The 57,671-nt window shown below is 64.5% G+C and carries 49 protein-coding genes and 1 tRNA gene (2 of these 50 only partly in view); 25 read left to right on the top strand and 25 right to left on the bottom strand.

Translation table 11 applies throughout. From position 1 onward, the window contains the following. The 9 genes from O3300_RS07860 to O3300_RS07820 form a co-directional block, all read left to right on the top strand. A protein-coding gene (locus O3300_RS07860) for a TonB-dependent siderophore receptor (protein WP_305052646.1) crosses the window boundary here: on the top strand, positions 1-1,728 show its 3' portion. It extends 432 nt beyond the left edge of the window; only the last 1,728 of its 2,160 coding nucleotides appear in the window; its start codon lies off the left edge, out of view; the stop codon is at positions 1,726-1,728. Between the two features lie 295 nt (positions 1,729-2,023). Further along, positions 2,024-5,095: a formate dehydrogenase-N subunit alpha gene (gene fdnG, locus O3300_RS07855; protein ID WP_143451508.1), complete on the top strand. Its 3,072-nt coding sequence runs from the start codon at positions 2,024-2,026 to the stop codon at positions 5,093-5,095. A gap of 13 nt (positions 5,096-5,108) precedes the next feature. Then, positions 5,109-6,032, top strand: coding sequence for a formate dehydrogenase subunit beta (gene fdxH, locus O3300_RS07850; RefSeq protein ID WP_305052645.1), 924 nt, complete (start codon positions 5,109-5,111; stop codon positions 6,030-6,032). Further along, positions 6,019-6,690 carry a formate dehydrogenase subunit gamma gene (locus O3300_RS07845; RefSeq protein WP_305052644.1) on the top strand — a complete coding sequence of 224 codons (672 nt, stop codon included), beginning with the start codon at positions 6,019-6,021 and terminating at the stop codon, positions 6,688-6,690. The genes fdxH and O3300_RS07845 overlap by 14 nt, the downstream gene beginning before the upstream one ends. A 150-nt stretch (positions 6,691-6,840) precedes the next feature. Continuing rightward, positions 6,841-7,896 carry a formate dehydrogenase accessory protein FdhE gene (gene fdhE, locus O3300_RS07840; protein ID WP_305052643.1) on the top strand — a complete coding sequence of 352 codons (1,056 nt, stop codon included), beginning with the start codon at positions 6,841-6,843 and terminating at the stop codon, positions 7,894-7,896. Then, entirely contained in the window at positions 7,893-9,305 is a 1,413-nt protein-coding gene (gene selA, locus O3300_RS07835; protein ID WP_305052642.1) for an L-seryl-tRNA(Sec) selenium transferase, read from the top strand. The genes fdhE and selA overlap by 4 nt, the downstream gene beginning before the upstream one ends. After that, the gene (selB, locus tag O3300_RS07830; protein ID WP_305052641.1) at positions 9,302-11,257 is read left to right on the top strand and encodes a selenocysteine-specific translation elongation factor; all 1,956 of its coding nucleotides are present in this window, start codon (positions 9,302-9,304) and stop codon (positions 11,255-11,257) included. Before selA ends, selB begins: the two co-directional genes overlap by 4 nt. 19 nt (positions 11,258-11,276) lie before the next feature. Beyond that, a tRNA-Sec gene (locus tag O3300_RS07825) sits at positions 11,277-11,372 on the top strand. A 153-nt stretch (positions 11,373-11,525) separates the two neighbouring features. Beyond that, entirely contained in the window at positions 11,526-12,239 is a 714-nt protein-coding gene (locus O3300_RS07820) for an ABC transporter substrate-binding protein (protein ID WP_253192659.1), read from the top strand. 8 nt (positions 12,240-12,247) lie between these two features. Here O3300_RS07820 and O3300_RS07815 read toward each other — a convergent pair whose 3' ends face one another. From O3300_RS07815 to fur, 7 genes are all read right to left on the bottom strand, one after another. After that, positions 12,248-12,988, bottom strand: a complete 741-nt coding sequence (locus O3300_RS07815; RefSeq protein WP_251348081.1) for a GGDEF domain-containing protein — start codon at positions 12,986-12,988, stop codon at positions 12,248-12,250. Positions 12,989-12,991: 3 nt separating this feature from the next. After that, positions 12,992-13,390, bottom strand: a complete 399-nt coding sequence (locus O3300_RS07810; protein WP_077406607.1) for a DUF1987 domain-containing protein — start codon at positions 13,388-13,390, stop codon at positions 12,992-12,994. A 22-nt stretch (positions 13,391-13,412) separates the two neighbouring features. After that, a complete protein-coding gene (locus tag O3300_RS07805) occupies positions 13,413-13,970 on the bottom strand; it encodes a SiaB family protein kinase (protein WP_071076508.1) in 558 nt (185 codons plus the stop codon). Between the two features lie 64 nt (positions 13,971-14,034). Beyond that, complete coding sequence (locus O3300_RS07800; RefSeq protein WP_305052640.1) at positions 14,035-15,252, bottom strand: SpoIIE family protein phosphatase; 1,218 nt, start codon at positions 15,250-15,252, stop codon at positions 14,035-14,037. Positions 15,253-15,424: 172 nt separating this feature from the next. Next, the gene (locus O3300_RS07795; protein WP_099667279.1) at positions 15,425-16,015 is read right to left on the bottom strand and encodes an NAD(P)H-dependent oxidoreductase; all 591 of its coding nucleotides are present in this window, start codon (positions 16,013-16,015) and stop codon (positions 15,425-15,427) included. A gap of 59 nt (positions 16,016-16,074) precedes the next feature. Beyond that, positions 16,075-16,440 (bottom strand): MerR family transcriptional regulator, encoded by a 366-nt coding sequence (locus O3300_RS07790; protein WP_305052639.1) that lies wholly within the window; start codon positions 16,438-16,440, stop codon positions 16,075-16,077. A gap of 69 nt (positions 16,441-16,509) precedes the next feature. Next, complete coding sequence (gene fur, locus O3300_RS07785; protein WP_099667281.1) at positions 16,510-16,947, bottom strand: ferric iron uptake transcriptional regulator; 438 nt, start codon at positions 16,945-16,947, stop codon at positions 16,510-16,512. Positions 16,948-17,187: 240 nt separating this feature from the next. Here fur and O3300_RS07780 point away from each other — a divergent pair, with 240 nt between their 5' ends. Further along, a complete protein-coding gene (locus O3300_RS07780; RefSeq protein WP_305052638.1) occupies positions 17,188-18,084 on the top strand; it encodes a LysR family transcriptional regulator in 897 nt (298 codons plus the stop codon). Positions 18,085-18,230: 146 nt separating this feature from the next. Continuing rightward, positions 18,231-18,845 carry an OmpW family protein gene (locus O3300_RS07775; protein ID WP_289910707.1) on the top strand — a complete coding sequence of 205 codons (615 nt, stop codon included), beginning with the start codon at positions 18,231-18,233 and terminating at the stop codon, positions 18,843-18,845. Between the two features lie 92 nt (positions 18,846-18,937). Here the strand turns inward: O3300_RS07775 and O3300_RS07770 are convergent, their stop codons facing one another. The 8 genes from O3300_RS07770 to O3300_RS07730 all read right to left on the bottom strand — a co-directional run bounded on the left by O3300_RS07770 (position 18,938) and on the right by O3300_RS07730 (position 27,797). Further along, positions 18,938-19,765, bottom strand: a complete 828-nt coding sequence (locus tag O3300_RS07770; RefSeq protein ID WP_099667284.1) for a MetQ/NlpA family ABC transporter substrate-binding protein — start codon at positions 19,763-19,765, stop codon at positions 18,938-18,940. Between the two features lie 32 nt (positions 19,766-19,797). Beyond that, a complete protein-coding gene (locus O3300_RS07765) occupies positions 19,798-20,472 on the bottom strand; it encodes a methionine ABC transporter permease (RefSeq protein WP_035820173.1) in 675 nt (224 codons plus the stop codon). After that, on the bottom strand, positions 20,465-21,274 hold the full coding sequence (locus O3300_RS07760; RefSeq protein ID WP_099667285.1) for a methionine ABC transporter ATP-binding protein: 810 nt from the start codon (positions 21,272-21,274) through the stop codon (positions 20,465-20,467). The genes O3300_RS07765 and O3300_RS07760 overlap by 8 nt, the downstream gene beginning before the upstream one ends. A 185-nt stretch (positions 21,275-21,459) precedes the next feature. Further along, a complete protein-coding gene (locus tag O3300_RS28430) occupies positions 21,460-22,599 on the bottom strand; it encodes a TonB family protein (protein ID WP_369812266.1) in 1,140 nt (379 codons plus the stop codon). Continuing rightward, complete coding sequence (locus O3300_RS07745; protein WP_251348083.1) at positions 22,599-23,219, bottom strand: biliverdin-producing heme oxygenase; 621 nt, start codon at positions 23,217-23,219, stop codon at positions 22,599-22,601. The genes O3300_RS28430 and O3300_RS07745 overlap by 1 nt, the downstream gene beginning before the upstream one ends. Positions 23,220-23,254: 35 nt before the next feature. Beyond that, positions 23,255-26,176: a TonB-dependent receptor gene (locus O3300_RS07740; protein WP_305052637.1), complete on the bottom strand. Its 2,922-nt coding sequence runs from the start codon at positions 26,174-26,176 to the stop codon at positions 23,255-23,257. Positions 26,177-26,277: 101 nt separating this feature from the next. Further along, on the bottom strand, positions 26,278-27,273 hold the full coding sequence (locus O3300_RS07735; RefSeq protein WP_305052636.1) for a FecR domain-containing protein: 996 nt from the start codon (positions 27,271-27,273) through the stop codon (positions 26,278-26,280). 8 nt (positions 27,274-27,281) lie between these two features. Further along, on the bottom strand, positions 27,282-27,797 hold the full coding sequence (locus tag O3300_RS07730; RefSeq protein WP_251348086.1) for a sigma-70 family RNA polymerase sigma factor: 516 nt from the start codon (positions 27,795-27,797) through the stop codon (positions 27,282-27,284). Between the two features lie 334 nt (positions 27,798-28,131). On the opposite strand from O3300_RS07730, the gene O3300_RS07725 reads away from it, so the two are divergent. Further along, entirely contained in the window at positions 28,132-28,698 is a 567-nt protein-coding gene (locus tag O3300_RS07725) for a YceI family protein (RefSeq protein ID WP_099667289.1), read from the top strand. 73 nt (positions 28,699-28,771) lie between these two features. On the opposite strand, the gene O3300_RS07720 is transcribed toward O3300_RS07725, so the two are convergent. Both O3300_RS07720 and O3300_RS07715 read right to left on the bottom strand, forming a co-directional pair. Continuing rightward, positions 28,772-30,580: an NAD(P)/FAD-dependent oxidoreductase gene (locus tag O3300_RS07720; protein ID WP_305052635.1), complete on the bottom strand. Its 1,809-nt coding sequence runs from the start codon at positions 30,578-30,580 to the stop codon at positions 28,772-28,774. Positions 30,581-30,722: 142 nt separating this feature from the next. Beyond that, positions 30,723-31,859 carry a sigma-54-dependent Fis family transcriptional regulator gene (locus O3300_RS07715; RefSeq protein WP_305052634.1) on the bottom strand — a complete coding sequence of 379 codons (1,137 nt, stop codon included), beginning with the start codon at positions 31,857-31,859 and terminating at the stop codon, positions 30,723-30,725. Positions 31,860-32,069: 210 nt separating this feature from the next. Between O3300_RS07715 and O3300_RS07710 the strand changes: the two genes are divergently transcribed. The 3 genes from O3300_RS07710 to O3300_RS07700 all read left to right on the top strand — a co-directional run bounded on the left by O3300_RS07710 (position 32,070) and on the right by O3300_RS07700 (position 36,586). Then, complete coding sequence (locus O3300_RS07710) at positions 32,070-33,566, top strand: alginate export family protein (RefSeq protein WP_305052633.1); 1,497 nt, start codon at positions 32,070-32,072, stop codon at positions 33,564-33,566. A gap of 28 nt (positions 33,567-33,594) precedes the next feature. Next, the gene (locus O3300_RS07705) at positions 33,595-34,923 is read left to right on the top strand and encodes a serine hydrolase domain-containing protein (protein ID WP_369812265.1); all 1,329 of its coding nucleotides are present in this window, start codon (positions 33,595-33,597) and stop codon (positions 34,921-34,923) included. A gap of 121 nt (positions 34,924-35,044) precedes the next feature. After that, complete coding sequence (locus O3300_RS07700; protein WP_305052632.1) at positions 35,045-36,586, top strand: CHASE2 domain-containing protein; 1,542 nt, start codon at positions 35,045-35,047, stop codon at positions 36,584-36,586. Between the two features lie 15 nt (positions 36,587-36,601). Here the strand turns inward: O3300_RS07700 and O3300_RS07695 are convergent, their stop codons facing one another. From O3300_RS07695 to O3300_RS07685, 3 genes are read right to left on the bottom strand one after another with little or no spacing between them, the layout of a single operon-like run. After that, positions 36,602-39,376, bottom strand: a complete 2,775-nt coding sequence (locus O3300_RS07695; protein WP_305052631.1) for an Hsp70 family protein — start codon at positions 39,374-39,376, stop codon at positions 36,602-36,604. Between the two features lie 2 nt (positions 39,377-39,378). Continuing rightward, positions 39,379-41,250: an Hsp70 family protein gene (locus O3300_RS07690; protein WP_305052630.1), complete on the bottom strand. Its 1,872-nt coding sequence runs from the start codon at positions 41,248-41,250 to the stop codon at positions 39,379-39,381. After that, positions 41,247-41,834 (bottom strand): DUF2760 domain-containing protein, encoded by a 588-nt coding sequence (locus O3300_RS07685; RefSeq protein ID WP_305052629.1) that lies wholly within the window; start codon positions 41,832-41,834, stop codon positions 41,247-41,249. Before O3300_RS07685 ends, O3300_RS07690 begins: the two co-directional genes overlap by 4 nt. Positions 41,835-42,089: 255 nt before the next feature. Here O3300_RS07685 and O3300_RS07680 point away from each other — a divergent pair, with 255 nt between their 5' ends. The 7 genes from O3300_RS07680 (at position 42,090) to urtE (ending at position 49,336) form a co-directional block, all read left to right on the top strand. Further along, positions 42,090-42,689 carry a transglutaminase family protein gene (locus tag O3300_RS07680; RefSeq protein ID WP_305052628.1) on the top strand — a complete coding sequence of 200 codons (600 nt, stop codon included), beginning with the start codon at positions 42,090-42,092 and terminating at the stop codon, positions 42,687-42,689. Positions 42,690-42,705: 16 nt separating this feature from the next. Then, the gene (locus O3300_RS07675; protein ID WP_305052627.1) at positions 42,706-43,494 is read left to right on the top strand and encodes a DUF4349 domain-containing protein; all 789 of its coding nucleotides are present in this window, start codon (positions 42,706-42,708) and stop codon (positions 43,492-43,494) included. Positions 43,495-43,680: 186 nt separating this feature from the next. Beyond that, the gene (urtA, locus tag O3300_RS07670) at positions 43,681-44,934 is read left to right on the top strand and encodes an urea ABC transporter substrate-binding protein (RefSeq protein ID WP_251348096.1); all 1,254 of its coding nucleotides are present in this window, start codon (positions 43,681-43,683) and stop codon (positions 44,932-44,934) included. A gap of 141 nt (positions 44,935-45,075) precedes the next feature. Further along, on the top strand, positions 45,076-46,674 hold the full coding sequence (gene urtB, locus O3300_RS07665) for an urea ABC transporter permease subunit UrtB (protein ID WP_305052626.1): 1,599 nt from the start codon (positions 45,076-45,078) through the stop codon (positions 46,672-46,674). After that, positions 46,671-47,792, top strand: a complete 1,122-nt coding sequence (gene urtC, locus O3300_RS07660; protein ID WP_305052625.1) for an urea ABC transporter permease subunit UrtC — start codon at positions 46,671-46,673, stop codon at positions 47,790-47,792. Before urtB ends, urtC begins: the two co-directional genes overlap by 4 nt. Beyond that, the gene (gene urtD / locus O3300_RS07655) at positions 47,789-48,619 is read left to right on the top strand and encodes an urea ABC transporter ATP-binding protein UrtD (RefSeq protein WP_305052624.1); all 831 of its coding nucleotides are present in this window, start codon (positions 47,789-47,791) and stop codon (positions 48,617-48,619) included. The genes urtC and urtD overlap by 4 nt, the downstream gene beginning before the upstream one ends. Before the next feature lie 18 nt (positions 48,620-48,637). Then, complete coding sequence (gene urtE / locus O3300_RS07650; protein WP_305052623.1) at positions 48,638-49,336, top strand: urea ABC transporter ATP-binding subunit UrtE; 699 nt, start codon at positions 48,638-48,640, stop codon at positions 49,334-49,336. Between the two features lie 3 nt (positions 49,337-49,339). Here the strand turns inward: urtE and O3300_RS07645 are convergent, their stop codons facing one another. Together O3300_RS07645 and O3300_RS07640 are read right to left on the bottom strand one after the other, a co-directional pair. Further along, a complete protein-coding gene (locus tag O3300_RS07645; RefSeq protein ID WP_099667303.1) occupies positions 49,340-49,924 on the bottom strand; it encodes a chromate transporter in 585 nt (194 codons plus the stop codon). Then, the gene (locus O3300_RS07640; RefSeq protein WP_305052622.1) at positions 49,921-50,508 is read right to left on the bottom strand and encodes a chromate transporter; all 588 of its coding nucleotides are present in this window, start codon (positions 50,506-50,508) and stop codon (positions 49,921-49,923) included. The genes O3300_RS07645 and O3300_RS07640 overlap by 4 nt, the downstream gene beginning before the upstream one ends. A 220-nt stretch (positions 50,509-50,728) precedes the next feature. Between O3300_RS07640 and O3300_RS07635 the strand changes: the two genes are divergently transcribed. After that, positions 50,729-50,950 carry a hypothetical protein gene (locus O3300_RS07635; RefSeq protein WP_099667305.1) on the top strand — a complete coding sequence of 74 codons (222 nt, stop codon included), beginning with the start codon at positions 50,729-50,731 and terminating at the stop codon, positions 50,948-50,950. Positions 50,951-51,367: 417 nt separating this feature from the next. On the opposite strand, the gene O3300_RS07630 is transcribed toward O3300_RS07635, so the two are convergent. After that, entirely contained in the window at positions 51,368-51,967 is a 600-nt protein-coding gene (locus O3300_RS07630; protein ID WP_251348103.1) for a response regulator, read from the bottom strand. 362 nt (positions 51,968-52,329) lie between these two features. Next, complete coding sequence (locus tag O3300_RS07625) at positions 52,330-52,872, bottom strand: phosphohydrolase (protein WP_289897306.1); 543 nt, start codon at positions 52,870-52,872, stop codon at positions 52,330-52,332. A 200-nt stretch (positions 52,873-53,072) separates the two neighbouring features. Between O3300_RS07625 and O3300_RS07620 the strand changes: the two genes are divergently transcribed. Both O3300_RS07620 and O3300_RS07615 read left to right on the top strand, forming a co-directional pair. Next, positions 53,073-56,210: an FAD/NAD(P)-binding protein gene (locus tag O3300_RS07620; protein ID WP_305052621.1), complete on the top strand. Its 3,138-nt coding sequence runs from the start codon at positions 53,073-53,075 to the stop codon at positions 56,208-56,210. 46 nt (positions 56,211-56,256) lie between these two features. After that, on the top strand, positions 56,257-57,168 hold the full coding sequence (locus O3300_RS07615; RefSeq protein ID WP_305052620.1) for an alpha/beta hydrolase: 912 nt from the start codon (positions 56,257-56,259) through the stop codon (positions 57,166-57,168). On the opposite strand, the gene O3300_RS07610 is transcribed toward O3300_RS07615, so the two are convergent. Next, positions 57,153-57,671 carry the 3' end of a hybrid sensor histidine kinase/response regulator gene (locus O3300_RS07610; RefSeq protein WP_305052619.1) on the bottom strand. 2,376 nt of this gene lie beyond the right edge of the window, so 519 of the gene's 2,895 nt are visible here — the last part of the coding sequence; its start codon lies off the right edge, out of view; the stop codon is at positions 57,153-57,155. The two genes, O3300_RS07615 and O3300_RS07610, sit on opposite strands and share 16 nt — an antisense overlap.

Below are 57,671 nucleotides of genomic sequence, written 5' to 3'. Positions count from 1 at the left end.
AAGGGACCGGCCGCCGTGCTGTACGGCCGCGGTTCCTCGGGCGGCCTGGTGAACCGCATCACGAAGAAGCCGGGCGTGGACATCGCGGATGTGGCCCTGAGCTTGACGAACACAGCAGGGCGCCGCGGCGAAGTCGACGTGGGCCGTGTCGGCGAGACGGTGGACTGGCGTGTCACGGGCGCGCGCGAATTGTCGGACAGCTACCGCGACCAGCAATTCATCAACCGCACGGCGCTGGCGCCGTCCGTGGCCATCCGCCTCTCCAGTGCCACCAAATTGCTGCTGCAGGGCGATTACCTGGAAGACCGCCGCCTGACGGACTTCGGCATCCCGTCCTACCACGGCCGTCCCGTGGCCGTCGATGCGGGCACATATTACGGCGCCGCCAACGCCCGCGATGCCGACTTCAGCCAGTCGCGCGTGGTGTCCACGGCCGCCACCCTGACGCACAAATTCAGCGATAGCTTGTCGCTGCGCAATGCCTTCCGCTACTACGACTATCACCTGGACCGCAACAACACGAATATTTCTGGCAACGTCAACGAAGTCAAGGGCACGATGAGCCTGGGCCACGCCAAGCTCAACCGCGACGAGAGCGGCTGGTTCAACCAGACGGAACTGACGCAAAAGCTGGTCACGGGCACCATGCGCCACGAAGTGCTGTACGGCGCCGAATTCGGCAAGCAAAACAAGGATGCCAACAGTTGGGCCGCCATCGCTGTAACGACACCTGCGAAGCCCGTGTCGATCTTCAATCCTGTTCTGCCCGTCGTCGATCGCAGCAAGCTGGGCGCGCGCAGTGATACCTTCGGTACCTACGACACGGCCGCCGCTTACGTGCAGGACGCCATCAGCTTCAGTGACGAGTGGAAGGCGCTGGCCGGCTTGCGCTACGACCGCTACAAGCAGCAGTCGCGCCTGGCCAATGCGCTTGGCGTGACGACGGCGGATTTGTCGCGCACGGATTCGGCCTACAGCCCCCGCGCCGGCCTCGTCTGGCAGCCGGGCGCGACGCAATCGTACTACGCCTCGTGGAGCCGTTCGTTCCAGCCGAGTGGCGAGAACTTCGCCCTGGCCGCCAACAATGCCGACCTGGCGCCGGAAACCACGCGCAACACGGAAGTGGGCGCCAAGTATGACCTGTGGGGCGGCCGCGCCAACGCCACCGTGTCGCTGTTCCGCCTGGAGCGCGACAATATCAAGACCAGCGACCCGATCACGAACCGCATCGTGCCCGTCGGCACGCAGCGCACGGATGGCCTGGAACTGACCTTCAACGCGGACTTGCACGATGGCTGGAAAATGATGGCCGGCTACGCTTACCTGGACGCCACCATCACCGATTCCATCGCCAAGGACAAGAGCGTCAATGTGCCGGGCGGCACCGTCGCCAGAGAAGTGCCGGTCAAGGGCAAGCGCGCGACCTTGACATCGCGCAATACGGCCAACCTGTGGCTGACGAAAGACCTGGGCCACGGCTTCACGGTGGGCGGCGGCGCGAACGCCGTCGGCAGCCGCTTCGCCAATCCGGGCAACACGGTGGTGCTGCCAGGCTATGTGACGGCCGACGCCATGGCCGCGTACCGCACGGGCCGCTATGAAGTGCAGCTGAACGTCAACAATATCGGCGACACGCGTTACATCGTGTCGGGCCACGGTTCCAGCCCGAACCTGAGCTTGCCGGGTGCGCCGCGCAATGTGGCGCTGACCTTGCGCTACAGCCTGTAATTTGGCCTGGCAGTTCGGCCGCATCCCCCAAAACCCGCTCGCGAGCGGGTTTTTTTTCGTGGGTGGGTAGCGATGTGCAAGCGTGCCGGGCAGGCTGGCATTGTTTAGAGGGAACGTTCGGTATCGTCAAATTAATATTGACTAAAGGCAATTTTTTCCAGCGGACTAAGCCTTGTCGGAGTTTGAGGGGTAAAATACTGTCATACGGCACAGGCATGGTGCTTATATCTTAGTGATATGACACTACCACGACGCCGTATGACTTTTTATTTACTCACATCATAGAGGCCTGAATATGGTTCAGATGTCCAGGCGCCAGTTCCTTCGGGTAACTGGCGCGACCATTGCTGGTTCCAGCCTCGCCCTGCTCGGTTTCGCACCGGGCCAGGCGATGGCGGAAGTGCGGCAATACAAGCTGTCTCGCACCACCGAGACACGCAATACCTGTCCCTACTGTTCGGTAGGATGTGGCGTCCTGCTGTATGGACTGGGCGACGGCGCGAAAAACGCCGTCTCCAGCATCATCCACGTGGAAGGCGATGCCGATCACCCGGTGAACCGCGGCACCTTGTGCCCGAAAGGCGCCAGCCTGGTCGACTTCATCCACAGCCCGAACCGCCTGAAAGTGCCCGAGTACCGCGCACCGGGCGGCACGGAATGGCAACCGATCTCCTGGGATGTGGCGCTCGACAAGATCGCGCGCCTGATGAAGGATGACCGCGACGCCAACCTGATCGAAAAGAATGCCGACGGCAAGACCGTCAACCGCTGGCTCTCCACCGGCATGCTTGCCGCGTCCGCCGGCAGCAACGAGGTGGGTTACCTGACCCACAAGACAGTGCGCAGCATGGGGATGCTGACCTTTGATAATCAGGCGCGTGTATGACACGGACCGACGGTGGCAGGTCTTGCCCCGACGTTTGGCCGTGGCGCGATGACGAATCATTGGGTCGATATCAAGAATGCCGATGTGATTTTGGTCATGGGCGGCAATGCAGCAGAAGCACACCCTTGCGGATTCAAATGGGTAACGGAAGCGAAGGCGCATAACAAGGCCAAGCTGATCGTTGTCGATCCGCGTTTTACCCGTACCGCATCCGTGGCAGATTACTACTGCGCCACGCGTACCGGCACGGACATCGTCTTCCTCGGCGCGATCATCAATTATCTGCTGACGAACGACAAGATCCAGCATGAGTACGTGCGCAACTACACGGACATGCCCTTCATCGTGCGCGAAGACTATGCGTTCGAGGACGGCCTGTTCTCGGGTTTCGACAAAGAAAAAGGCAAGTACACCAACAAGGCCACCTGGGATTACGAGATCGGCGAAGATGGCTATGCCAAGGTCGACCCGACCCTGGAACACCCGCGCTGCGTCTACCAGATGATGAAGAAGCACTACGCGCGCTACACGACCGAGATGGTCGAGCGCACGTGCGGCGTGTCGGCCGACAAGTTCCACAAGGTGGCGGAAGCCCTGGCTTCGACCGCCGTGCCGGGACGCGCCGGTACCATCCTGTACGCGCTGGGCTGGACGCACCACTCGACGGGCGCGCAAACCATCCGCACGGGCGCCATGGTGCAGTTGCTTCTGGGTAATATGGGCATCGCGGGCGGCGGCATGAACGCCTTGCGCGGCCACTCGAACATCCAGGGTCTGACGGATCTGGGCCTGATGTCGAACCTGTTGCCAGGCTACATGACCTTGCCAAACGAGTCCGAGCAGGATTTCGACGGCTATATCGCCGCGCGCGCCACCAAGCCGCTGCGGCCGAACCAGCTCAGCTACTGGAGCAATTACCGCAAATTCCACGTCAGCTTCATGAAGACGTGGTGGGGCGACTTTGCCACGGCGGAAAATAACTACGCCTTCGACTACCTGCCGAAACTCGACAAGCCGTATGACTTGATGCAAGCCATCGAGAACATGCACCAAGGCAAGATGACGGGCTATATCTGCCAGGGCTTCAATGTGCTGGCGTCCGCGCCGAACAAGCAGAAGGTCACGGAAGCGCTGTCGAAGCTGAAGTTCCTCGTCATCATGGATCCGCTGGCCGTGGAAACGGGCGAATTCTGGAAGGCGCACGGCCAATACCACGAAGTCGATCCCACCAAGATCATGACGGAAGTGTTCCGCCTGCCGACCAGCTGCTTCGCCGAAGAGCGCGGTTCGCTGGTGAGTTCCTCGCGCGTGCTGCAGTGGCACTGGCAGGCGGCCGAACCGCCGGGCCAGGCGCGCAGCGACCTGGAGATCATGTCGGGCCTGTTCTTGCGCATGCGCAACATGTACAAGAAAGAAGGCGGCAAGTTCCCCGATCCTATCGTCAACCTGACGTGGAATTATGCGCAGCCGCATAACCCGCAGCCGGAAGAAATCGCCCGCGAATTCAATGGCAAGGCGCTGGCCGACTTGTACGATCCGAAAGATCCGACCAAGCTGCTGGTGAAGAAGGGCGAGCAGCTGGCCTCGTTCGCGCAATTGCGCGACGACGGCACGACCACCAGCGGTTGCTGGATCTTCGCCGGCAGCTGGACCCAGGCGGGCAACCAGATGGGACGGCGCGACAATAGCGACCCGACGGGCATCGGCCAGACTCTGGGCTGGGCCTGGGCGTGGCCGGCGAACCGCCGCGTGCTGTACAACCGCGCTTCGTGCGACTTGAAGGGCAAGGCTTTCGACCCGACGCGCAAGTTGATCGAGTGGAATGGCACGAACTGGAGCGGGGCCGATATTCCCGACTTCAAGGTCGACGAACCGCCGGAAAACGGCATGGGTCCGTTCATCATGCTGGGCGAGGGCGTGGCGCGCTTCTTTGCGCGCGGCGCCATGGCCGAGGGGCCGTTCCCCGAGCATTACGAGCCGTTCGAAAATCCGCTGGGCTACAACCCCATGCATCCGAAAAACCCGCAAGCGACCAGCAATCCGGCCGCGCGCGTGTTCGCCGATGACCGGAAAATGTTCGGCACGCATGAGGAATACCCGCATGTGGCCACCAGCTACCGCCTGACCGAGCATTTCCATTACTGGACCAAGCATGCACGCCTGAATGCCATCATCCAGCCGCAGCAATTCGTCGAAATCGGCGAAGAATTGGCCAAGAGCATCGGCGTCGTTGCCGGTGGGGAAGTGCGCGTCAGTTCCAAGCGGGGTCACATCATCGCCAAGGCCGTCGTCACCAAGCGCATCAAGGCTTTGATGATCGAGGGTAAGCCGGTGCATACCGTGGGCCTGCCGCTGCACTGGGGCTTTACGGGCGTGGCCAAGCCGGGGTATCTGATCAATACCCTGACGCCGGGCGTGGGGGATGCGAATTCGCAAACGCCGGAATTCAAGTCCTTCCTCGTGAAGGTGGAAAAAGCATGATGGGAGCTCAATAATGGCACTGCAATCCTTAGATATCCGGCGCCTGTCGGCTACCACGGTAACGCCGCCGCAAGCACGCAGCCCGGTGACGGGCACCGTGGCCAAGCTGATCGATGTGTCGAAATGCATCGGCTGCAAGGCTTGCCAGACGGCGTGCATGGAATGGAACGACTTGCGTGACGAAGTCGGTGAAAACCATGGCACCTATGACAATCCGACGGACCTGACGCCGCAATCGTGGACGGTGATGCGTTTTGCCGAACACGAAAACAACGACGGCAACCTCGAGTGGCTGATCCGCAAGGATGGCTGCATGCACTGCGAGGACCCGGGCTGTTTGAAAGCCTGTCCGGCGCCGGGCGCCATCGTGCAATACACGAACGGCATCGTGGATTTCCATCAGGAAAACTGCATCGGCTGCGGCTATTGCGTGGCCGGCTGTCCTTTCGACGTGCCCCGCATTTCGACAAAGGACGACCGCGCCTACAAGTGCACGCTGTGCTCGGACCGCGTCGCCGTGGGCCAGGAACCGGCTTGCGTGAAAACGTGCCCGACGGGCGCCATCGTCTTCGGCACCAAGGAAGACATGAAGGTGCATGCGGAAGAGCGCATCGTCGACCTGAAGTCGCGCGGTTTCGAGAATGCGGGCCTGTACGACCCGCTGGGCGTGGGCGGCACGCACGTGATGTACGTGCTGCACCATGCCGACAAGCCGAAGCTGTATTCGAACTTGCCGGAACGTCCGCGCATCAGCCCGATGGTGGGCTTCTGGAAGGGCTGGTCCAAGCCGCTCGCGGTGGCCGGCATGGCCGCCACGGCGCTGGCTGGCTTCTTCCATTACACGCGTGTCGGTCCGAACGAAGTGAGCAAGGACGAAGAGCACGAGGCGCTGGAAGAGGCCAAACGCATCCGGGAGGAAGACCATGAGCCACAGTGATCTGCATGATGGAAAGCTGCGTGACAAGGATGGCAACCCGCTGATCCAGCGCTACGACCCGAACGAGCGCACGAATCACTGGGTGACCGCCATCACCTTCGTCATGCTGGCGCTGTCCGGCCTGGCCATGTTCCATCCCTCGATGGCGTGGCTGGCGAACCTGTTCGGCGGCGGGCAATGGACGCGCATCCTGCATCCGTTTGCCGGCCTGGTGATGTTCGTCTCGTTCGCGATCCTGGTGGTGCGCTTCTGGCACCACAACAAGTTCGAGGACGGCGACAAGCAGTGGCTGAAACAGATGGGCGACGTGCTCAACAACCGCGAAGAAAAGCTTCCGAAGATCGGCAAATACAATGCCGGCCAGAAGATCCTGTTCTTTGTGCTGCTGGCCTGCATGGCGGGATTGTTGCTGTCGGGTATCGTGATCTGGCGCGCGTATTTCGCGTTCTACTTCCCGATTCCCGTCATCCGCGCGGCCGCCTTGCTGCACGCCGTGTGCGCGTTCGGCATCATCTGCGCCATCATCGTGCACATCTATGCGGCCCTGTGGGTCAAGGGTTCGATCGGCGCCATGGTGCGCGGCACCGTCACCTACGGCTGGGCGCGCAAGCACCACCCGAAGTGGTTCGAGGCGGTGATGCGCAGTACAAAAGACTAAGTTCTTGCGATTGATGCCACCGGCATTACCCGGGGTCAGTCCCAGGACTGACCCCTTTCTTTTTATCGATTAAAATACTTTCGAAACACAGCCGCATCCGCCGGATGGGCTGGCCAGCTACGCTCGGCCTTTTTTGATGGGAAAACTCCATTGGTACAACGCATTCTTCAGCCAGGCGAAATCGAAGGCCTGGACCACAACGCGATTCCGCGCCTGCTGCTGCCGCAGCCTGACAGCCTGTTCAAGGCGCGTGCCTCGCGCCTGCGCGAATTGGCGCAGGGAAACATCAAGGGCATCCCCGTCGACGCGGGCATGCAGGGTTACCTGGTGCTGATGGCCGCGCTGGCCGACGCGCAAGCCGCCGTGGTGGGAAAACTGGCGCCCGGCGCCGTGCCTGCCGCCGACCCGGACGCGCTGCGCCGCGCGATGCAGCACCGCATGCCGGTGCTGCCCGTCAACGGCGCCCGGCCGCCCGTCTGGCGCGACATATTCGCCAGCCTGCTCGATGAACTGGCCGCCACGGCGGCAAGCCAGCCGGCCCTGTCCGGCGGCCTGACGCAGGTGCTGGCCCAGCTGCGCGCGCTCGATGCGCCAGCGCTGGACGCCTGCGCCGACGCCGTACTCGATGAAAATGGCGATAACCTGAACCCCATGCATGCGCCGTTCGTCGCGGCCGCGCTGCAAATTTTATGGTCGGTGTCAGCCAGCGAACTGCGCGCCGCGCGCGTGCCGGACCTGGAAACGGGCACCCTGTGCCCCGTCTGCGGTTCGCACCCCGTCGCCAGCGTGATCCGCATCGGCGGCGGGTCGCAGGGCTACCGCTATCTGCACTGCGGCATTTGCGAAAGCGAATGGCATATGGTGCGCGTGAAGTGTTCGACCTGCGAACAGAATGGCAAGATCGCTTACCAGGGCCTGGACGCTGCCGATGCGGCGCCGTTCGACCCCGTGACGGCAAAGGACGACAAATTGCCGAACAAGGCGAATGATCCGAAGAAGGTGGCGCGCGCGGAAACCTGCGACGATTGCCATACCTACCGCAAGGTCTTCAACCAGGAACACGATTACAACGTCGAGCCCCTGGCCGACGACCTGGCCAGCCTGATGCTCGACCTGCTGGTGGGCGAAGCGGGCTACCAGCGCGCCAGCGGCAATCCGCTGCTGTGGCTGGGGAAGGGCGACAGCAGCGAGGGCCAGCCAGCATGACGACGGGGCAAACCGTGCGCCTGCCATCGGTAGACCGTATCCTGGGTGACGCGGCTTGCCTGGCCCTGATTGCACACTATGGCCGCGCGCAAACCCTGGCCTGCGCGCGCGCCGTGCTGGCCGAACTGCGCAGCACGGCCATGCTGGCCGGTGCAGTCTGCGAAGAGGGCGCATCGATCGCCGCCATCGCCGCGCAGATGGCCGAACGGCTGCAGGCGCAATCGCGTTCGCAGCTGCGCGCCGTCTTCAACCTGACGGGCACCGTGCTGCACACGAACCTGGGCCGCGCGCTGCTGCCCGACGCCGCCGTGCAAGCCGTGGTGGAAGCGTTGCAGTGGCCGATGAACCTGGAATTCGACCTGGACACGGGCAAGCGGGGCGACCGCGACGACCTGGTCGAGGAATTGCTGCGCGAATTGACGGGTGCCGAAGCGGCCACCATCGTCAACAACAATGCGGCCGCCGTGCTGCTGATGTTGAACACCCTGGCGCAGGGCAAGGAGGTGGTGGTGTCGCGCGGGGAGCTGGTGGAAATCGGCGGCGCCTTCCGCATCCCCGACGTGATGACGCGCGCGGGCGCCGTGCTGCGCGAAGTGGGCAGCACCAACCGCACCCACCTGGCCGATTACGCGAACGGCGTGAATGCAGATACAGCCCTCTTGATGAAGGTCCATTGCAGCAATTACGCCATTACCGGCTTCACGAAAAGCGTGGAGCTCGACGAACTCGTGCCGCTGGCGGCACAACACTGCGTGCCGACGGCCGTGGACCTGGGCAGCGGCACCCTGGTTGACCTGGCGCAATACGGTCTGCCGCATGAAACGACGGTGCGCGAAACCATCGAGGCGGGCGCCGACCTGGTCACCTTCAGCGGCGACAAACTGCTGGGCGGCCCGCAATGCGGCGTCATCGTCGGGCGCGCCGACCTGATCGCGAAGATCAAGCGCAACCCCCTGAAACGCGCGCTGCGGGTCGGCAAGCTGACCCTGGCCGCCCTGGAGCCCGTGCTGCGGCTGTACCGCGCGCCGGACTTGCTGGCCGAACGGCTGACCACCTTGCGCCTGCTGACGCGTCCCGCCGCCGCCATGCGCGCGCAGGCGGAGATACTGCTGCCGCTGCTGCAGGGCGCGCTGGGCGCCGCGTACGCAGTCACGGCCGAAGCGATGAGCAGCCAGATCGGCAGCGGCGCCTTGCCCGTCGACCAGCTGCCCAGCTTTGGCCTGGCCATCCGCAGCGCGCCAGGCTCGCGCCTGAGCAATCCCCTGGGCGCGCTGGAGCAGCGGCTGCGCGCCTTGCCGTGCCCCGTGATCGGGCGCATCGGGCAAGACACCCTGTGGCTCGACTTGCGCTGCCTGGAAGCGGCGCACGAGACGGCCTTCATCGCGCAGCTCGACGAGTTGTCCGCATGATCGTCGGCACCGCGGGCCATATTGACCATGGCAAGACGACGCTCACGCGCGCGCTGACGGGCGTGTACACGGACCGCCTGAAGGAAGAGCAGGCGCGCGGCATCTCGATTGAACTCGGCTACGCCTATCTGCCGCTGCTTGACGGCACGGTGCTGGGCGTGATCGACGTGCCGGGCCACGAAAAATTTATCCGCACCATGGCTTCCGGCGTGACGGGCATCGATTTCGCTTTGCTCGTGGTGGCGGCCGACGACGGTATCATGCCGCAGACGCACGAACACCTGGCCATCTTGCAGCTGCTGGGCGTGACGCGCGGCGCCGTGGCGCTGACGAAGGTCGACCGCGCCGACAGCGCCCGCGTGGCGCAGGTGGAAGCGGACATCGAGGCACTGCTGGCCGGCACGCCGCTGGCGGGCAGCCCGATTTTCCCCACCGCCGCCAATCTCGACGGCGATGCCGGCGTGGCCGCCCTGCTGGCGCACCTGACGCAGGTGGCGCGCAGCTTGCCGCAACGCGACGAGCGGCGCTTGTTCCGCCTCGGCGTGGACCGCGTGTTCACCTTGTCGGGGCAGGGCACCATCGTCACCGGCACGGCGCTGGCGGGATGCGCGCGGGTGGGCGACATGCTGCAGCTGGCGCCCGGCGGCGCGCCAGCGCGGGTGCGCAGCATCCATGCGCAGAACCGCGCCGCCGGGACGGGCACGGCGGGTCAGCGCCTGGCGCTGAACCTGGCCGGCATCGACCGCGAGCGCATCGAGCGGGGCAACTGGATCGTCGCGCCCGAGCTGGCGCAGTGTTCCGAACGCCTCGACGTGGAACTGACCCTGCTGCCCGACGCGGGCGTGCAATTGAAAGCCTGGTCGCCGCTGCACGTGCACCTGGGTGCCGCACACCAGCTGGCGCGCGCCGTCATGCTCGATGGCGAAACCCTGTCGCCGGGACAGACGGGCAGAGTGCAGCTGGTGTTCGATGCGCCCATGCACGGCGTGCCGGGCGACCGCTTCGTCGTGCGCAATGCGCAAGCGACCCAGACGGTGGGCGGCGGCATGGTGCTCGATCCGTTCGGCCCCGCGCGCAAGCGGCGCAGCCCGGCCCGGCTGGCGTGGCTCGATGCGCTGGCCGCGTTCGTCGCGCACGGCGACTATGCGGCCCTGCTGGCGCAAAGTCCGCTGGGGCTGCGTGTATCGCTGCTGGTGCGCCTGTCCCTGCTGCCGGCGGGAGCCCTCGCGCTGCCGCCCGACACGCGGCGTATCGCCCTGCGCGCCGGCGACGCCCTGCTGCTGGCGCCGGATGCGTTGCTGGCGCTGGAAACGCGCGTGCTGGCAGCCCTGGACGTCTTCCACGCGCGCGCACCCGACGAGGCGGGACCGGAACTGTGGCGCCTGAAACGCATCGTCGACGCCGAGATGGAAGACGCCTTGTGGAGCCACCTGGTCGAAGGCTTGCTGGCGCGCGGCGAGATCCTGGCGCGCGGCGCCAGCCTGCATTTGCCGACGCACAGCGTGGAACTGACGCCGCAGGAGCAGGCCATGGCCGAACCCTTGCTGGCCGCCCTGGAGCAGGGGCGTGCCGATCCGCCGTGGACGCGCGACCTGGCGCGCGGCTTCGGCCTGGCCGAGGATGAAACGCGCCGGCTGTTGCGCAAACTGGCCAAGGCAGGGCAGATCAGCCAGGTCGTGCACGACCTGTTTTATCATCAGGCGGCGCTGGCCGAGCTGGCGCAACTGGTGCGGCAACTGGCGCACAAGGCGGAAGAGGATGCAGGCTTGCCAGCGGGCAATGGCGCCGTGGGCGCGGCCACGTTCCGCGACGCCAGCGGCCTGGGCCGCAAGCGGGCGATCCAGGTCTTGGAATTCTTTGACCGCGTCGGTTATACTCGCCGTGTTGGCAATGGGCATCTATTGCGCCCGCAAGCGCTGTGGTCCTACACCGCGGCCTTGCCCAACAGCTAAGTACTAGCTCAGGCACCGCGGAAAGCACACTCATCCGGTGATGTGGCCGGGCTTCAAACCCGGTGGAGGGCGTCAGACGTTCTCCCGTAGGTTCGACTCCTACTGTTTTCCGCCAGTTATTCTTCCTTCCCCCTGCACGGTGATCGTCCCGGCGTTGGCCTGTTGTCACGTTGCGGTAAATAAGTGGTGTTATTGATAATATGCAACGATGCCAGGGTGAGCCGATGGTAACATCGGCTTGTATCCCCTGTGGCAGATGAAAGCAAGCATGAAACAAGCAAGCATGGCGTGGCTGCTGGCAGTGGCGCTGCTGATGCCGGCGCTGGCCGCGGCGGTGGACGTGCGCATCGTCGGCGAGCATTTGCCGCCGTCGAGCATGATGGAAGGCAATGTCGTCGTCGGACGTGAAACGCTCAAGGTGCGCGACATCATGGCGCGCGCCGGTCTTTCCTACAGCATCGAACTGCTGCCGTGGAAGCGCGCGTATGCGCAGGCGCTGCGCGAAGCCGACACCTGCATCTTTTCCACCAGCCGCACGCAGGAGCGCGAAGCGCAATTTCGCTGGATCGGGCCCCTGAACGAAGCGGAATGGATACTCTACGGCCTGGCCGAACGGCATTTGGCGCTGCGCACGCTCGATGATGCGCGCGGCCTGGTGATCGGCACGGTGCTGGGCGACGCGCGCGACGATTACCTGCGCCAGCGCGGCCTGAACGTGGCGCCCGTGACGCAGGAGTGGCTCAATCCGCAAAAGCTGCTGCTCGGACGCATCGACCTGTGGGCCGTCGGCATGGCGGTGGGCAGCAAGCCGTTTGCCGGCAAGGAGTGGGAGGGCAAGGTGGTGCCGCTGCTGACCTTCAACCGCGTGCAGACTTACCTCGCCTGCAACAGGCAGTTGCCCGAGGCGCAGGCCTTGGCCATGCAGCGGGCGGCGGCGGCCATGCGCCGCGACGGCAGCATGGCGCGCGAACATATCCGCTAAGGTCCGCTTCAGCTTTCCAGCCACTGGCGCACGCAGTTGCGCCCCTCGCGCTTGGCCTGGTACAAGGCCTGGTCCGCGTGGCTGTAGGCCGTTTCGAAGGCCGTGCCGGCGCGGTTCCAGCTCAGGCCCACGCTGACGGTGATGGCGCGCGTGATGGGCGCCGCATGGCGCTGGCGGCCGACGCTCTCGCAGATGCGCTGCGCCACCTGCGCCGCGTCGTCGCGCGAGGAAGTGGGCCAGACCACGGAAAACTCTTCGCCGCCGACCCGGCCGATGGCCGTTTCCTGTCCCAGCAGTGCCTTCAGGCAGTCCACCACTGCCTGGATCACGCCGTCGCCGGCCGGGTGGCCGAAGTCGTCGTTGACCTGCTTGAACAAGTCGATGTCGAGCACGATCAGCGCCATGTCGCCCTGCGCCAGGCAGCGCGAGGCGTGGTCGATCACGGCGCCGCGGTTCAGGGCGCCCGTCAGCGGGTCGTGCGTGGCGCGGTATTCGAGCTGGCCGGCCAGGGTTTGCAATTGGCGGTTCAGCAAATGCATGTCGCGCTCGGCGCGGTCGCTGCGGCCGATCAGGCGCCGCGTCTCGCGCATCAGCCGTTCGTAGTGATTGATCAGTTCACCGAGCACGCGCCGCTGCGCCTCGCCGCTGGCGTGAGTATCGGCGTGCATGCGGCGCGCGGCAGCCAGCGCCGCCGCTTCCACGGTGAACAGGTCGGGCTCCAGGTCGGACTCGGAGATGGCGGCGCGCATGCCCTAGCTGCCCTGCACGGGATGGTCGTGGAAGTCCAGCGCCGTAAAGTCCTGCTGCAGCTCCTGGCCGAATTCCAGGATGGTGTCGTCGTCCTCGTCGTGATACCAGTTCAGGCGCACCTGGTTGCCATCGACGGCCGCCTGGTTCAGGGTGTCGAACAGGGTAAACAGCATCTTCGTGCTGGAGCTGTTGAAGTAGGCCAGCGAGACGTTGACGGTGATGGCGCTTTCGCGGCAGCCTTCCAGGTAGGCGCGCACGGCGGCGATCAGCGGGCCATAGAAGGCGGCTGCGTTTTCCGGATACGACTCGCCCTTGATCGACAGGGTGTGCTGCTCGAAACGGAAGTCGATTTCGGGCGAACTCGGGGTCGCGGCGATGAACAGTGGTGACGGTAATTGCATATGCTTTCCTGAGTCGGCTCTTTCAAATGATGGCTTTGATGCAGAAGATGGTGTGGCCCGGCTCCTGGGGATCCTGGACGAATTCGAATTCCAGCGGCTCGCTGGCGTCGCGCGCCATGGTCAGAAAACCCAGGCCCGCGCCCTTGCTGTCGGCCGGCGCTTCCTCGCGCAGGGCCTTCTTGTACGCCAGGCGGATTTCTTCCATCGTCATGGTGTGCAGCGGCTCCAGCCGGGCGCGGATCTGCGCCACGTTGTCCGTCGAGACGGGGTTGGCGCACAGGAGAAAAAAGCTGTCGCCGCGCGTGCCGATGCAGAAGGAACCACGCCGCATCTGCTGGTCCAGCTGCGCATCGGGCGTCAGGCTGTCGGCGGAATAGTGCATGATGTTTTGCGACATCTCGATGAACGAGGAAAAGATGCGCCGCCGCGTGGGCCCGGCCGCGCCGGCCGTGTCCAGGCGCGCCTTGATGGTTTCGGAAATGGCGCTGACCACGTGCTGCGAGAAATAGCCCACGTAAAAAAAGATGATGTTGCGCTTGCGCGCCACATCCCAAAACTCGTTGAATTCTTCGTACAGCACGTCCGTGCTCCTGGCTAGCCGGTGACCCGGTTTCTTGTTGATAAGGTGGCTCGATGGCGCCCAACTACAGGCGAAAACAGAAAAAGGTCAGGTCGTCGCGGCGCGGCTGCTTGCCTTGCCATGCCGCGCTGTCCTGCAGCAGCGCCGCCGCCACGTCGCCGGCGGGCGCGTCGCGCTGCGCCAGCAGCTGTTCGCGCATGCGCCGCTTGCCGTAGGCGATGTCGCGCGCGCCGCCGATCTGGTCGAGCAGGCCGTCGGTGGTGAGGAACAGCAGGCTGCCGGCGGGAATGTCCAGCGTCTCGTTGTGCCAGCAGTAGCCGGCCGGCGTGTCGACATAGCCCACGCCCATGCGCGCGCCATCGATGGCGCGCACGGCCTCTTCGCCCGGCGCGACCACGTGCAGCGCCAGTTTCGCCCCCGCGAAACGCAGGCTGGCGCCCGCCGTGTCGTAGCACAGGAAGGCGCAATCCATGCCGTCGTTCGAGCCGGCGTGGCCGGTGGCTTCGCCGCTGCTGGCGCCGTCCTGGCCCAGCAGGGTCTTGATGGCGCGGCTGACGGCGCCGATCAGGGCGGCCGGATCGTGCGGCCCCAGCTCGCGCAAGGCCTGGCTCAGGGCCGACGAGGCGATCAGGGTCATGAAGGCGCCCGGCACGCCGTGCCCCGTGCAGTCGGCGATGGCGGCAAACCAGCCGCCCGCGTGGCGCTCGAAAAAGTAAAAATCGCCGCCGACCACGTCGCGCGGCTGCCATTCCAGGTGCGCGTCGGGCAGGGTGGCGCGCAGTTCCGCATCGGAGGTGCGCAGCAGCGCGCGCTGGATCACGCTGGCGTAATCGATGCTGTGCATGATTTGCCGGTTCTTTTCCGCCTGCATGGTGGCGACCACGTTCATCAGCTGCAAGCCGAAGCCCACGCCGGCCAGCGCGCCATCCTCGGTGATGATGAAGCCGTCGGCCAGCGCCTTCTCGCCCGCTTCCACGGCGCGGAAGGTGAGGTCTTCGATGCTCATGGCGCCGTCGACGATCAGCGGTTCCTTGTCCATGAAGGCGATGCAGCTCTTCTTGCCGTACACCTCGTGATAAAAGGGCTTGGACATCTGCGACATGAAGATATTGCGGCTGATCAAGCCGATGGGCTTCTGCTGCTCCGTGACGGGCAGGCTCATCATGTCGCGCCGTTCCGTGAACAATTCCAGCACGGCGAAATTGCTGGCGTCGGCCTGCACGGATTCCGTGGGAATGCACAGATCAAACGCCACGGACGTGCGATAACGGGGAAGATGCAATCGAGAAGCGTTGAACTCCACAGCGGCTACCTTTACATGACGATCGGACCCTTGTTGTCGCGACGGCAAGGCGACTGACAAACAGGCAATATCATCATGGTAGCCTTGGAATATGACGGCTTGATTACCAGCTTGTCAAAACCGTATGCAAGATGGCTGCATGGCAAGCAACTTACAGGCGCCGGGCCAGCGCCTGTGCCTGGGCCAGCCAGCGCGCGCGCTGCGGCTCGGTGGAATCGAGGAGGGGGCCGAAGCTGGCCACCCTGACGGGCTTGATGCCGCAAAATTCGAGCGTCGTCTTGCGCAACTGGTGGATGCCGGGCATGCGATAGACCCAGCGGAAATACCAGGGCGGCGTATCCATCGTCACCAGCAGCTGCGCCGTGCGGCCCTTCAGCAATTGCGCCGGGAAGGCCTTGCCGGGGCGGTACTTGAAAGCGTAGCCGGGCAGGAAGACGCGGTCGACGAAGCCTTTCAGCAGGGCTGGCGCGCCGCCCCACCAGATCGGGTAGGCGAACACCAGGTGTTCGGCCCACCTGATGGCTTCCTGCGCGGCCAGCAAGTCCGCTTCCAGCGGCTGCACCTGGCGGTAGCCTTCGTGCAGGATGGGATCGAAGTCCAGCTGGCCCAGGCGCAGCTCGCGCACGGTGTGGCCCGCGCTGCGGGCCGTGGCGGCATAGGCTTCGGCCAGGGCGGCGCAAAAGCTGTCGCCCGACGGGTGGCCGAGGAGTATCAAAATGCGCTTGGGTGTCGTCTTGGTCATGGTGCAGGCTGTCCGTTAAAGAAGAGCTTGCATGCTAAAGCCTGCCCCTGAGGGCAGAGTCAAGCGGCCGCTTGAAGGTATTGGTGCGCCAGGCAGTCGTGGATTTCCGTGTCGATGTCGGCCAGTTGCGCGTCGAGCTGGCGCAGGCGGGCGATATCCTGCCGTATCTGCGTGCGCTTGGCGGCGATGTGCTGCGACAGGGCGGCCCAGTCCGTATCGTCGCCGGCCAGGATGGGCAGCAGTTCGGCCAGGCGGAAGCCCAGCGCCTGCGCCTGGCGTATGAGTTTGACTTGCGCCAGGTCTTGCTGCGTGTAGACGCGGTAGGCGCCGGCGCGGCGCACGTCGCCCAGCAAGCCCAGCGCTTCATAGTGGCGCAAGGCCTTGGGCGAGGTGCCCGCCAGGCGGGCGATTTCTCCGATGTACATGGGTGATCCTTTCTCAAGCTTGAGCGAATCTTACCGTATGGCAGCGGCGCCCAAACGGCCCAGGCATCTTCAGGCCCGGCGCGGCGGCACTTTCTTCGCCGTGCACTCGGCGCAAGTGCCGTACAGCGACAGCGCGTGCTCGTGCAGCACGAAGCCCCGCTCGGCGGCGATCTCGTTCTGGCGCAGTTCGATGCCTTCGTCGACGAATTCATCGACCTTGCCGCAACCCGTGCAGACCAGGTGGTCGTGGTGCTGCCCTTCGTTCAGTTCGAAGACGGCGTGGCCCGATTCGAAATGCCGGCGAAACAGGATGCCCGCTTCGGCAAACTGCATCAGCACGCGGTAGATGGTGGCCAGGCCCACGTCGATCTTTTCAGCCAGCAAGAGTTTGTAGACATCGTCCGCACTCAGGTGCTTGATCGTGCCTTCTTGAAACAGCTGCAGAATCCGCAAGCGGGGGATGGTCACTTTCAAGCCCGATTCACGCAGTTCCCTCAATATATCCATGTCTCCCATTCCTTTTTGTAGTCGCCCGAGCGAGGTATTGCATTATATCGCAAATGATAATCATTACCATTCTCATGTGTGTGCTGTAAATAGTATGCCGCGCGGGCGGGCGGCAATCCAGTGACATCGGCGCAAGTGGCGCTTGCGTGGCAGGCAACTGATGCCAGCAGTATTGGTTGCTGATGAAAAGTGGCGGTCGAATCGCTATACTGTGCAGCAAGGAATAACAATGGAGGGAGCATGGACCGATTTGATGCGATGCGCATCTTTACGCGCATCGTCGAACTGCGCAGTTTTACGCAGGCGGCGCATGACCTCGGCTATCCGAAGGCCACCGTCACGCATGCGATCAAGCAACTGGAAGCGCGGCTGCGCGTGCGCCTGCTGCAGCGGACCACGCGGCAAGTCACGCCTACGCCCGATGGCGACGCGTATTACCAGCGCTGCGTGCGCCTGCTGGCGGACCTGGAAGAAACGGAAGCCGTGTTCAGTTCGGCGGCGCAGCAACCGGCCGGCAAGCTGCGCATCGACTTGCACGCGACCCTGGCCATGCACTTCGTCATGCCCGTGCTGGACCGGTTCTGCACCCGCTATCCGCTGATCGAACTGGAAATCGGCATGGGCGACCGCCTCGTCGACCTGGTGCGCGAAGGCGTCGATTGCGTGCTGCGCGTGGGCGAACTGGGCGACTCGTCGATGGTGGCGCGCCGCGTGGCGCTGCTCGACCAGGTGACGTGCGCCAGCCCCGCCTACCTGGCCGCGCACGGCACGCCGGAGCATCTGGCGCAGCTGGATGGCCACCGCGCCGTCAATTTCTTTTCCGCCCAGACGGGCAAGGTCTGGCCCTTCGATTTCAAGGTGGAAGGCCAGCGCCGCAGCGTGGCCTTGCCGGGCACCGTGTCCGTCAACAATGCTGACGCGTATCACGCCTGCTGCCGCGCGGGCATGGGCTTGATCCAGGCGCCCCGTTATCACCTGGAGCGGGCGCTGGCGGCCGGCGAACTGGTGGAAGTGCTGCGGGACTGGCGGCCCGACCCGCTGCCCGTGTCCGTGCTGTATCCCCACCACCGGCAATTGTCGCCGCGCGTGCGCGTGTTTGCCGACTGGGTCGCCAGCCTGTTTGCCGACGTGCATTGATGCGCTGCAATGCGGCAATTTTTGACTTGGGCAAAGGAAAAAATCCCTCTGGTGATGCCATCTAGCACTATTTGATGTGGATCAAAGTTTTTGTTGCACTGCACTCTTAGACTTCGCAGCGTTACTTAACGACAGAGGAAAACATAATGAAAACGTCCGCAACTGCAGCAGCAATCGTCCTGGCCGCCATCGGCGCATTCGCCGGCAACGCAATGGCACAGGAAAGCCCATGGCTGGTCCGTGCGCGCGCCGTGCATATCGATCCGGCCGATAAATCGACTCCTGTTGGTGGCCTCGGTGCATCGGACCGCTTGACGGTCAGCAGCAAGACGATTCCTGAAATCGATATTTCGTACTTCTTCACCCCGAATATCGCTGCCGAGCTGATCCTGACCTACCCGCAAAAGCATGACGTCAAGCTCGATGGCGGCCAAGTCGGCACCTTCAAGCACCTGCCGCCGACCCTGTCGCTGCAATACCACTTCATGCCTGAAAAACAGTTCAGCCCTTACGTGGGTGCCGGCGTGAACTACACGAATATCTCGGGTGTCAAACTGCCCGGCCTGCGCCTGGAACACGACAGCTGGGGCTTCGCGCTGCAAGCCGGTGTCGACTACAAACTGGACAAGAACTGGTCCTTGAACTTCGACATCAAGAAAGTGCAGATCCGCAGCGACGTACTGACCGCTGCTGGCGGCAAGGTCAGCGAAGTCAAGATCGATCCTATCCTGATCGGCGTAGGCGTCGGTTACCGCTTCTAAGCAGTGATGGCGCCCGGGTGGCGCGCAGAATAAAAAAAGACGGCCAGGTGTGAACCTGGCCGTCTTTTTGTGTGCAGCGCCTTGCTTTCGCCTTATTTTTTCAGCGTCTTTTCCAGCGCCAGCTGGTAATCCGTCTTTTCGTAGCCGGCCAGGTATTTGTTTGTCGCGTCGAGGAAGGCGCGCGAGCGGTAGGCCGCTTCCAGGTCCTTGACCCATGGCTTGGCCTTGTCGGCAGTGCGGATGGCCACCAGGTTGATGTAGCTGTCCGAAATCTTTTCCACGCTCAGGGCCGACGTCAGCTTCATGCCGGCGGCCAGGGCGAAGTTGCCGTTGACGAAAGCGTAGTCGGCGTCGGCCAGCGAACGTGGCAGCTGCGCCGCTTCCAGCGGCACCAGTTTCAGCTTCTTCGGGTTTTCCAGCACGTCGCGCTCGGACGCGCGCAGCGGGTCGACGTTCGGTTTCAGCTTGATCCAGCCCATCTTGGCCAGCATCACCAGCGCGCGCGCCTGGTTGGTCGGGTCGTTCGGCATGGTGATGGTGGCGCCGTTCTTGACTTCCGCCAGCGTTTTTTGCTTGCCGCCGTACAGGCCGATCGGCATGGTCGGCACGGTGATCAATGAGCTCAGTGGCAGCTTGTTATCGGTGGCGAACTTGGTCAGGTAGACGATGTGCTGGAACACGTTGGCGTCCAGCGAGCCTTCGGCCAGTGCGTAGTTCGGCTGCACGTAGTCGTTGAATTCCACGATCTTGACCTTGTAGCCCTGTTTTTCCAGGATAGGCTTGATGCCCAGCTTCAGCTGGTCCGAATACGGGCCGGAGCTGGTGCCGATGACGAGTTCTTTCGGGTCCTTGGCGTGGGCGGCGGTGGCGAAGGCCAGGCTGGCAGCGGCCAGGAGCAGGTTGCGGCGAATGTGGTTCATGCTTTTCCTTGTACTGAAATACTGAATATGAATTAACGTTTGTCGAGGCGCTTGGCGATGCGCGTGCCGGCGAACTGGATGGTTTGCACCAGCACGATCAGGATGGCCACGGTGGCGACCATGATGTCCGTCTCGAAGCGGTAGTAGCCGTAGCGGATGGCCAGGTCGCCGATACCGCCGCCGCCCACCACGCCGGCCACGGCCGAATACGACAGGAAGCTGATCGACAGCACGGTCAGGGCCAGCACCAGGCCGGAACGCGCTTCCACCAGCAGCACGCGGAAGATGATCTGCATTTCCGACGCGCCCATGGCGTGCGCCGCCTCGATCACGCCGCGCGGCACTTCGCGCAGGTTCTGTTCCACCAAGCGCGCCAGGTAGGGAATGGCGGCGAACGACAGCGGCACGGCAGCGGCCAGCGGGCCGATCGAAGTGCCCGCGATGATGCGCGTAAACGGCGTCAGGGCGACCAGCAGGATGATGAAGGGGAAGCTGCGCACGGTATTGACCAGCCAGCCGAGGATCATCGACAGCGGACGGTTTTCCAGCGACTGGCCTTCCGAGACGAGGAACAGCAAGATGCCCAGCGGGCCGCCGATCAGGATGGCGGCCGTCAGGCCGATGCCCAGCATGGTCATGGTCTGGCCCAGCGCCACCCAGATTTCCGGCAGCAGGTTGATGACGTTATTGATCGATTCTTCAAACATGTGTTGCATCCTTCCATGCGGTGGCTTCAAACGCCTCGGTGCCGTAATAAGCCAGCTCGCGTCCCAGCGCCGTCTTGCGCGGGGTGGCCGTGTCGCTCAAATCGAATTGTTCGGCGATGGCGCCGCTTTCCACGACGGCGACCCGGTTGCAGATGGCGCCCAGCACCGACAGCTCATGGCTGACGATGACGATGGTCACGCCCAGGCGCGCATTGATGTCGCGCAAGGTATCGAGCAGGGCGCGCGTCGTTTCCGCGTCCAGCGCGGACGTCGGTTCGTCGCACAGCAGCACGTCGGGGTGGCTGGCCAGGGCGCGGGCAATCGCCACGCGCTGTTTCTGCCCGCCCGACAATTGCGCCGGATAGCTGTGCAGCTTGTCGGACAGGCCCACCAGCGCCAGGCATTCCTCGACGCGGGCGGCGATGTGCTCGCCCTTGGTGGTGCCATGGATTTTCAGGGGGAAGGCGACGTTGTCGAACACGCTGGCGTTTTGCAGCAGGTTGAATTGCTGGAAAATCATGCCGATATTCTGGCGCGCGTCGCGCAGTTCGCCCTTGCTCAAGCTGGTCAATTCGCGCCCGGCGACCGTGATGCTGCCGCTGTCGGGACGCTCGAGCAGGTTAATCAGGCGCAGCAAGGTCGATTTGCCGGCGCCGCTCTTGCCGATCAGGCCGAAAATATCACCGGGATAGACTTCCAGCGTGACCGATTTGACCGCGTGGAATTGTTCGCCCTTGGGCAGCGCGAAGGTCTTGTTTGCGCCATCGATGCGAATCACCGGCGTACGGTGTGGTGTGGTCATGCAGTGTTTCCTTTTTTATTGGACCGTGACAGGCGCGCTTGCAGGGGCCAAATCGCCCAGCCTGTTACGTCGGTTGCGTAGTATACCTCCGATCGTGTTATTACTCCTACGACAGAATCTTGCTTTGAATATGCAAATAATGTCTATATGGGTGTTTGGCGAGAGTAAAAGCGGTTTTTACGCGATCAGCCGATGGAAAATTCGACGGGAATCGATAATTCCAGCGGCTCCGGCCGTTCCTTGGGAATGCGCGGCAGTGGCGCCGCCCGTTGCAAAGTGTCGAGCGCGGCCTGATCCAGCGCTGCGGAACCGGAACTGCGCTCGATGGCGGCCGCCAGCACCTGCCCGTCGCGGTCGATGCGGCAGCGCAGGTACACCACGCCCTGTTCCTGCTTCGCGCGCGACGCCGTCGGATAGCGGCGGAAGCGCTCCATGCGCGCCAAAACCTTGCCTTCCCAGCTCGATACGCCGCTGCGCAGCTCCTGTGGCGCGGGCGGCAGGGCGGGCGAGGGAGGCGCCGCCGCGACAGACGCCGTGGCCACCGGTGCCGGCGTGACGGGGGCAGGGCGCACCTCGGCGACGGCTGCGACGGCCTCGGCTTGAGGCGGCATGGGCGCGGCATCCGGCTGCGGCGGCACGAATTGCGGCAGGGCTGGCGCTGCTTTTTTTGCAAGGGCGCGCGACGGCGCGGCCGCGGCGCTGGCCTGTTCAGCAAGATTCTGCTCCAGAGGGCGGGGCGGGGCGGCGGCCGGCAGGAACAGCAGCATGGCCGGCTGCGCGGAGTCGGGCGCGATGGCCAGCACGGGCGCTGCCGGCGCGCGGTGGTACACGGCCCATCCCAGCAGGGCGCCATGCATGGCGAAGACCGTGGCGATGGTCAGCGGCTTGTGCCAGTCCGCCGGCGGCGTCTTTTCCGGCGCCGGCCCTTCCGGGCGGCGCAGCAGATAGATGATGACGGCGATTTCCATCGTTGCCACGAGGACGATGACCCACCAGGGCGGATGGCCGAGGCACATGGCGACAAAGCCGATGGCCATGCCCAGGCAAGCGAGGACCTTGCCGCGCCGCGACACGGCGCGGTGTTCACGCCACTGGCGCAGCGGCGCGCCGAAGCGCGGGTGGTGCAGCAGCCAGTGTTCCAGGCGTGGCGAGGCGCGGCTGAAGCAGGCCAGTGCCAGGATCAGGAAGATCGTCGTCGGCATGACGGGCAGCAGGGCGCCGATCACGCCCAGCGCCACCATCAGCATGCCGGCGGCCGTCCAGGCCCAGCGGCGCAGCCGTGCCGTATGCGCTTCCGCGCCGGCCTGGATTACTGGCTCTTCCATCAGGCGCAAGCCTCCACGTGGCCATGCATGCGCAGGAAGGCGGCGCGCGCGCCGTCGATCACGCGCGCTTCACCGGCGGCGTCAAGGACGGCCGTATCGAGTACTGACGTAAAATCGCGCCAGTGGCGCGCGCGTCCGTCCGGATGGCCGGCCAGGTGGCGCGCGCCGTGATGCTCGTCCAGGCCGATCTTGCCGGCCAGCTTATACAGGATGGCCGCGCCCAGCTTCGAGCCTTCGCTCACGTACAGCCAGCCCAGCGCCGTGGCCAGGTCCAGTTGCGCGTCGAACGGCGGCGTGGCCGCATCGGCCGGCAGGACGGTGCCCAGGTCGCTCAGGTCGGCCGCGATGCTGGCGTAGCGGCGGCGCTGTTCCAGGTCCGGCAGCAGGGCGGCCAGCTGCGCGTTGTCGTACAGCGCGTCGACATCGCGCAGGAACGCGTACTGCGCCTGCAGGAAGCGCGCGTAATTGTCGCGGCTGGAAAACGGCGCGCTGGCCATGATGCGCTGGTCCAGCAAGTCGTGGGTGGCCATGGTGTCGGCTTTCAGGCGCTGGCTGCGGCTAGGGGCCGCGTTAATCGGAACGGTGTTCAAGGTGCTGCTGGTGTCGCTTGCTGCATGCATGGAATATCTGCTCTCTATTATAAGGATGAATCAAATCAGAAACGAAGGCCAAGCGTGACGCGCGCCGTGCGGCCCGGCCCCGGCATCAGGCTCAGAGTCAGCGGATCGAGGTAGTAACGGTCCGTCAGGTTGTCCACCGCCACGTCGACGGTGGCGTTGGGCGTGATCTTGTAGCTGGCGAACAGGTCGGCCAGGGTGTAGGCCTGCGTCAGCACCTGCGGCGAGGTGCCCGTCCACGACTGCCACACGGCCTTGTCGTCCTGGCGCGCCAGCGGATGGCCGACGTGCGTCAGGCGCGTGCCGACGGTGAGTTTTTCCTGCAGCCAGCGCGTGCCCAGGGTCAGGTTGGCGCTCAGCTTGGGCTGGATATGGTTGCTCACGTAGGAACTGGAAAAGCCGATGGGCGAGCAGTCGGGCGTGTTCCAGATATCCGATTCCCACTTGCTGGCCTTGCGCAAATAGGCCGCCGTGGCCGCGTCGCAGATCAGGGTCTTGCGGTTCCATGTGCCGGAAAAATCGGCGAACACGCTACCCCGGTCATATGACGACTGCAGTTCGATGCCCGAGACGCTGTATTTGTCCGTGTTCGCCATCGAGAAATTCTGTGCGTAGGCCGGCAAGTCGGGAATCGGGCGGCGCGTGATGTAGCCGTGGGTGACGTTGTCGAAATAGGAGATGCGCAGGCGCAGCTTGTCGGCGGCGCTCCATACGCCATCCTTGACCACGCTCACGCCCACTTCGCGGTTGTGGCTGCGTTCGGCGTTCAAGGGCGACGAATACGTGGCCGAGAAGCCCATCGTCGATTCGTACAGGCTGGGCATGCGCAAGCCGCGCGCATCGCGCAGGAACAGGCTGACGCTGTCGGACAGGCGCGCCGTCAGCGCAAACGTGGGCGCAAAACCGTGGTCCTTGCGGCGGATCGGCGTGCTGTACTTGAACAGGCCGGGGATGGCGTCGCGGTAGACATAGCCATTGCCGCTCCACTGGTCCACCTGCGAGACGTCCAGCGGCACCGGCGCGGTGCCGTAGTTTTCCACCATGCCGCCCACCAGCGCGGGATTGGTGGCGGGCGTGAACCGGCCCTGCGCATCCTGGTACCACTTCGCTGCGCCGATCTGATCGCCGTCCTTGTCCCACATGGTGACCCATTGCCAGCCTTGCGGATGGTATTGCTGCTCGGCGCGGCGGTTGCGGTCGCGCGTATCGAAGCGCTGGAAGCGTCCGCCCGCCTCGACACTCAGCCAGTCGCGCGCCTGCCACTGCAGCGAGGCGAAGGCGCTTTGCTCGTGGCGTTTGCCGTTGCGCAGGGTGTGATTGGCGTTCAAGTCATCATCGAGGATGCGCACGCTGTCGGCCGGGCCGATATCTTCATTTTGCAAGGACAGGCCGTAATCGAGCTTGAGCGTGCCTATGCCGGTGGCGAAGCGCGAGGTATTCGTCAGGTCCGCGCCGACGCGGCGCGCCTGGTTCTTTGCCAGGTACAGCACTTCCACGCATTCCTTGCATTCGTGGTCGCCCGGATTGGTCTTGCCTTCCAGCGGATTGCTGAAGATATCGCCGTTGCGCGACTTGCTCTGCATGTCCGTCAGCCACAGGTTGGCCTTCAGGTCGATCAGGTTCTGGCCTTCCGGCTTCCATTCGTAGCGCGCCGTCAGCGCGTTCGTGCGCACCTGGCTGGGGTCCCATTGCGGGATGCTGCCGGTGCTGTTGCGGTAGATTTGCGAGGGCATGATTTCGCCATAGCTGCTGTCGAAATAGCGGTAGCCCAGCTCCAGCTTCTGTTCGTGCGGCAGGCGCAGGTTGGCCTTCAGCAGGGCCGAGGTGGTGCGGTTGGCCGTGTTCAGCACTTCGTCGCCTTTCTTGAAGAACTGCGTCACGCCATCGTCGCCACCCCATGCATTGGGCAGCTGATAGCGTTCGAAACCGCGCGTGCCGGAAAAATAATTGCCGATGCTGCGCTGGCTGATGGCGGCCACCAGGTCGTAGTCGTCCTGGCGCGTGGCCACGGCGATGCTGCCAAAGCCGCTGCGCGGGTTGCCCAGCTTGTTGCGGTGCGTGCGCGGCGCGCTGCCGAAATCGTCTGGCGCCGAGACGCTGTTGTCCTGGATGCCGCCGCGCAGGCGCACGCCCGTGCGCTGGCCCGGTCGCAGGATGTCTTCGGGGCGCAAAGTCTGCATGCTGACCATGCCGCCGATGGCGCCCGCGCCTTGCGCCGACAGGTTCGGCCCCTTGTCGATGCGGATGGCGCTGATCAGGTCAGGGTCGATGTAGCTGCGGTCGGCGATACCCGCGTAACCGCGGTAGACGGTGGACGATTGCAGGCTGCCGTCGATCAGCACGGGCACGCGGCCCTGGCCCTGCATGCCGCGCACGTTGACGTCGACGGCGCCGCTGTTGCGGCTGTCTCCCACCTGCACGCCGGCTACGCCCTTGAAGATGTCGGCCGGCGAGGTGCCGCGGAAGCGTTCGATCTGTTCGCGCCCGATGTAGGCGGACGAGGCGGACGTGACGTAGGGCAGGTCGGCCGGGTCCGTGTCGTCCGTCTCGAACGTGCCGCTGCCGCCCTGGCCATTCACGCGCAGGGTGCCGATCTGCACGGCGCCTGCGGCGACGGGGGCGGGCGCGCTGATGATGATGGTCGTGCCGCCTTGCAGCTGCGCCTGCAGGCCGCTGCCGGCCAGCAGCTGGCGCAGCGCCTCGGGCAGCGAATGCCGGCCTTGCAGCGGCGCGCTTTGCCGTCCCTGCGTCAGGCGCGCGTCGGCCAGCAGCACCATGCCGGCCTGGCGCGCCAGTTCGTTCAGCGCGCGGTTCAAGGGCTGCGCGGGGATGTGCCATTCGACCTGCGCCACCGGCGCGGCGGCGGCATGCACGGCGGGCGTGGCGAAGGCCAAGCCGATGGCCAGGAAGAGGGGAGACAGGCGGGCGTGCAAGGGATGGCGCGGTGGAGTCATATGCATGTTTTTCCTATGGTGATGTGGTGATCCTTCATAGTTAAAACGAATGAGTCTCATTTACCCTGACGTGCGGATGCATTTTATTTCGCTGCATGTGGACTACATCAGCGGGCGAGAATGTGCAGCTTGCCGTCCTGGCGCAGCAGGCGCACGGGCAAGGCCAGGGGCAGGGCGGCGGCAAACTGCGCCGGCAGCTTCGCGTCGAAGCTGCCGTTCAGGCGCAGGCCGGCCAGGGCCGGATCGTCAAGCACGAGGCCCGAATCGCCATAGCGCTCGAATTCGGCCAGCGCCTCGGCCAGGGTGGCGTCCTCGAAATCGAGGCGCCCGGCACGCCAGTTGCCCACCGCTTGTGCGCTGACCCTGGCCAGCGCTTGCACGCCCTGCGGCGTGACGGTGACCGTGTCGCCCGCCCGCAGCACTTCGGCATGCGCGCCGGCTTCGCTTTCCACGCGCACCGTGCCTTGCGCCACGCTCACCTGGGTCGTGGCGCCCACGTGGCGCACTGAAAAATGCGTGCCCAGTACCGTCGCCGTCGCCGCTCCCGCGATGACCTGGAACGGACGCGCAGGGTCGGCCTGCACATGGAACATGGCCTGGCCGCGCAGCAGGCGCACGCTGCGCCGGTCGCGGTACAGGGCCACGTCGACGGCGCTGCCGCTATCGAGTTCGATGCGGCTGCCGTCGGGCAGGACTTGCGTGGCGAACTGGCCGCGCGCCGTGCTGTAATCGTGCTGGAAGCCGGGGCGCTGCAGATGGCCGGCCAGCGGCCAGGCCAGCAGGCCGCACAGCAGCAGGCAGCCGCCGGCCAGCGCGCCGCGCGGCGGGAAAGAGGCCGCCTGGCGCAGCCGCCGCAGCAGCGATGACGGCGCGCCCGCCGCCGGGACGGGCTGGCTGAAGGCCGCCACGCGCTGCGCCGGCAGGCTGGCCAGCAGCGCATCGGTGCGGACCAGCGCCTGCCAGGCCTGCTGGTGGCGCGGGTCCGCTTCCAGCCATTGCTGCAATGCCGCCAGTTCGTGCGCGGCCAGGCCAGCATCGCGGCGCAGCAGCCATTGCGCCGCCAGGAAGTCGATGTCGTCGGCCGTCGTGTCTTGTGATGTCATGTGCTGTTTCATAGCGTATCCCGCTCGGGCAAGCCTTTTTTACAGGCGAGCATGCCGTTGATGATGTGTTTTTCCACCATGTTGACGGAGATACCCATCTGTGCGGCGATCTCGATCTGGCTCAGGCCGTCGAACTTGTACAGCGCGAAAGCCTGGCGGCAGCGCGGCGGCAAGCCCTCGATGATGAGCAGCAGGCGTTCCATGGTTTGCCGGTCGTGCAGCCGTTGCTCGGGTTCATCGGCGCGCGGCGCGCGCAGCTGCATGTGCGGCTCGTCGAGCGCGTCATGGGGCCGCCTCTGGCGCAAACGCTGTTCGTCGATGGCGATGTTTTTCGCCGTGACGTACAGCAGGGCGCGCTGGCCGCTGTCGGGTGGCGTATCGCCATGCAGGGCGCGGGCGCCGCCTTGCGGCTGGCGCGCCAGGAGGCGGGCATAGGCTTCCTGCACCACGTCCTGGGCCTTGTCGCGGCATCCCGTGGAGCGCGAAATCAGGCGCAGCAATTCCTGGTAATAGCGTTCAAGCACCGCGCATGTCCCCGTGATCAAAGCGCGCCATGATAGCAAGCCCATCAAATAATAACAAGAATCATTCTCATTTATGATGTAATCTGAGGCGCCGGATAACGCTGGATATTTTTGGCAATGCAGACAATAATCGGCAGCAGAAGGCGCTGTCACAGAGAATATCGCCATGTATTATCGATTTTATCGATGCTAACTAGGTATATTTTCCGTTTTACATCGATCTTCATGCCATGCATAATCTGTTGCAACTGAAGCCAGACAATCAGCCGCATGCGCCAGTCGCCTGCAGCTGGTTGCGGTTTTGACATCCTCCACTTTCTGTTAGGAACCTACAATGAAAAAACTGCTCGCTTTTATCGCCGCCGCCGGCTTCTCGCTGTCCGCCGTTGCCGCTCCTGAAGTCTATGTCATCGATGGCAGCCACACTTTCCCCCGCTTCGAGTACACCCACATGGGCTTCTCGACGCAGCAAAGCCGTTTCAATAACACCACCGGCAAGGTCACCCTGGACCGCGCCGCCAAGACGGGCGCCGTCGAAGTGCTGATCGACACCAAATCCGTCGACACGGGTTCGACCCTGTTCAACTCGCACATCCAGGGCGAAGATTTCCTCGACACGGCCAAGTTCCCGGTCGCCACCTACAAATCGACCAAGTTCAATTTTGACGGCGACAAGCTCGCTTCCGTCGACGGCAACCTGACCCTGAAAGGCGTGACCAAGCCAGTCACCCTGACCGTCACCTCGTTCACCTGCGCCCCGCACCCGATGCTGAAAAAAGACGCTTGCGGCGCCAATGCCACGGCCAAGATCAAGCGCTCGGAATTCAACGCGGGCAAATATGCGCCAGCCGTCAGCGATGACGTCACGCTGACGTTTGCCATCGAAGCCATTAAGCAGTAATTGTTGGCTGCATGATGCAAAATGGCGGCGGACTTCGGTCCGCCGCCATTTTTTTATCTGCTTGCCCCTGCCATCACGCCAGGTGATGCACTTCCTGTTGCCCATACACGGGGGTGGTCAAGCCTTCCATGCGCGCCTTCAGTTGCAGCGACAGGTACTGGGAATAGTGGCGCGACTGGTGCAGGTTGCCGCCGTGGAACCACAGCGCTTGCTGCTGCGTGGGTTTCCACATATTGCGCTGCTCGCCCTCCCACGGGCCCGGGTCTTTCGTCGTGTCTGACCCGAGTCCCCACACCTTGCCCACCTTGTTGGCCACCTCGGGCGAGATCAGGTCGGCTGCCCAACCATTCATGGAGCCGTAGCCGGTGGCGTACACCACCAGGTCGGCCGGCAATTCCGTGCCATCGGACAGCACGATGGAATGGGCTGTCAATTCCTGCACGCCGACGCCGCTTTTCAGCTTGATCTTGCCCTCGGCGACCAGCTCCGAGGCGCCCACGTCGATGTAGTAGCCGGAGCCGCGGCGCAGGTACTTCATGAACAGGCCCGAATCGTCGTCGCCGAAATCGAGCATGAAGCCCCGTTCTTCCAGGCGCGCATAAAAGTCCGCGTCGCGCTCGCGGATGGCCTTGAAGACGGGCTTCTGGAAGTCGGCCAGTATCTTGTACGGGATCGAGGCGAACGTCAGGTCGGCCTTGGCCGTCGTCATGCCGGCGGCCAGCGCCCGTTCCGAGTACAGGTCGCCCAGGGCCAGGTCCATCAGGGAATCGGACTTGACGATGTGCGTCGACGAGCGCTGCACCATGGTCACGTCCACGCCCGCTTCCCACAGGGCGGCGCAGATATCGTGCGCGGAATTGTTCGCGCCGATGACGACCACCTTCTTGCCGACATACGCGTCCGGCCCCGGATGCTGCGACGAGTGCTGTTGCTCGCCCTGGAACACGTCCATGCCCTTGAACTTCGGCATGTTCGCCTTGCCCGACATGCCCGTGGCCAGCACCAGCTGCTTCGGTTTCAGGGTGACGGGCTGGCCGTCGCGCAGCACTTGCACCGTCCACTCGCCGGACGCTTCGTCGAAGCTGGCCGATTCGCAGGAAGTCGAACCCCAGTAGTTCAGCTCCATCACCTTGGTGTACATTTCCAGCCAGTCGCCGACCTTGTCCTTGGGCGTGAAGACGGGCCAGTTGTCGGGGAAGGGAATATACGGCATGTGGTCGTACCAGACGGGGTCGTGCAGGCACAAGGACTTGTAGCGCTTGCGCCAGCTGTCGCCGGGGCGCGCATTTTTCTCGATGATGATGGTGGGGACGTTCAATTGCCGCAGGCGCGCGCCCAGCGCGATGCCGCCCTGGCCGCCGCCGATGATGACGCAATAGGGCTGGCGTGCGTAGCCCAGTTCCTTTGCTTCCTGCTCGCGGTGCTCCAGCCAGCTGCTGCGGTTGGTGCGCGCGCCGTGTTCCGCGCCCATGGGCCGCCGGCCGCCCTTGGCTTCCTCAAAACCCTTCAATTCGCTCATGGTGGTGAGCAGGGTCCAGATCTTGCCGTCGCGGATGCGGATGAAACCCACGCCGCGCGCCGCCTTCGTTTCCACCGTGATCCAGCTTTGCAGCACGCCGCCGGCCTCGCTGGCGTGTTCGCCGTCGGCGATGCGAATGGAGAGCGGCTGCACGGCGCCCAGCTGGGCGGCCAGCATGGCGGCGATCTGCTCGCGGCCTTCCAGGGTTTTCAAATTCCAGGTAAACAGCACCAGGTCGCGCCAGTAGCCGTCCTGTTCGAACAATTGCGCGGCGCCCGTGCTGTCGCTGGCGCGCAGCGCGCCTTCGAGCTGCTCCAGGATGCCGGCCACGGCCAGGTCGTGCGGGTTGCTATCGGTTTGCATCGTGTCTCCTCCAAGTCTGCTGACTTTATGATGGGATGCGGCTGTGTTGCCGCTGACGATGTTGTAACACTGGCGTTCCGGCGCCGCATTGCGCAGCGCAGCATGGCTGAAGTTGAGACGGAAATCTCAGCTTTTCGGACGGCTACTGGCGGTGCGGCGGCACGATGTGCAGTTGTTTGAGACGCCGGTACAGGGTGGCGCGCGAAATGCCCAGCATGGCCGCCGCTTGCAGCGGGCGCCATTTGGCGGCGTTCATGGCGTGGGCGATGCGCGTGCGTTCGGCCTGTTCCGGCGCGGTGTATGCCAGTGCGTCCGGCGCGACAGGCGCCTCGCGCGTGGCGCGCACGCCGGCCTGGCGCAGCGGTGCGCGCACGCGGGCGTGCAGCCAGGTGCTGCCTCCGGCCAGGCGCAAGGACAGCAGATTGTGTCCCGCGCGCGCATCGAACAGCCGCTCGGCGCGCACTTCCAGCACGTCGCCGACGGGACGCGGCAGCGTGTCCAGGCCCCCGATGACGTCGCGCGCGCAGCGGTTGGCGGCGACGATGTCGCCATGCTCGTCGATGGCGAGCAGCATCTCCGGCTGCACTTCCACGAAGTGGCGGTTGCGGTGCGCCAGCAGGATGCAGCAATGGCCGTAGGACTTCAGGAAAAAGCCGTCCTCGATCAGGGTCGCGCCTTGCCGCACCAGTTGCCTGACCAGGCGCTGGCTGTCGCGCGCGTCGGGGGAAGTCAGCGCCGAGGCATCGAGCACGCCGATCAAGTCGCCGTGCGGCGAAAAGATCGGCGCGGCGCTGCAGGTCAGGCCCGTGAACGCGGCGCGAAAATGGTCGGTCTTGTGCACGGTGATGGCTTCATGGTCGAGCAGCACGGAAGCGATGCCGCACGTGCCTTCCTCCTCTTCCGACCAGCACGAACCGGGATACAGGCCCGCCTTCTTGAAATCCTTGCGCTGGTCCGCATCGACCGCGTAGTCGATGGTCACGCCGCGCGCATTGGCGAGGATGACGCAGTAACCCGCTTCGCGCACCATGGCGTGCAGGCGCGGCAGGCACTGGCCCGTGGAGCGCAGAAAATTTTCTTCGGATTGCTGGATGGCGCGCAGCTCGGCGCCCGTCAGGATGCGCGGCCCCGTGGTGGAGGCGGGGTCGAGCCGGTAGTCGTCCAGCGAGCGCCGGTACGACGACGCCAGCCTGGCCGTATCGGCCCCTGGATTGACGATGCGGCCGGCGATCAGGTCGCGCACGCGGTCGATATGGCTGGTCTGGCGGACGTAGGGCATGGCGCTCTCCGGTGTCTCGGTATTTTTTATGGTATGCCCGTTTTTAGCACGAAGCGCCGGCACATGCATGCCGCATTGCAGCATGGGACTGCCGTGAGACGTTCGTCTCACCACAGCCGCGCCGCACAATAGGATGCTTTACAACAATAAAAAAGAGCATCTCTGATAACATTCGCTCAAATTGACAGTCAGCCAGCGCAAGGGATATCTATGGCAATGCAAACGATGTTCCTGGCACGCAGAACGATGATGCTGGCCTTGCTGGGAGCGAGCGCCTCCTGCGGCGCCGCCGGCCAGCTCGATCCCGATGGCCAGAGCAGCCTGGAAAAGGAAGTGGCCCGGCGCGCCGCCGTCGAACCGGCCATAGTCGCCAGCTGGCAAATGACGCGCTCCGTGGAAGCGGGCGTGCAGGTGGCCGGCGAAAACAACTTGTTCTGGAAGCTGTCGAATACGCCCGCGCGTAATCCCGGCTTCGAATTCAACCCCTATTGGTACGAGTTCTATGTCAAGCCGGCCCTTGGCTTCAAGCGCAATCTGGGCGACGGCAAGCAGCTGTATGCGCGCGTTTCCGCCGTCGGCTCCGGCACGGCGCGCCATGATCCATTCGGCGCCGGCGATACGGGCCGCATCTCGATCGAGGAATTCGTCGCCGGCATCCGCATGCCGCTCGGCGGCACGCGCGCCATGCTCGACCTGTCGGCCGGCGCGCAAAATTTCACGCTGGGCACCGGCATGCTGATCGCCAATGGCGGCTCGAACGGCTTTGACCGTGGCGCCCTGAAACTGGGGCCGCGCAAGGCTTTCCAGAATTCCGTGGTGGCGAAAGTAAGCCAGGATGCGTTCAGCGCCCAGGCGTTCGATCTCGACCCGAATGAAAACCCCGACAACGATTCGGGCACGCGCGTCGTCGGCGTTGATTTCAGCTACGCGCCCGCGAACGACCGCAAGGCCGGCATTGCATATGGCAAGGTGCCCCGTTCGCATGCCGCGTATCCGCAGGCGGCGCCAGGCGGCATCGGCGCGCCGCTGGCCGTGCCCGAAGGCCGCAAGGACTTGCAGTTCGTGTATGGCTACGCGCGCGTTCCCGTATTGCCCACCGTGCTGCCGAAGGGCTGGTTCGGCGTTGACGCCGCGCGCGAATGGAACACGCGCGAGCCGATGCGGGCCTGGGGCTGGCGCACGGAAGGGGGCTTTTCGCTGCCCGACGTGGCCTGGACGCCGAAGTTCACGCTTGGCTACCAGAGTTTTTCAGGCGACGATCCGCGCACGGCGCGCAACGAGCGCTTCGACCCGCTGTTTTTCGAAGGCACGCCGGGCGCCTGGGCTTCGGGCAGCAAGGCGACCTGGGTCTTCGTCAATGCCAACGTGAATGCGCTGCAGGCTACCATCGAGCTGCACCCGACGCCGAAAGATACCGTGACCGCCTACCTGGCCCAGGTACGGGCCAACCAGATGGGCAGCCCGCTGCAGTTCGGCCAGGCCACGCGCCTCGACGTGCCGGGCGACGCGCCCGTGGTGATCGCCGGCGTGCTGCGTCCGATGCTGGCGAACGATGTCTTCGTCAAGTACGTGCGCGTGGTGAACCCGAATACCTATCTGACCCTGGGCTTCAGCGCCTCGTTCGCGCAGTCGGGCGTCAACCAGCTGGTGAATGGCCAGGCCAGGACGTGGACGGGCTGGCTGGCGAACGTCGTATGGGTCTATTAAGTATTCTGTCTATCAAGGAGAGCATCACATGAACAATTTCCCCAGCATGAAACGCCTGGCCCTGGCCGCAGCCTGCCTGGCGCTGGCCGCCGGCGCCCATGCGGCAGAAGCGACGGCGCCGCTGTCGGCCGCCGCCAGCGACCCGGCCACCTTGCAATGGATGGTGGGCGCGCCGCCGCCGGCCGATAAGATCATCCGCTTCGACGATGGCAGCTATTTCACCTTCCCGCAGCTGCGCTGGAGCGTGTCGCATTTCCGCCAGCTGATGCCGACGGTGGAAGTGGCGCGCGGCCTGAAAGCGCCCGTGCCCTTGCCGCGCGCGCTGCGCAAGGATATCGACAGCCTGCGCTTCACGCCCCTGGGCGCGACGGAAACGATGACCTGGGAGCAGTCGCTGGGCGCCAACTACACGGACGGCATCGTCGTGCTGCACCGGGGCCGCATCGTGTATGAGCGCTATTTCGGCGTGCTGAAGGACAGCGGCCAGCATGGCGCCATGTCCGTGACGAAGTCCGTGATGGGCACCATCGGCGCGGCCCTGGTGGCCGAAGGCAAGCTCGACCCGAACAAGAAAGTGGCCGAGTATGTGCCGGAACTGGCCAAGTCCGCATTTGGCGACGCCACCGTGCGCCAGGTGCTCGACATGACCACGGGCCTGAAATTCAGCGAAGATTACGCCGACCCGACAGCGGAAGTGTGGCAGCACGCGGCGGCCGGCAATCCGCTGCCCAAGTCGAAGGATTACACGGGGCCGCGCAGCTATTTCGAGTATTTGCAGACGGTGCGGCACGAGGGCCGGCATGGCGAGGCGTTCGGCTACCGCACGGTGAACTCCGACGTGCTGGGCTGGATCATCGCCCGCGTCACGGGGCAGAACGTCAACGCGTACCTGTCCGAACATATCTGGCAAAAGCTGGGCGCTGAACAGGATGCCTACATGAGCGTCGATTCGACGGGCACGCCGTTTGCCGGCGGCGGCTTGAGCGCGGGCTTGCGCGACCTGGCCCGCTTCGGCGAAATGCTGCGCAACGATGGCCGCTACAATGGCCAGCAAATCATCCCCCGCGCGGCTGTCGCGGATATCCGCCGCGGCGGCGACAAGCAGCTGTTCGCCAAGGGCGGCTACGATTTGCTCAAGGGCTGGAGCTACCGCGACATGTGGTGGGTCACGCATAACGACCACGGCGCCTACATGGCGCGCGGCGTGTATGGCCAGCGCATCTACGTCGACCCGAAGGCGGAAATGGTGATCGTGCGCTTCGCCTCGACGCCGACGGCAGCCAATGCGGCCAATGACCCGACCACCACGCCGGCCTTCGAAGCGCTGGGCAAGCTGCTGCTGGCCAGGCCGAAGTAGGGTGCCAGGCTGACCCTTGCCAGCCGTGCGGCGAAACGGGCACAACTGCAATATACTGTCCTTTCGTCACTACTTGTTGCTTGAGTGATAATTTATTCGTTGCGCGCAAGGAGCAGGCACCGTGGAAACCAGCCAGCCGGATCAACCGCACCTGCCGCTCTGGCGGCGCCTGCTGTGGCCGGTTACCCAGCTGGGTTCGGCCTTCAAGCTGACGGGCACGCACCTGCTGCACCACGTGATCGGCGCCAGCCTGATCGCCTCGCTGATGCTGGCGCTGGAAGGTTTTCACGTGCTCGAATGGCTCGATGCGGCCATGCTGCGCGCCAGCGCGGCGCAGGAGCAGTTGCTGGACCGGGGCAAGGACCCGGGCGCCGCCTACCGGCCCGGCATCATCGAAATCGACCAGCCCGCGTTCGAACAGGTCTTCGACGAGCGCGAACCGCTGGAACGCACGCGCCTGGAGCAATTGATCGCCGGCGCCGCTGCGCGCGGCAGCCAGGTGCTGGCCATCGACCTGGACCTGGCGCCGGCCGTGTACGAACAGCACAAGGCGGGCGAGCGGCCGCTGGACCGCCTGCTCGACCGGCTGGCCGCCGATGGCCGGCAACTGGTGCTGATCCTGCCCGAGCAATCGGACGAGAATGCGAACCTGCCCTGGATACGCGCGCGCTGCGCGGCCGGCATCCACTTTGCCAGCCCGCGGATCCGCGAACGCATGGGCGCCGTCACGCGCATCGAGCTGAAAAGTCCCGTGCTGGCGGCCGTGGCCTTCGAGCTGGCGCATGGCGCCGATGAACAGGAGCAGAAGCAGCCCATGCCGGCCGTCCTGTCCGAGCAAAAGCAAGGGCTGGCGCTGGCGGGCCGCGTGTGCCAGCTGGCGCGGCGCTCGGGCAGCGAAAGGGACTTGGCGCGCTGGGCGTTCGAACCCGTCATCCACGGCGACGCCAAGGATGCGGCAGAGCAGAACGCCGTCACGGCGCCGTTTCATCCGGCGGCCGTGGCGCCGGCATTCCTGAACCCCACGCGCACGCGCGTCAAACTGATCGAAGGCCAGGCCGGCGTAGATGCCGGGGCGTTGCGCAAGAACGTCGTGTATATCGGCAGCACGTATGATGTGCGCGACCGCTATACGACGGCCGAAGGCGAGCAGGCCGGCCTGCACCTGCATGCGGCCGCCCACACGTCGCTGGGCATCGGCACGGCCGACGTCAATAAATATGCGGTGTTCGTAGCCGATATCGTCATCGGCGTGCTGCTGGGCTGCCTGTTCGGCGGCCTGTGGACCCTGTACGGCCGCGCCGAACTGGCCATCGACAAGCGCATGGAAGACCACGATTTCAGCCGCCTGCACCGCATGGGCACCCTGGCGGAATTCTATGGCATCCGCCTGATGCTGGCGCTGGTGTGGGCTTCGCCGTTTGCCATCGGCGCGCTGGCCATCTACCTGTCGCGCGGCTTGCTGGAGCTGGGCTGGTGGGTCAATCCCGGCCCCCTGATCGCCGGCATGTTCCTGCACGCGATGTCGCTGCGCGACGAAGCCCACCATCCGCACGAGGAAGTGCCGGGCTTGAACGTCTGGGCCCAGCTGCGCCGCACGCATCCCGGCATCGTGCTGGTGCAGGCGCCGCTGGCGGTGGTGTTGCTGGTGGTGGCGCTGGTGTAGCGAGATGGCAGTTGATTAATTGATCAGCTTCAACCCCGGCGGCAGCGCCTCGCCCAGCATGCGCTTGGTGTTCGCTTCGTCCAGCTGCGTCACTTCGCTGACCATCGCTTGCCACAGGGGCGTGGCGCCCACGGCTTTCAGGCGGGCGAGGATGGTGGCGCGCAGTTCGTCGGCGATGTCGCGCGAGCGGTCGCCCGTCATGCGCGCCAGGTGGGTGGCGGCGAAAGCGGCCGGTTCCACCTTTTTCCAGTCCAGCGCCAGCAGCACCTGCAACCATTCGGCCACGGTGGCGCTGTCGACCACTTCGTGCGCGCTGCCGTGGAAGGGCTGGCGCGCGCCGACCCTGGCCAGCGCCCACAGGGTGTTCGTGTCCGCCGCTTCCCCCTTCTTGCCGGCTTTCTCCAGGCGTTTCAGCAGCCAGGCGCCCACTTCCGCCTTGTAGGCGCCAGGGATGCGCTCCAGCGAGGCGCCCAGGCGCAGCATGTCGTCGTCGCTGCCGTTCACGAGGGTGACGGGGCGGCTGCCCCGCTGGGCCGCATCGGCTTGCAGGTTGAAGGCGAAGTCGTCGAGCAGGCGCAATTGCTGCTCCGTGTTCAAGCCGCCGGCCACCCGGCGCCACAGGGTCCACCATTCGGCGCACACCTGGCTATCCTTGTGGTGCTGCACGCCCGTGTCGAACATCGCCCACAGCTGCTCGATGCGCCACGGGTCCAGCGCATCGCCGTAGCCGGGACGCAGGCAGTAGCCGGCCAGATTCAGCCAGACCCGCTCATGCTCGGCGGAGCGGCGCCGGCCGCGGGCGCGCAGCAGGAGGGTGTCGAACAGCTGGCGCAACAGCGGCGTATCCCAGCTTTCGCGCCCGCCCAGCCCCCGTTCCAGGTGCTGGCGCAGCTGGCGTACTTCCTTGACGTCGACCTTTTGCGCCCTGCCGCCGAAAATGCGCTCGATTTTCTCGATGGCTTCCTTCATGCGCGGCGACACGGCTTGAGCCTCGCCACCGCCTTGCTCTTCCTTACCAGCGCGCAACTGGAATTCCAGCAGCCAGCGCGCACAGGCATCGGCTGCGGCCACGCAATGCACTTCCAGCGTACCCACTTCCGTCATCACGGTGGCCAGTTGCACGGTGATGTCGCGTTTGTCGTTACCGCCGTCTTTGGCGTGCAACACGCTGGCCAGCGGCGGCAGGCGCAAATACTCGCCGTCGTCCAGGTCGACGATCTCGCCCAGCTGCGGCGGCGTGCCCGCCTCAAAGAGGGACGTGGCCAGGTGGAAGCGCACGGGCCGGCCCAGGCGCAAGGCGAACAGGCGCTCCGTCAGGCGGATTTCTTCGCCGCTGGCGCTGCCACGGGGCAGGATGCAGACGGCGCGGTGGTCCTTGCCCGCCTCGCCCAGCACGAGGAAATAGCTGCGCGGCGAACCGCCGCCGATGCGCGGCGCCTGGCCGCGCCGGGCCAGCGCGTAGGCGACGGCGCCACGGGCCACGGCCACGTCGGGATTGTCATTGTGCAGGATGGTCAGCGGCTGTCCGCGCCAGTGTGCCAGGGTGTCGGCCAGGCGGCGCGCCAATGCGTCGGCACGGAATACGCCGCCATTCAGCAGCAGGGTATCGGGCAGTGCGCCGGTATGCTGCTGCAGAAAGCTGGCCAGGTGGCGCGTGATGGCCGCGTCCTGCGCATACGGCAGGCCGAATTCGACGATGCCGGCGCGGCCCTTTCTGGCCACCTCGCTCAGTTCCACCTTCGGGAAGAAGCCATCGACCACCATGGCCGCCACTTCCTCGCGCGTGACGTCGACGGAACGGCTGCCGCCGATCAGGCGCGAACCGGCACCCAGCAGGGTGACGGTGGTTTTCTCCGGCGCGTCGGCGGAGAGCAGCAGCTCCTTGGCGGCGCGGCAGCGTTCCATCAGCTGCGACAGGCGCGCGGCCGACAGCTTCATGCCGCCTTCCTGGCCGGCGGCCAGGCGCGTTTCCACCAGGTGGGCCAGCGCCAGGTCCATATTGTCGCCGCCGAGTATCAAATGGTTGCCTACGCTGCTGCGCGTGAGCTGCGGTTCGCCGTCGTCATCGAAGGCCACGTCGATCAGGCTGAAATCGGTGGTGCCGCCACCCACGTCGCAGACTAAAATGCGGCGCGTGTCGGCCAGGTCTGCGCGCAGGGTGGCGCGCTGGCGCTGCAGGAAATCGTAGAAGGCCGCCTGCGGTTCTTCCACCAGGCGTAGCGCGGGCAAGCCCGCCATGCGGGCCGCTTCCAGGGTGAGTGCGCGCGCACCCTCGTCGAACGAGGCGGGGATGGTCAGCACCAGTTCCTGGTTTTCGAGGAGAGCCTGCGGGAATCGGTGGTTCCAGGCGGCGCGCACGTAGGCCAGGTAGCTGGCGCTGGCCGCCACGGGCGACACTTTCGCGACATCGGCATCCGCGCCCCAGGGCAGGATGGGCGCCTGGCGGTCCACGTTCGCGTGCGACAGCCAGCTCTTCGCGCTGGCCACTAACCGGCCCGGCACCTGGGCGCCCAGCTGGCGCGCCAGCATCCCCAGAACTGCATGGTCGATGTCTTGCTGCGGCCAGGGCAGCTGCAAGTCGCCCGCCGCCAGTTCGCCGGCGGCGGGATGGTAGCGCAAGGAAGGCAGCAGGGGGCGTGCGCCCACTTCGCCGGGAGCGACCAGCTGCTCGATGGCGAACAGGTTTATTCCTGCCGGCGCATCGCCAGCCGCCGCATACGCGACCACCGTGTTGGTGGTGCCCAGGTCGATGCCGACCAGGAAGGCCGGCTTGCCCACAGCGCTGCGCATGCCTATTGCTGCGGCGTGCCGCGCACGTCGAATTCCACTTTCCAGCGCTCGGCGCCGTCAGGGGAAACGGCCAGCAGTTCCAGGGTGCCCGCTTCCGTCACGCGCGCGTGCAGTGTCACCTGCACCACGTCGCCGGCCGATCGGCCTTCGGCGGACAAGGTCGCCTGGATTTCGCTCAGTTCCTGCAATTCGTCGGGACCCCAGAAATCGAGCAAGTCGCCGATCTGGTCGTTGCGGCGCGTGGACGAGGCGAAGAAGCGGAAGTGCACGGGTTCGCCCACCACCAGGCCGAATTGCTGGCCCGGCAATTCCAATTCGCTGCCTTCTTCCATGCCGAACGGCGCCACGCACAGGGCCTGGATCGGCGGTTCCATGCCGGGGATGGCGGGCATGGCCGATTCGATGGCGACATAGAAGGAACTGGCCGTGCCGCCGCGGATGCGCACGCCATGGCCGCGCCGCACGTAGCTGTAGTAGGCGGCGCCGCGTGCCACGGCCAGGTCCAGGTCGGCCCCGGCCAGCATGCGTGCCGGTTCCGCGCCTTCCATGTACAGCCAGTCGTTGACGGTGGCCATGATGCGCTGCACCAGCAGGTCGGACTTGAAGACGCCGCCGTTGAACAGCACGGCCGTCGGGTGCAGGAAGCTCGCGTCCTGCGACTGGCGGCCCGCGAAGCCTTCCAGTTCGGACGTCGCCGCCACTTGCCGGCCCAGGAAGGCGGCCAGGTGGCGCGTGATGGCCGCGTCCTGCGCATACGGCAAGCCCAGTTGCGTCAGGCCGGCGCGCGTGCGCACGGCAGGACGGCTCGACGCTTCCACTTGCGGGAAGAAGCCGTCGAGGATGAAGGTGGACACTTCCGCGCGCGTCAGTTCCGTGCGGATGGAGCCGCCGATCAGCTTTGAGCCGCGGCTCGGCACGACGATGGGCGCCGTTTCCAGGCCGCTGTCGGCCAGCAGGCTTTCCTTGGCGCTGCGGCAGCCATAAGTGAGCGCGCGCATCTGCCAGGCGTCCAGCTGGGTGCCGTTGGCTGCCAGCTTGCGGGCCACCAGGTGGGCCAGGGCCAGGTCCATATTGTCGCCGCCCAGCAGGATGTGTTCGCCGACGGCCACGCGGTGCGGTTCCAGCACGCCGTCGCGTTCCAGCACGGCGATCAGCGAAAAGTCGCTGGTGCCGCCGCCCACGTCGACCACTAAAATGATGTCGCCCGGCTTGACTTCCTTGCGCCAGCGGCCTTCGCTGGTCTGGATCCAGCTGTACAAGGCCGCCTGCGGCTCTTCCAGCAGGGTCAGCGAAGCGTAGCCGGCCGCCTGCGCCGCTTCCATCGTCAGCTCGCGCGCGGCCGGATCGAACGAGGCGGGAATGGTGACGGTGATTTCCTGCTCGGCGAACGGTGCTTGCGGGTGGGCGTTGTCCCACGCCTGGCGCAAATGCGTCAGGTAGCGCGTGGCGGCCGTGATGGGCGAAATGCGCGCGACTTCCGCCGGCGCATCGTTCGGCAGGATGGCCGCGCGGCGGTCCACGCCCGGGTGGCACAGCCAGCTTTTCGCGCTGGAGACGAGGCGGATCGGCGTGGTGGCGCCGCGGCTGCGGGCCATTTCACCGACGACGAACGGCGCTTCGGCTTCCTCGGTGACCCAGGGCAGGGCCAGGTCGCCCGCCGCCACTTCATCGGCGTGCGGCAGGTAGACGAACGACGGCAGCAGCGACAATTCTTCGACGGTGCCCGGCGCCGACAACTGCGGCACTTTCAGCACGCCGTGGCTCGATTGCTCGCCGTCGCTCTCGACCAGGTTCACATACGACAGGGCGCTGTGGGTGGTGCCCAGGTCGATGCCGATGGCGTAGCGCGGGCTTGGGTTGGCTTGATCGTTCACAGTTCCACCTCGGCTGGCGCCAGGATGGCCGCGTCGTGCTGCTCGCTCAGTTTCGGCAGGCGCACGCTGGACGCGCGCCAGCCGCGGTGGCTGAGGGTGCCCGTGAACGGCGCGGAACCGACCACGTTGCCCGTCAGGCGTACTTGCGCAGAATCAAAGCCTTCCTGCAGCACGATGCGGCTGCCTTCGGCTTCCTGGCGCACGGCCTCGATGGTGAAGTATTCGCGCATGACCTTGGCGCAGCCTTCATGCACGACGCGGGCGGCCGCGCCGATGTCGGCATCGGCATGGCTGCCCAGGTTTTCCTGGGTAAAGTCGATCAATCGCGCTTCGCGTTGCAGCAAGGCCAGCAATTGCAGGGCGGCATCGGGCGTCGCTTCCTTCAAAATGACGGGCGCGGCGGCCGGCGTCGGCACGGGGGCGGGCGCCGGAGCCGGGGCCACTGGCGCCACCGGGGCGGCTTCGGGCAAGGACAGCTTTTCCACGCGGGCCGCATAGGCGGCGTCCGACAGGGTGCTGAAGAAGGTGCCGAAAGCCAGCGGGACTCGGCGCCAGAACGATGGGTGGGACGATGAAGTGCTCATAGGGAACTCGTTTCTCTGATCTGTAGGGAGGCGTCGGCGGCGGGGGCCGCTTCGCAAGGTAGTGCCATGTGCGGGGCCAACAGGGCCGGCTGCGTTTGCCCGCATGATACCAGCTACCGGGCCGCCGCCAAAGTCGCCGCCCCCCTGGCAGGCAGGCCGAAGCGTGGATTTTCTTTGTTCTTGCGCAAGGAAACGTTCGATTTCGTGCCGCTTCGACTAGAATCGCGCATTATCTTTTTGCATGACCTCGATGCCATGTCTACCGACTTTTCCCTGTATTTAGCCAGCAGCACTTACATCGACAGCGACCATCCAGCCGTGCGCGCCAGGGCGGCCGCGCTGGCGGTGGGCGCGGTGGGCGACGCCGCGATCGCGGCCCGCTGCTTTGCCTTCGTGCGCGACGAGGTCGCCCACAGCTGGGATTACCAGCGCAATCCCGTCACCTGCCGCGCGTCCGACGTCTTGCAGCATGGCACGGGCTATTGTTATGCGAAGAGCCATCTGCTGGCCGCGCTGCTGCGCGCCAACGGCATTCCTGCCGGCCTGTGCTACCAGCGCCTGGCCGTGGGCGAGGTGGGGCCGCCGTTCTGCCTGCATGGCTTGAATGCCGTGTATCTGCAAGACTTCGGCTGGTACCGCATCGATGCGCGCGGCAACAAGCCCGGCGTCGACGCGGCGTTTGTGCCGCCACGGGAACAGCTGGCCTTTCCCGTGCTGGCGCCCGAGGAACGCGATTTGCCGGAAATCTGGCCGGCGCCGTTGCCGCAGGTGATCGCCTCCCTGACGGGCCATGCGACGGTGCAGGAAGTGGCGGCGCATCTGCCCGATGTCGAGATGCTTCCGTTGAACAAGTAATTCATAGAAAGAAACCATGAAAAAAATCCATATGGGTCTGATTGGCCTGATGCTGCTGGCCGGTTGCGGCAGCAAGGGCGAGAGCGGCGGGCAATCGAGCGCCGCGCGTCTCGATGGCAAGGAAAAGGGCAGCGAGTTTCTTGCCTATGAACATAATGTCAGCGTCGATACGCACGAGGCGCAAGTGCGTCCCCTGTATGAAAAAGTGGTCGCTGCCTGCAAGGCCGATACGGAAAACGGCTGCCTGCTGCTCGATTCCAGCGTCGACAGCGGCCGCTACGTGCATGCGCGCATCAGCATGCGCGTCAAGCCAGCCGGCATCAAGAAGCTGGTCGCGCTGGTCGCGGCCGAAGGCGACGTCACCAGCCAGGGCACCAAGGTGGAAGACCTGGGCCGTCCGGTGCTCGACAGCAAGAAACGCCTGGAAATGCTCAAGCAATACCAGGCACAGCTGCAAGACCTGGAAAAGCGCTCGGGCACCAACGTCGATGCCCTCATCAAGGTGACCAAGGAGCTGGCCACCGTGCAAGTGGAGCTGGAGCAGGCGACGGCCGCCAACGCGCTATTGATGCAACGCATCGATACGGACTTGCTGAACGTGGCCATCAGCGCCGAAGGCAAGCAATCGTTCTGGCGCCCCGTCAAGCGCGCGCTGGGCAATTTCACGGAAAACCTGTCGGAAGGCGTGGCCAACGCCATCACGGCCATGGCCTACATCCTGCCGTGGCTGATCGCTTTCGTGCTGCTGTTCCCGCTGGGCCGCAAGGGCTGGCGTCGTTTGAAAGGCGTGCCACGCAAGAATTGATGCGGGTTACGCACCGTTTTACGGCAATTTGAAACCTGGCTGCACAGTCCTTGTGCAGCCAGGTTTTTTTTCGTGCGGCGCCGGCCCCGTGCACCATGGCGGACGCCCGCTGGCGCTGGCATGCATTCTGCTTTAACAACATCGCAGGCCCAGCTCGACCCCCACGAACCCATCACAGGAGTCCCCATGTCACGACGCATCATCCTGAAAGCGGCCGCCGCCGGCGCACTGGCCCTGGCCACCTCCACTTATATGCAGGCAGCCTTGGCCGCCGATACGATCAAGGTGGGCATTTTGCACTCCCTGTCGGGCACCATGGCCATTTCCGAAACGTCGCTCAAGGATGTGGCGCTGATGACGATTGCCGAAATCAATGCCAAGGGCGGCGTGCTGGGCAAGAAGCTGGAAGCCGTCGTCGTCGATCCCGCATCGAACTGGCCCTTGTTCGCGGAAAAAGCGCGCCAGCTGGTGGCGCAGGATAAGGTGGCTGTCGTGTTCGGCTGCTGGACGTCCGTGTCGCGCAAGTCGGTGTTGCCCGTGTTCAAGGAACTCAACAGCCTGCTGTTTTACCCGGTGCAATACGAGGGCGAGGAGCTGGAAAAGAACGTGTTTTATACGGGCGCCGCGCCGAACCAGCAGGCGATACCTGCCGTGGAATACCTGATGAGCAAGGATGGCGGCGGCGCCAAGCGCTTCGTGCTGCTGGGCACGGATTACGTGTATCCGCGCACCACCAACAAGATTTTGCGCGCCTTTCTGAAAAGCAAAGGTGTCAAGGATAGCGATATCAGCGAGGTCTACACGCCGTTCGGCCACGCCGACTATCAAACCATCGTCGCCAACATCAAGAAGTTTTCCACGGGCGGCAAGACGGCCGTCATTTCCACCATCAATGGCGATTCCAACGTGCCGTTCTACAAGGAACTGGGCAATGCGGGCTTGAAAGCCACGGACGTGCCCGTCGTCGCGTTTTCCGTGGGCGAGGAAGAGTTGCGCGGCATCGATACCAAGCCGCTGCTCGGTCATCTGGCGGCCTGGAATTATTTCGAATCCGTCAAGAATCCCGTGAATACGGCCTTCATCAAGCAGTGGAAAGCGTATGCGGTGGCGCAAAAGCTGCCGAACGCGGGGTCGGTCGTGACGAACGATCCGATGGAAGCGACCTATGTCGGCATCCACATGTGGGCGCAAGCCGTGGAAAAGGCGAAATCGACGGACACGGACAAGGTGATCGCCGCCATGGCCGGCCAGAGCGTCAAGGCGCCGTCCGGCTTTACCCTGACCATGGATGCCACGAATCACCACTTGCACAAGCCCGTGATGATCGGCGAAATCAAGGCCGATGGGCAATTCAATGTCGTGTGGAAAACCAAGGAAGCGATACGCGCCCAGCCGTGGAGCCCGTTTATCAAGGGCAATGAGGGCAAGCAAAAGTTATGAGCTGGCGGCAGAAAGGCCGGGGTCAGTCGCTTCGCGATCGGAATTTGTCCCATTGGGACGAATTCCCCCGACGGGACTTGGCGTCCCCGTCTGACCCCAGATTTTCGCTTGGGCTGAAGTAACGATGAGAGGTCTTTCCGCATGCGTCTGCTACGTCGTATTTTGCTATTAGTTTGCCTGTTGCCGTTGTCTGCGCAGGCCGCCATCCCTCCCGACTTGCTCAAGCCGCTGGCCGGCGATGATCCCGACGCCCGTGTCGCCGCCGTCGCGCAGATCGCCGCCCTTGCCACGCCCGAGGCCGCCCGTGTGCTGCAAGCCTTGCAGGACGACGCGTTATACGCCACGCCCGACGGCAAGGTGTATATCGTCGACGGCGAGCAGGCGCTTGACCCGGCGCTCGGCAAGAACGTGCCGCTGCCGGACGGCATCGATGGCGTGATGGTCAACAACCGCTTGCGGTCGGCCGTGGCAGGCGCCTTGTCGGGGCTGAAACTGCTGGCGCCGGAACGGGCCGAACGGCTGGCGGCCGCGCAAGCGTTGCAAAAGGCCGTCGATCCCGCGCAGCTGCCCCTGATCCGCACCGCCTTGGCGCGGGAAAGCGATGCGGAAATTACACAGATATTGCAGGTGCTGATCGCCAGCGCCAACCTGCATGCGCCCGACGTCGCCACGCGCAAGGCCGCCGTGCAGGCGCTGGCCGGCAGCAGCGATGCGCGCCTGCTGCCCGTGCTGCAAGCCATGCTGGAGAAAGGGCCAGATGGCAAGGCCGGCGAACCGGACGAATCCGTGCAACTGGCCGCCATCGAGACCATGCGCCAGATCAAGGGCAGGGTGGCGCGCATGGAGTTCGCCGGCAATGTGTTTTACGGCATTTCGCTGGGCAGCGTGCTGCTGCTGGCGGCCCTGGGCCTGGCCATCACGTTCGGCTTGATGGGCATCATCAACATGGCGCATGGCGAACTGCTGATGATAGGCGCTTACACGACGTATCTGTGCCAGCTGTTTTTCCGCCACTTCCTGCCTGGCGTGCAGGACTGGTATTTGCTGACCGCCTTGCCTGCCGCTTTTTTCGTCTCTGGCCTGGTGGGCGTAGTGCTGGAACGCACGGTGATCCGCTGGCTGTATGGCCGGCCGCTGGAAACCTTGCTGGCCACCTGGGGCATCAGCCTGATCCTCATGCAGGCGGTGCGCACGATCTTTGGCGCGCAAAACGTGGAAGTGGCCAATCCGGCCTGGATGTCGGGCGGCGTCACCGTGCTGGGCGGCCTCGTGTTGCCGTACAACCGCCTGGCCATCATCGCCTTTGCCATCGTCGTCGTGGTGGCCGTGTGGTTGATCTTGAACAAGACGCGGCTGGGCCTGTTCGTGCGGGCCGTCACGCAAAACCGGCGCATGGCCGATTGCGTGGGCGTGGCGACGGGCAAGGTGGACATGCTGACCTTCGGCCTCGGTTCCGGCATCGCGGGGCTCGGCGGCGTGGCCCTGTCGCAGCTGGGCAACGTGGGGCCGGACCTGGGCCAAAGCTACATCGTCGATTCCTTCATGGTGGTGGTGCTTGGCGGCGTGGGCCAGCTGGCCGGCACCGTGATCGCCGCGCTGGGCCTGGGAGAAGTGAACAAATTCCTCGAACCGGTGGCGGGCGCCGTGCTGGCGAAGATCGCCATTTTGATATTCATCATCATTTTCATCCAGCGCCGGCCGCAGGGCCTGTTTGCCATGAAGGGACGCAGCGTCGAATGATTACCTCCCATCAAATCAAGCCTGGCCTGTTCACGCGGCCCGTGTGGCTGGCGATTGCCGCCTGTACATTACTGGCCGCGTTGTTGCCGATTTTTAACCTGGCGTTTGCCGAAGGGCATGCTTTGCACGTGTCCGCCTATACGGTGGCGCTGGTGGGCAAGTTCATGTGCTACGCGCTGGCCGCGCTGGCGCTGGACCTCGTCTGGGGCTACACGGGCATATTGTCCCTGGGCCACGGCGTGTTCTTTGCCCTGGGCGCGTATGCGCACGGCATGTATCTGATGCGCGCCATCGGCGACCAGGGCCAGTATCACAGCAGCTTGCCCGACTTCATGGTCTTTCTCGACTGGAAAACCTACCCCTGGTACTGGGCCTTCACGGAACATTTCTGGTATTGCATGGCCCTCGTCGTGCTGGTGCCGGGCGTGCTGGCCTTCGTGTTCGGTTACTTCGCGTTTCGCTCGCGCATCAAGGGCGTGTATTTTTCCATCATCACGCAAGCGATGACGTATGCCTTCATGCTCTTGTTCTTCCGCAATGACACCGGCTTTGGCGGCAACAACGGTTTCACGGATTTCAAGACGATATTGGGCCACAGCATCACGGCGCCCGCCACGCGGGCCGTGCTGTTCCTGCTGACCCTGGCCTTCCTGCTGGCCGCTTTGGTCGGTGCGCGCGCCATCGTCCGCTCGAAGCTGGGCCGGGTGCTGCAGGGCGTGCGCGACAGCGAGGCGCGCTTGATGTTCCTCGGCTACAACCTTCTGTGGTTCAAGCTGTTCGTGTGGACCTTGTCGGCCGTGCTGTGCGGCATCGCCGGCGCCCTGTACGTGCCGCAGGTGGGCATCATCAACCCGTCCGAAATGTCGCCGGCCAACTCCATCGAGATGGTCGTGTGGGTGGCCGTCGGCGGACGCGGCACCTTGCTCGGCCCGATTTTGGGCGCCTTCACCGTGAACGGCTTGAAAAGCTGGTTCACGGCCGCCATGCCGGAACTGTGGCTGTTTGCGCTGGGCTTGCTGTTCATCGTCGTCACCCTGTTCATGCAGCAAGGCATGCTGGGCGTGTTGAGCAAGCTCAAACGTAAAAAAGCCGCCGTCGTGGCAGAGGAGGCCGCATGAGCATCCGCATGTTGCCCGGCATGGCCAGCGCGGAAGCAGGCCCCACGTATGCGCGCGTGAAGGGCGAGGGCGTCGACACGACGCATGGCGCCATTTTGTATCTGGAAGATATCAGCGTGTCCTTCGACGGTTTCAAGGCCATCAACAAGCTCAGTCTCGATATTTCCGTGGGCGAATTGCGCTGCATCATCGGGCCTAACGGCGCCGGCAAGACGACGATGATGGACGTCATCACCGGCAAGACGCGGCCCACGTCCGGCACGGCCTGGTTCGGGCAAACGATGAATCTGGCGGCCATGACGGAAGCGCAGATCGCCCACGCGGGCATCGGCCGCAAGTTCCAGCGTCCCACCGTGTTCGAGCAGCACACGGTGTTCGACAACCTGGAACTGGCGATGAAGATGGACAAGCGCGTGGCGCCCACCCTGTTTGCGCGCCTCACGTCCGAGCAGGCAGGCAAGATCGAAGCGGTATTGCGCTTGATCCGCCTCAACGGCCACGAAGCGCGGCCGGCCGGTTTGCTGTCGCACGGGCAAAAACAGTGGCTGGAAATCGGCATGCTCCTGATGCAGGAGCCGCAGTTGATTTTATTGGATGAACCCGTGGCCGGCATGTCGGACGCGGAAACGGCGCGCACGGCGGAATTGCTCAATGAATTACGGGGCAAACATTCGATCATGGTGGTCGAGCACGACATGGGCTTTGTGACGGAAATCGCCCGGCAAGGCATCGTCACCGTGCTGCACGAGGGTTCCGTGCTGGCGCAGGGCCGCATGGACGAGGTGCAAGCCGACGAGCGGGTCATCGAAGTCTATCTGGGAAGGTAATAGGGGAGATCGCAGACCATGCTGGAAGTGCAACAGTTAAATCAATACTATGGCTCCTCGCACACCTTGCGCGGCATCAATCTGTCGGCGCGCAAGGGCGAGTGCCTGGCCTTGCTGGGCAGGAATGGCGTGGGCAAGACGACCTTGCTGAAATGCCTGATGGGCGTGCTGCCCGTGGCGCAGGGCCAGGTGGTCTTCAATGGCCGCGACATCACGAAGCTGGCGCCCCATGCGCGGGCCAAGCTGGGCATCGCTTACGTGCCGCAGGGGCGCGACATCTTTGCGCGCCTGACGGTCGAGGAAAACTTGCTGATGGGCATGGCGGTGAGGCGGGGCAGGCAAGCTGCGCGCATCGATCCCCACGTGTATGAACTGTTTCCGGTATTGAAAGAGATGCTGCAGCGGCGCGGCGGCGATTTGTCAGGCGGGCAACAGCAGCAACTGGCCATCGCCCGCGCCCTGCTGGCCGAGCCGCAGTTGATCATCTTCGACGAGCCTACGGAGGGCATCCAGCCGTCCGTCATCAAGGATATCGGCAGGGTCATTTCCTTGCTGAAACAGCGCGGCGACATGGCCATCGTGCTGTGCGAGCAATATTTCGATTTCGCCCGAGAATTGGCCGACGAATTCATCGTCCTGTCGCGCGGCAGTGTCGTGGCCAGCGGACTGGCAGAACAGATGGATGGCGAGGAGGTGACGCGGCACCTGGCGGTCTAGCAACTACACCAGCTGCAGCCACCCCAGCACGGCGCCGGCCGCCAGCAGCCATAATAAATGGATCTTCGTGCGCCAGATGATCAGGCCAGCCACGATGGACAGGGTCCACAGGGGCCAGTCGGTGCGCCATTGGTGGTTGGCGCCGCCCAAAATCATGCCCGTGGAAATCAAGAGGGCGACGACGATGGGCGCCATGCCTTGCTTGAAGGCGCGCACGGGGCGCAGGTCGCGGTTGCGGTAGCCCCACTGGGCTGCCACGTAGGTGAGGGTGGTGCTGGGCAGCATGATGCCCACCATCGTGATGAACACGCCAAGCCAGGCGGCCGTGTAGCTGCCCGCGTTCATGCCCACGTTCCAGCCCATCAGGGCGACGAACAGCACGTTCGGGCCGGGTGCGGCCTGGGCGATGGCGATCGATTCATTGAATTGCGCCTGCGTCAGCCAGCCATGCTGCTCGACGAGGAAACGGTGCATTTCGGAAGTGGTGGAAATGGCGCCGCCGATCGACATCAGCGACAGCATCAGGTAATGGCCGAACAGGTTCAGCCAGTCGCCCGCGCTCAATACCAGTTGCAGGGGCGGCGTCATGCGGACAGCTTTCGATACGTGAGCAGGCAGCCGATGCCGCCCAGGCCCAGCAGGATGTACAGCAGGGGCCAGCGGAAGATCGCCACCATCAGCACGCCCAGCACGGTGATGGACAAGGTCAGCCACAGGGGCAGCGGATGCCTGACCAGCGCGGTCGCCAGTTTCACGCCCGTGGCGGCGATCATGCCGGCCGAGACGGCCGCCATGCCGCGCAGGGCGCCCGCCATCTGCGGATTGTCGCCGAAGCGCGTGTACAGCACGCCCAGCACGAGCACGATGACGAGGGGCACGGCCAGCATGCCGGCCAGCGCCGTCAGCGCGCCTTTCAAGCCGAAATAGCGTCCGCCCACCATCAGGGACAGGTTGACGACATTCGGCCCCGGCATGATTTGCGCCACGGCCCAGTCTTCCAGGAATTCCTCCTGCGTCAGCCAGCGCTTGCGCTCGACCATCTCGCGCTGGATCACGGCCAGCACGCCGCCGAAGCCTTGCAGGGCCAGCCAGGTGAACGAGAAGAACAGGTCGGCAAGCGAGGCGGGTTGGGGGCGGGGGAGGTCGGGCTGGGTGGCGGCGGGGGCAGGCATGGCTGATTATCGCCGTGGCTGCTCGCGCTTGTCCATCGCTTTCGGCTGCGGTTGTGCCTGGAAGAAAAAAACCGTGGCTCATGTTTCCCTGCCATTGACATCGAGAGTTTATCGGCAATACTTTTATCGGCACCATGATCGCTGTCCCTGTCCGCGCTGTCGCGGTTCGCACCGCTACGCCGTCTCCCCCCCTCCGTACCCTTCGCAGGAGTTGTCCATCATGCCTCAATCCACAGAAACGCTGCATATGCCCGTCAAAACCGTGGTGCCGCATGCCCGGGTCGACCAGAAGATGTGCGATATCGTCAATCTGGGCATCGCCGTGCAGGCGGCCTTCAGTACCTTGTGCGCACTGGAATACCTGAAGTCATACAATGTCGCCCCGGAACTGATCGAGCGCGTGCTGCTGCACCCGGAGCAGCGCCGGCAGACCGTGCATTGAGTATCCGCACGGCAACTGTGTTGCCGGCGGCCGCGATCCGCTGTTGTCGGATTGATCATTACGGCTCAGTTATGCACAAATGATGAGTTAACGAAATTGGCGAAATAATTTTCTTGTGATTATGTGTGAGTTTCTAAGTGCTTGATTTTAATGAGTTTTATTTTTGCTGTTTGATTGAGCAGTTTATTGAAAGCCGCACGGGCTGTGGCTTTGAAGGCTGTCAATAGGCGCTTATCCACAAAGATATCCACAGTCCGTGTGGATATCTGAAAAAGCGCTTAACAATCCGCCACTTAGGAAATTGACGCCGCTCAGCCCATGCAATCGGCGGGCAAGATGGGCCGGAATGGGGCATGCCGCAAGCCTGTATGCCTATCCAGTGCTCTTGTTTTTATGACTGAAAGTAGCGGCGCAGGGTCAGGGCGTGCCGCCGGCCGGCGCCGCTGGTGTGTCGCCGCACTGGGCCAGGGCGGCGGCCAGTTCGGCGACCTGTTGCTGCGCTTCGCGCAAGGTGGCGTAGGTGCGCAGCGAGGCGATCACGGTGGTAAACAACTTGCGCGTGGTGAGGTCGGTCTTGCACCAGAAATCGTTGATGTCGTAGTCGATGATGATGCGGTGTTCCAGCGCCTGGCCGGGCTGGCCCGTGCGCAGGATGATGCGCACGGCGCTGTTGTGCAAGTCTTCGCGCACCTGGCGCGCCACTTGCAGGCCGGCATCCTGGGTTTCCATGATGACATCGAGCAGCACCACGGCGATATCTTGTGTGCCGCGCAGCAAGGCCAGCGCCTCGGCGCCAGAATACGCGTGCAAAAAGCTCAGCCGGCGGCCCTGGAAGCTGGCCTGGCTGAGGGCGAACTTGGTCACCACATGCACGTCGACATCGTCATCGACGATCAGCACGCGCCAAGGCGCCGCGTTGGCGGGTTCCGCCGCCGCTTCCGCCCGTTCCAGCGGTTCGTCGACCAGCCAGTCGGGTTCGTCCGCCCCCTTGGCGGAATTATCGCTATCCATATTCATGCGTTTATCCACCGTTGATCGTCGTCGCTACTCCACACTATGCCAGTCTGCGGGGTTTGTCAAAACAATGCTGTTCAAGCAAGACGGCCTGGGCCAGGGATTGCCAATGCACCGCAAAATATATTTTCATGGTGACAGAGAAAGTTTGTTCTAGCGCAAACTCCTGATTGCAAGTCATTGATTTCATTGGGGTAAAAAATTGCCTGTGAAATCAGCAAATTGTTGAAACCCGCATCAATACTGGTGTTGCGGCTTGTCAAGAGGGGCTTATCAACAACTTTATCCACAGTTGCTGTGGATATCTAAAAAAGCCGTGCAAAAACCGGGGCTTAGCGCCCGTTCGTGCGGCTGGGTGCAAGCATTCATGCGGCGAGCCCGAGGCCGCCCAACTGGGCAAACGCCTGCAGGAAGCGCTGCTTGGCTTCGGCCGGACCCATGGCCTCGATTATACCGGGCAAGGGGGCGATGCCGTCAAGGTAAGCCCAGCGCTCGGCCGAGTGCGGCATCAGGTCGCGCTTTTCCGTCGCCAGCGCGATCAGGTCGGCCCGTTTGATGGGGGCGTAATCGGAAAAGTCCAGGCCATAGGTGGCGGCGATGATGGCGCTGACCTTGTCTTCCAGCACGGCAAACTCCGGCAACAGCACTTTCAAGGGCTTCACCATGTCGCCCAGGTAGGCTTCGGCCGCGTCGTGCAGCAGGGCGGCCAGGCGCAAGGGGGGCGGCACCAGTTCGGCGACGATCAGGCTGTGCTGGGCAACCGAGTAAAACACTTGCGTCTGTCCATTGAAGCGGCACTGGTAAGCGAGGCCGTGGGCGATGTCTTCGATGGCGACCTTGTCGATATGCGGGCGCAAGGGATAAAAACGGTTGCCTGAGTAAGTGGATACGTAGTCGGTAGTAATCATTTCTGGATCAGCTCGCCTGCTTTGCACGGATGATCCATCCTACACCCGATGGCCGCCGCTTGCCTCCCGCCCGTCCTTCGCCCTTCCGGCCGAGCCTATGCATCTTGGCAAATCCTTTAATTTATTTCATATCATTCATTGATATTTCTCAAATACACTGTAGAAATCTTGTTTGACTGAAACTTAAAGGGGACAGGGCAATGACGGCGACACCTTCGGCAAGACCTTCGTATATCTATCAGGGCGGTTCGGTGATGATGCACTCGCCGCTGCAATTGAAACAGTCGGAAATGTACGGTTATTTCGTCAGGGGCGAGCTGGCGAAGCTGCAAGCGACCGTGAATACCACCCTGAACCAGGTGGCGGGCAGCAAGATGAGCCTGAAAGCCCTGTCGCCGTATGTCATGCTGACGTTTACGCGCGTCAACCATGCGGACTCCGCCAACCCCGTCGACCAGGCCAAGGGCTGGATCACGGAAGTCGACATCGTCACCTGGATCATGGTCGGCCAGATGGATGCCCAGGGCAAGCTTGCGCATATCTATTGGTACCCATGCCACATTTTCGTCGATGACGCGATGGCCCTGATCAACGGGCGCGAGCTGTTCGGCTATCCGAAATACCTGTGCGACTACGAGATTCCCGCCGCCGGCAGCGAGCCGCTGCGCTGTTCCGTGGCTGCCAAGGGCTTCCAGCATTTTTCGCCGGAAACGAAACTGGCCCTGCATCCATTGCTGGAAGTCAACGCCACCGTGCAGACGGGGCAGCACAAGCCCATCAACAGTTTCCTGGAACTCATCGAGCAGGCGTTCCAGATTTTCCTGTCCATCCCCGATTTCTTTGACATGGACCAGGCCGGCTGGGCCGATGTTTTGTCGCTGCTGCGCAACCCCCGCATCGACCAGATTTTCCTCAAGCAATTCCCCGACAGCGCGGGCGTGAAAGCCGTGTACCAGGCCCTGGTGGCCGCGCCCGCCGAGATCAACCGCCTGCACAGCGCGCGCCTGCTCGGCTATGAGTATGAATGCACGCTGCACGCCTTCGACAGCTTCCCGCTGGACCAGACCCTGGGTCTCAAACTGGGGCCGCAGGCGGCGATATTGCCGTTCCAGGTGAATTTCGACTTCACGGCCATGCCGGGCGAGGAGCTGGTCGACAATTCCCGCATCGCGCCGGAAAAGATCGCCATCCTCGGTGGCGGCGTGGCGGCCATGACCACGGCGTATTATCTGACGAACCAGCCGGGCTGGCAAAACCGGCATGCCATCACCGTCTACCAGCTGGGCTGGCGCCTGGGCGGCAAGGGGGCCAGCGGGCGCAATGCGCAAGCGGGCCAGCGCATCGAGGAGCACGGCCTGCACATCTGGTTCGGCTTCTACGCGAACGCCTTCAAGATGATCAAGGAAGCGTACGCGAGCCTGGAGCGCCCGCCCGGCGCGCCGCTGGCCACCTGGCGCGACGCCTTCAAGCAGCACGATTACGTGGCCCTGTCGGAAGACGTCAAGGGGCAGTGGCGCAACTGGTCCATCGTCTTTCCCACCTTGCCGGGCGAGCCGGGCGAGGGCGGCGAAGACATCACCCTGTGGCAGATGGCCATCGCCATGGTGGGCTGGATCGAGCAGTGGATACGCCAGATCCGGCAGGTGGCGGACGCGGATGCGCGCATCGTCCGTGCCAGCGCCTCGCAGGGCGAGGGCGTGTGGCCGGGCTGGCTGCGCCGCCTGGCCGATGAAGTGGTGGGGCAAGCCGACGAGCTGGGACTGGACGTGGGCCTGTCCGTGGGCGCGCTGGCGGCGCTGGTGGCCGACCTGGCGCCGGACTCCACGCGCCACGACCAGGCCCGCCACCAGCTGCTGGCCAGCACCCTGAACGGCATCCGCGCCTGGCTGCGCCTGCGCTACCGGGCCCTGATCGATGGCGACGACGAATTGCGCCGCCTGTTCATTTGCCTGGACCTGGGCATCACGGTCATGAAGGGCATGTTCCAGGATGGCGTGTTCAAGAACGGCTTCGACGTCATCAACGATATCGATTTCCGCGACTGGCTGCGCAAGCATGGCGGCGACGAGCAGTTCAGCGTCAACTCGGCGCCCGTGCGCGGCTTCTATGACCTGGTGTTCGCCTACGAGGGCGGCGATTTTGCGAAACCGAACATCGAGGCGGGGACGCTGTTGCGGGCGATGGCGCGCATCGGCCTGGCCTACAAGGGCGGCATCATGTTCAAGATGCAGGCCGGCATGGGCGACACGATCTTCACGCCGCTGTACCAAGTGTTGAAAAAAAGGGGCGTGGAATTCAAATTCTTCCAGCGCGTGGAAGAACTGGTGCCGGGCGCGGGCGACATCGACAGCATCCGCATCACCGAGCAGGTGCAATTGAAAGACCCCGCCGCCGGCTATGCGCCGCTGGTCGACGTGAAAGGTCTGGCGTGCTGGCCCAGCGCGCCCGATTATGCGCAGATCGAAGCGGCGCAGGCGGCGCTGCTGCAGGAGAAAGAGGTCAACCTGGAATCGTACTGGAGCGACTGGCCGCAGCAGTACCGGCAAGCGTTCGGCCGCGCGCTGCCCGCCACGGTATTGAAGAAGGGCGTCGACTTCGACAAGGTGGTGTTCGGCATTTCCATCGGCTCGCTGCCCGCCCTGTGTCCGCAACTGCTGGCGCAAAGCCCGGCCCTGCAACTGGCGGCCGACAAGGTGAAAACCGTGGCTACGCAAGCCTATCAGGTATGGCTCAACAAGGATTTGCGTCAGATGGGCTGGACCACGCAACCGAAGGGCCAGCAGCCCGTGCTGTCGGCCTTCACGGAGCCGTACGACACGTGGGCGCCGATGGATCAATTGTTGGCGCGCGAGGATTGGCCTGCGGGACTGGCGCCGAAAAACGTCTCCTACTTTTGCAGCGCCTTCCCCGTCGACAGCTATCCGCCCGTCACCGACACGGATTTCCCGGCCCGCTGCGCGGCCAGGGCGAAGCAGGGCGCGCTGCACCAGCTGGAGCACGAGATCGGCGCCCTGTGGCCCGAGGCGGGCGGGCCAGGTGCGTTCCCGTGGCAATGGCTGGTGGACGCCAAGGCGGCCACGGGCGCGGCCCGTTTCGACAGCCAGTACTGGCGCGCCAACGTCGATCCGTCCGAGCGCTATGTGATGTCGGTGGTGAACAGCACGCAGTACCGGCTGGCCACCGACCAGTCGGGGTTCAGCAACCTGTTCCTCACGGGCGACTGGATCAGGACGGGCATCAACGCGGGCTGCGTGGAGGCGGCCGTGATGGCGGGCATGCAGACGTCGCGCGCCATGACGGGCTATCCGGCCGTGATCCAGGGCGAGACGGATTTTTAGTGATTTCGCTATGATGGCGTTTCATTGTTCCCTGCGCGAGCGAATCATGCAACGCCTGATGCTGTTGTTTCTGATCTGTATCAATCTGCACGCGGTCGCCGCGCCGCCCGGCGCGATCGTGCTGTGGCCCGGCGCGCCGCCCGGTGGCGCGGCGCCTGGGCCGCAGCGCGACAGCGCCAAGGGTTCCATCACGCAGGTCGAACAACCGTATCTGATCGCGCACCGCCCGGCGCAGCCGAACGGTATCGCCATGCTCCTGGTCAGCGGCGGCGGCTATGCGCATATCGAGGCGGGCAAGGAGAGCGGCCCCACCGCCCGCTGGCTGCAGGCGCAGGGCGTCACGGCGTTTGAACTCGGGTACCGCCTGCCGCAGGAGGGGGGAGGCGTCAGCGCGCCGTTCCAGGATGGCCAGCGTGCCATGCGCGTGATCCGTGCGCGCGCGGCCGAATGGGGCATCGACCCGGCACGCATCGGCATGCTGGGATTTTCCGCCGGCGCCCACCTGGCCGGCATGACGGCCGTGCAGCCCGACGCGGCCCGCTACGCGCCCGTCGATGCGGTCGATGCCGTCTCCGCGCGCCCCGACTTTGCCGTGCTGCTGTATCCCGTGCTGACCATGCAGGCGCCGTTCGACACGACGCATGCGAAAAAGCAGTTGCTGGGACGTCGCCCCGCGCAGGCGGCGCGCGACGCGCTGTCGGTGGAACTGCACGTCGATGCGCGCACGCCGCCCATGCTCATTGCGCAGGCGCTCGATGACCCGATTGCGCCGCCCGAGAACAGCCGGTTGATGGCGGCCGCCCTGCGCCGCGCGGGCGTGCCCGTCGAACTGCATTTGTTCCAGCACGGCGGCCATGGCTGGGGCCTGGGCAAGCCGGGCAGCGAGCCGGCCGCCTGGCCGCAGCTGTTGCTGGCGTGGCTGCAAGCGCACGGCTGGATGGCTCAGCCGGCGGGCTGAGTTTCCAGGTCGCGCCGCGCCACGCTCAGCGCCTCCTGCAACTGCGGCAGGAACTGTTCCACGTTATCGAGCTGGCCGTTCGAGGCCAGGGTTTCCATCTGGTGGCACAGGCCGTGCAGGGTGGGGCGGCTCAGGTAGCCGGCGCTGCCCTTCAGGGCGTGGAAGGCGGCGGCGGCGGCGCTGGCGTTGCCATCGCGCACGGCGTGGCAAGCCAGGTCCAGGCGCCGCGGCGCTTCCGTCAGGAACGCTTGCGCGATGCGCTGCAAATGCTGCGGCGACAGGCCGGCCAGCGGCAAAATGTGCACGGGCGCCGTCATGGGATCGGCCGGCGTCTCCGCCTGCGCCGTGTTGGCCTCGTCCAGGCCGAACTGGCGCGCCAGGCTGTCGTCCCCGATGGGCGCGGCAGGCGGCAGCGCGTGGCCGCGCGCCAGCAGCAGGTCGATGAGGGCGTCGATTTTCTCGAACAGCAGCGCTTCGTCGACGGGCTTGCTGAGGAAGTCGTC

This window comes from Janthinobacterium sp. SUN206, assembly GCF_030587305.1.
In the GTDB taxonomy this organism is placed as follows: Bacteria; Pseudomonadota; Gammaproteobacteria; order Burkholderiales; family Burkholderiaceae_D; genus Janthinobacterium; species Janthinobacterium kumbetense.
This window is presented reverse-complemented; position numbering and strand designations above follow the sequence as displayed.

Coding starts and splice junctions, on each gene's coding strand:
- fdxH (WP_305052645.1), top strand. CDS start 5,109: ATGGCACTGCAATCCTTAGATATCCGGCGCCTGTCGGCTACCACGGTA.
- O3300_RS07845 (WP_305052644.1), top strand. CDS start 6,019: ATGAGCCACAGTGATCTGCATGATGGAAAGCTGCGTGACAAGGATGGC.
- selA (WP_305052642.1), top strand. CDS start 7,893: ATGACGACGGGGCAAACCGTGCGCCTGCCATCGGTAGACCGTATCCTG.
- selB (WP_305052641.1), top strand. CDS start 9,302: ATGATCGTCGGCACCGCGGGCCATATTGACCATGGCAAGACGACGCTC.
- O3300_RS07820 (WP_253192659.1), top strand. CDS start 11,526: ATGAAACAAGCAAGCATGGCGTGGCTGCTGGCAGTGGCGCTGCTGATG.
- O3300_RS07815 (WP_251348081.1), bottom strand. CDS start 12,988: ATGCGCGCCGCCATCTCCGAGTCCGACCTGGAGCCCGACCTGTTCACC.
- O3300_RS07810 (WP_077406607.1), bottom strand. CDS start 13,390: ATGCAATTACCGTCACCACTGTTCATCGCCGCGACCCCGAGTTCGCCC.
- O3300_RS07795 (WP_099667279.1), bottom strand. CDS start 16,015: ATGACCAAGACGACACCCAAGCGCATTTTGATACTCCTCGGCCACCCG.
- O3300_RS07790 (WP_305052639.1), bottom strand. CDS start 16,440: ATGTACATCGGAGAAATCGCCCGCCTGGCGGGCACCTCGCCCAAGGCC.
- fur (WP_099667281.1), bottom strand. CDS start 16,947: ATGGATATATTGAGGGAACTGCGTGAATCGGGCTTGAAAGTGACCATC.
- O3300_RS07780 (WP_305052638.1), top strand. CDS start 17,188: ATGGACCGATTTGATGCGATGCGCATCTTTACGCGCATCGTCGAACTG.
- O3300_RS07775 (WP_289910707.1), top strand. CDS start 18,231: ATGAAAACGTCCGCAACTGCAGCAGCAATCGTCCTGGCCGCCATCGGC.
- O3300_RS07770 (WP_099667284.1), bottom strand. CDS start 19,765: ATGAACCACATTCGCCGCAACCTGCTCCTGGCCGCTGCCAGCCTGGCC.
- O3300_RS07765 (WP_035820173.1), bottom strand. CDS start 20,472: ATGTTTGAAGAATCGATCAATAACGTCATCAACCTGCTGCCGGAAATC.
- O3300_RS07760 (WP_099667285.1), bottom strand. CDS start 21,274: ATGACCACACCACACCGTACGCCGGTGATTCGCATCGATGGCGCAAAC.
- O3300_RS28430 (WP_369812266.1), bottom strand. CDS start 22,599: ATGGAAGAGCCAGTAATCCAGGCCGGCGCGGAAGCGCATACGGCACGG.
- O3300_RS07745 (WP_251348083.1), bottom strand. CDS start 23,219: ATGCATGCAGCAAGCGACACCAGCAGCACCTTGAACACCGTTCCGATT.
- O3300_RS07740 (WP_305052637.1), bottom strand. CDS start 26,176: ATGCATATGACTCCACCGCGCCATCCCTTGCACGCCCGCCTGTCTCCC.
- O3300_RS07735 (WP_305052636.1), bottom strand. CDS start 27,273: ATGACATCACAAGACACGACGGCCGACGACATCGACTTCCTGGCGGCG.
- O3300_RS07725 (WP_099667289.1), top strand. CDS start 28,132: ATGAAAAAACTGCTCGCTTTTATCGCCGCCGCCGGCTTCTCGCTGTCC.
- O3300_RS07720 (WP_305052635.1), bottom strand. CDS start 30,580: ATGCAAACCGATAGCAACCCGCACGACCTGGCCGTGGCCGGCATCCTG.
- O3300_RS07715 (WP_305052634.1), bottom strand. CDS start 31,859: ATGCCCTACGTCCGCCAGACCAGCCATATCGACCGCGTGCGCGACCTG.
- O3300_RS07710 (WP_305052633.1), top strand. CDS start 32,070: ATGGCAATGCAAACGATGTTCCTGGCACGCAGAACGATGATGCTGGCC.
- O3300_RS07705 (WP_369812265.1), top strand. CDS start 33,595: ATGAACAATTTCCCCAGCATGAAACGCCTGGCCCTGGCCGCAGCCTGC.
- O3300_RS07695 (WP_305052631.1), bottom strand. CDS start 39,376: ATGCGCAGCGCTGTGGGCAAGCCGGCCTTCCTGGTCGGCATCGACCTG.
- O3300_RS07685 (WP_305052629.1), bottom strand. CDS start 41,834: ATGAGCACTTCATCGTCCCACCCATCGTTCTGGCGCCGAGTCCCGCTG.
- O3300_RS07680 (WP_305052628.1), top strand. CDS start 42,090: ATGTCTACCGACTTTTCCCTGTATTTAGCCAGCAGCACTTACATCGAC.
- O3300_RS07675 (WP_305052627.1), top strand. CDS start 42,706: ATGAAAAAAATCCATATGGGTCTGATTGGCCTGATGCTGCTGGCCGGT.
- urtA (WP_251348096.1), top strand. CDS start 43,681: ATGTCACGACGCATCATCCTGAAAGCGGCCGCCGCCGGCGCACTGGCC.
- urtB (WP_305052626.1), top strand. CDS start 45,076: ATGCGTCTGCTACGTCGTATTTTGCTATTAGTTTGCCTGTTGCCGTTG.
- urtC (WP_305052625.1), top strand. CDS start 46,671: ATGATTACCTCCCATCAAATCAAGCCTGGCCTGTTCACGCGGCCCGTG.
- urtD (WP_305052624.1), top strand. CDS start 47,789: ATGAGCATCCGCATGTTGCCCGGCATGGCCAGCGCGGAAGCAGGCCCC.
- urtE (WP_305052623.1), top strand. CDS start 48,638: ATGCTGGAAGTGCAACAGTTAAATCAATACTATGGCTCCTCGCACACC.
- O3300_RS07645 (WP_099667303.1), bottom strand. CDS start 49,924: ATGACGCCGCCCCTGCAACTGGTATTGAGCGCGGGCGACTGGCTGAAC.
- O3300_RS07640 (WP_305052622.1), bottom strand. CDS start 50,508: ATGCCTGCCCCCGCCGCCACCCAGCCCGACCTCCCCCGCCCCCAACCC.
- O3300_RS07635 (WP_099667305.1), top strand. CDS start 50,729: ATGCCTCAATCCACAGAAACGCTGCATATGCCCGTCAAAACCGTGGTG.
- O3300_RS07630 (WP_251348103.1), bottom strand. CDS start 51,967: ATGAATATGGATAGCGATAATTCCGCCAAGGGGGCGGACGAACCCGAC.
- O3300_RS07625 (WP_289897306.1), bottom strand. CDS start 52,872: ATGATTACTACCGACTACGTATCCACTTACTCAGGCAACCGTTTTTAT.
- O3300_RS07620 (WP_305052621.1), top strand. CDS start 53,073: ATGACGGCGACACCTTCGGCAAGACCTTCGTATATCTATCAGGGCGGT.
- O3300_RS07615 (WP_305052620.1), top strand. CDS start 56,257: ATGCAACGCCTGATGCTGTTGTTTCTGATCTGTATCAATCTGCACGCG.